The 55328-nt window shown below is 60.0% G+C and carries 58 protein-coding genes, 2 tRNA genes and 3 other RNA genes (1 of these 63 cut by a window edge); 22 read left to right on the forward strand and 41 right to left on the reverse strand.

Annotated features, from left to right (window positions below):
* The 4 genes from ACMGF9_RS14010 to ACMGF9_RS14025 all read right to left on the reverse strand — a co-directional run.
* A protein-coding gene (locus ACMGF9_RS14010) for a sugar ABC transporter substrate-binding protein (RefSeq protein WP_004940980.1) crosses the window boundary here: on the reverse strand, positions 1-612 show its 5' portion. The gene continues 309 nt to the left of window position 1, outside the view; only the first 612 of its 921 coding nucleotides appear in the window; it begins with the start codon at positions 610-612; the stop codon falls past the left edge of the window.
* A gap of 63 nt (positions 613-675) precedes the next feature.
* Entirely contained in the window at positions 676-1716 is a 1041-nt protein-coding gene (locus tag ACMGF9_RS14015; RefSeq protein ID WP_004940978.1) for an ABC transporter permease, read from the reverse strand.
* A gap of 15 nt (positions 1717-1731) precedes the next feature.
* The gene (locus tag ACMGF9_RS14020; protein WP_015377545.1) at positions 1732-3216 is read right to left on the reverse strand and encodes a sugar ABC transporter ATP-binding protein; all 1485 of its coding nucleotides are present in this window, start codon (positions 3214-3216) and stop codon (positions 1732-1734) included.
* Positions 3217-3291: 75 nt separating this feature from the next.
* Positions 3292-4221, reverse strand: a complete 930-nt coding sequence (locus ACMGF9_RS14025) for a sugar ABC transporter substrate-binding protein (RefSeq protein WP_015377544.1) — start codon at positions 4219-4221, stop codon at positions 3292-3294.
* A gap of 484 nt (positions 4222-4705) precedes the next feature.
* Between ACMGF9_RS14025 and ACMGF9_RS14030 the strand changes: the two genes are divergently transcribed.
* The 3 genes from ACMGF9_RS14030 to dcuR all read left to right on the forward strand — a co-directional run bounded on the left by ACMGF9_RS14030 (position 4706) and on the right by dcuR (position 7999).
* Entirely contained in the window at positions 4706-5548 is an 843-nt protein-coding gene (locus ACMGF9_RS14030; RefSeq protein ID WP_015377543.1) for a class I fructose-bisphosphate aldolase, read from the forward strand.
* Between the two features lie 125 nt (positions 5549-5673).
* Positions 5674-7287, forward strand: a complete 1614-nt coding sequence (locus ACMGF9_RS14035) for a sensor histidine kinase (RefSeq protein ID WP_076740328.1) — start codon at positions 5674-5676, stop codon at positions 7285-7287.
* Positions 7280-7999, forward strand: a complete 720-nt coding sequence (gene dcuR / locus ACMGF9_RS14040) for a two-component system response regulator DcuR (protein ID WP_118892130.1) — start codon at positions 7280-7282, stop codon at positions 7997-7999. Before ACMGF9_RS14035 ends, dcuR begins: the two co-directional genes overlap by 8 nt.
* A 37-nt stretch (positions 8000-8036) precedes the next feature.
* Here the strand turns inward: dcuR and ACMGF9_RS14045 are convergent, their stop codons facing one another.
* The 3 genes from ACMGF9_RS14045 to fabV all read right to left on the reverse strand — a co-directional run bounded on the left by ACMGF9_RS14045 (position 8037) and on the right by fabV (position 10542).
* Entirely contained in the window at positions 8037-8372 is a 336-nt protein-coding gene (locus ACMGF9_RS14045; RefSeq protein ID WP_004940957.1) for a hypothetical protein, read from the reverse strand.
* 48 nt (positions 8373-8420) lie between these two features.
* Complete coding sequence (locus ACMGF9_RS14050; RefSeq protein ID WP_118892131.1) at positions 8421-8726, reverse strand: hypothetical protein; 306 nt, start codon at positions 8724-8726, stop codon at positions 8421-8423.
* 616 nt (positions 8727-9342) lie between these two features.
* Complete coding sequence (gene fabV, locus ACMGF9_RS14055; RefSeq protein ID WP_118892133.1) at positions 9343-10542, reverse strand: enoyl-ACP reductase FabV; 1200 nt, start codon at positions 10540-10542, stop codon at positions 9343-9345.
* A gap of 276 nt (positions 10543-10818) precedes the next feature.
* Here fabV and ACMGF9_RS14060 point away from each other — a divergent pair, with 276 nt between their 5' ends.
* On the forward strand, positions 10819-11595 hold the full coding sequence (locus tag ACMGF9_RS14060) for a DUF4225 domain-containing protein (protein ID WP_414160291.1): 777 nt from the start codon (positions 10819-10821) through the stop codon (positions 11593-11595).
* Complete coding sequence (locus ACMGF9_RS14065; protein WP_042784229.1) at positions 11595-11897, forward strand: hypothetical protein; 303 nt, start codon at positions 11595-11597, stop codon at positions 11895-11897. The genes ACMGF9_RS14060 and ACMGF9_RS14065 overlap by 1 nt, the downstream gene beginning before the upstream one ends.
* 50 nt (positions 11898-11947) lie before the next feature.
* On the opposite strand, the gene ACMGF9_RS14070 is transcribed toward ACMGF9_RS14065, so the two are convergent.
* On the reverse strand, positions 11948-12298 hold the full coding sequence (locus ACMGF9_RS14070; RefSeq protein ID WP_118892134.1) for a DUF4377 domain-containing protein: 351 nt from the start codon (positions 12296-12298) through the stop codon (positions 11948-11950).
* 248 nt (positions 12299-12546) lie between these two features.
* On the opposite strand from ACMGF9_RS14070, the gene ACMGF9_RS14075 reads away from it, so the two are divergent.
* Both ACMGF9_RS14075 and ACMGF9_RS14080 read left to right on the forward strand, forming a co-directional pair.
* Positions 12547-12897: a hypothetical protein gene (locus ACMGF9_RS14075; RefSeq protein WP_004940946.1), complete on the forward strand. Its 351-nt coding sequence runs from the start codon at positions 12547-12549 to the stop codon at positions 12895-12897.
* A 74-nt stretch (positions 12898-12971) separates the two neighbouring features.
* Entirely contained in the window at positions 12972-13190 is a 219-nt protein-coding gene (locus tag ACMGF9_RS14080; protein ID WP_004940942.1) for a hypothetical protein, read from the forward strand.
* Here ACMGF9_RS14080 and ACMGF9_RS14085 read toward each other — a convergent pair.
* From ACMGF9_RS14085 to ftnA, 5 genes are all read right to left on the reverse strand, one after another.
* Positions 13187-13591 (reverse strand): hypothetical protein, encoded by a 405-nt coding sequence (locus ACMGF9_RS14085; protein WP_015377537.1) that lies wholly within the window; start codon positions 13589-13591, stop codon positions 13187-13189. The genes ACMGF9_RS14080 and ACMGF9_RS14085 overlap by 4 nt on opposite strands.
* Before the next feature lie 489 nt (positions 13592-14080).
* A complete protein-coding gene (locus ACMGF9_RS14090; RefSeq protein ID WP_004940890.1) occupies positions 14081-14422 on the reverse strand; it encodes a YebY family protein in 342 nt (113 codons plus the stop codon).
* Between the two features lie 69 nt (positions 14423-14491).
* Positions 14492-15373, reverse strand: coding sequence for a copper homeostasis membrane protein CopD (gene copD, locus ACMGF9_RS14095; RefSeq protein ID WP_031300111.1), 882 nt, complete (start codon positions 15371-15373; stop codon positions 14492-14494).
* Between the two features lie 2 nt (positions 15374-15375).
* Positions 15376-15759, reverse strand: a complete 384-nt coding sequence (yobA, locus tag ACMGF9_RS14100; protein ID WP_240437446.1) for a CopC domain-containing protein YobA — start codon at positions 15757-15759, stop codon at positions 15376-15378.
* Between the two features lie 324 nt (positions 15760-16083).
* Positions 16084-16602 carry a non-heme ferritin gene (gene ftnA, locus ACMGF9_RS14105; protein WP_015377481.1) on the reverse strand — a complete coding sequence of 173 codons (519 nt, stop codon included), beginning with the start codon at positions 16600-16602 and terminating at the stop codon, positions 16084-16086.
* Positions 16603-16946: 344 nt separating this feature from the next.
* Between ftnA and ACMGF9_RS14110 the strand changes: the two genes are divergently transcribed.
* Positions 16947-17177: a DNA polymerase III subunit theta gene (locus ACMGF9_RS14110; protein WP_016928156.1), complete on the forward strand. Its 231-nt coding sequence runs from the start codon at positions 16947-16949 to the stop codon at positions 17175-17177.
* 31 nt (positions 17178-17208) lie between these two features.
* On the opposite strand, the gene pip is transcribed toward ACMGF9_RS14110, so the two are convergent.
* Positions 17209-18162, reverse strand: a complete 954-nt coding sequence (pip, locus tag ACMGF9_RS14115; RefSeq protein WP_004928848.1) for a prolyl aminopeptidase — start codon at positions 18160-18162, stop codon at positions 17209-17211.
* 156 nt (positions 18163-18318) lie between these two features.
* Positions 18319-18714: a RidA family protein gene (locus tag ACMGF9_RS14120; RefSeq protein WP_085336340.1), complete on the reverse strand. Its 396-nt coding sequence runs from the start codon at positions 18712-18714 to the stop codon at positions 18319-18321.
* A 148-nt stretch (positions 18715-18862) separates the two neighbouring features.
* Between ACMGF9_RS14120 and ACMGF9_RS14125 the strand changes: the two genes are divergently transcribed.
* The gene (locus tag ACMGF9_RS14125; protein WP_118892168.1) at positions 18863-19759 is read left to right on the forward strand and encodes a LysR family transcriptional regulator; all 897 of its coding nucleotides are present in this window, start codon (positions 18863-18865) and stop codon (positions 19757-19759) included.
* Positions 19760-19763: 4 nt separating this feature from the next.
* Here ACMGF9_RS14125 and dksA read toward each other — a convergent pair whose 3' ends face one another.
* Positions 19764-20189: an RNA polymerase-binding protein DksA gene (gene dksA / locus ACMGF9_RS14130; RefSeq protein WP_004928840.1), complete on the reverse strand. Its 426-nt coding sequence runs from the start codon at positions 20187-20189 to the stop codon at positions 19764-19766.
* Positions 20190-20558: 369 nt separating this feature from the next.
* Between dksA and ACMGF9_RS14135 the strand changes: the two genes are divergently transcribed.
* The gene (locus tag ACMGF9_RS14135; RefSeq protein ID WP_118892169.1) at positions 20559-21305 is read left to right on the forward strand and encodes a carbon-nitrogen hydrolase family protein; all 747 of its coding nucleotides are present in this window, start codon (positions 20559-20561) and stop codon (positions 21303-21305) included.
* A gap of 26 nt (positions 21306-21331) precedes the next feature.
* Positions 21332-22000 carry an exodeoxyribonuclease X gene (gene exoX / locus ACMGF9_RS14140; protein ID WP_004928833.1) on the forward strand — a complete coding sequence of 223 codons (669 nt, stop codon included), beginning with the start codon at positions 21332-21334 and terminating at the stop codon, positions 21998-22000.
* Between the two features lie 35 nt (positions 22001-22035).
* Here the strand turns inward: exoX and ACMGF9_RS14145 are convergent, their stop codons facing one another.
* From ACMGF9_RS14145 to ACMGF9_RS14170, 6 genes are all read right to left on the reverse strand, one after another.
* Positions 22036-24069 (reverse strand): S9 family peptidase, encoded by a 2034-nt coding sequence (locus ACMGF9_RS14145; RefSeq protein WP_118892170.1) that lies wholly within the window; start codon positions 24067-24069, stop codon positions 22036-22038.
* A gap of 68 nt (positions 24070-24137) precedes the next feature.
* Positions 24138-24791 (reverse strand): tellurite resistance TerB family protein, encoded by a 654-nt coding sequence (locus ACMGF9_RS14150; RefSeq protein WP_025302440.1) that lies wholly within the window; start codon positions 24789-24791, stop codon positions 24138-24140.
* 157 nt (positions 24792-24948) lie between these two features.
* Entirely contained in the window at positions 24949-25527 is a 579-nt protein-coding gene (locus ACMGF9_RS14155; RefSeq protein ID WP_015377474.1) for a molecular chaperone, read from the reverse strand.
* 42 nt (positions 25528-25569) lie between these two features.
* Positions 25570-26307, reverse strand: coding sequence for a phosphatase (locus tag ACMGF9_RS14160; protein WP_414160292.1), 738 nt, complete (start codon positions 26305-26307; stop codon positions 25570-25572).
* Between the two features lie 90 nt (positions 26308-26397).
* Entirely contained in the window at positions 26398-27339 is a 942-nt protein-coding gene (ghrA, locus tag ACMGF9_RS14165; protein ID WP_015377473.1) for a glyoxylate/hydroxypyruvate reductase GhrA, read from the reverse strand.
* 127 nt (positions 27340-27466) lie between these two features.
* Positions 27467-28933, reverse strand: coding sequence for a peptide MFS transporter (locus tag ACMGF9_RS14170; RefSeq protein WP_049188171.1), 1467 nt, complete (start codon positions 28931-28933; stop codon positions 27467-27469).
* Positions 28934-29380: 447 nt separating this feature from the next.
* Between ACMGF9_RS14170 and ACMGF9_RS14175 the strand changes: the two genes are divergently transcribed.
* The 5 genes from ACMGF9_RS14175 to ACMGF9_RS14195 all read left to right on the forward strand — a co-directional run bounded on the left by ACMGF9_RS14175 (position 29381) and on the right by ACMGF9_RS14195 (position 30695).
* Positions 29381-29470: transfer RNA gene (locus ACMGF9_RS14175), tRNA-Ser, on the forward strand.
* Between the two features lie 636 nt (positions 29471-30106).
* Positions 30107-30196, forward strand: a tRNA-Ser gene (locus ACMGF9_RS14180).
* Between the two features lie 46 nt (positions 30197-30242).
* A non-coding RNA gene (locus ACMGF9_RS14185) (RtT sRNA) lies at positions 30243-30362 on the forward strand.
* A 47-nt stretch (positions 30363-30409) separates the two neighbouring features.
* A non-coding RNA gene (locus ACMGF9_RS14190) (RtT sRNA) lies at positions 30410-30529 on the forward strand.
* 46 nt (positions 30530-30575) lie between these two features.
* Positions 30576-30695, forward strand: a non-coding RNA gene (locus ACMGF9_RS14195) — RtT sRNA.
* Between the two features lie 55 nt (positions 30696-30750).
* Here ACMGF9_RS14195 and ACMGF9_RS14200 read toward each other — a convergent pair.
* Positions 30751-31107 carry a helix-turn-helix domain-containing protein gene (locus ACMGF9_RS14200; RefSeq protein WP_004928813.1) on the reverse strand — a complete coding sequence of 119 codons (357 nt, stop codon included), beginning with the start codon at positions 31105-31107 and terminating at the stop codon, positions 30751-30753.
* Positions 31108-31402: 295 nt separating this feature from the next.
* On the opposite strand from ACMGF9_RS14200, the gene sdeA reads away from it, so the two are divergent.
* Positions 31403-32590: a multidrug efflux RND transporter periplasmic adaptor subunit SdeA gene (sdeA, locus tag ACMGF9_RS14205; protein WP_044031464.1), complete on the forward strand. Its 1188-nt coding sequence runs from the start codon at positions 31403-31405 to the stop codon at positions 32588-32590.
* A 24-nt stretch (positions 32591-32614) separates the two neighbouring features.
* The gene (sdeB, locus tag ACMGF9_RS14210; RefSeq protein WP_414160293.1) at positions 32615-35758 is read left to right on the forward strand and encodes a multidrug efflux RND transporter permease subunit SdeB; all 3144 of its coding nucleotides are present in this window, start codon (positions 32615-32617) and stop codon (positions 35756-35758) included.
* A 64-nt stretch (positions 35759-35822) separates the two neighbouring features.
* On the opposite strand, the gene ACMGF9_RS14215 is transcribed toward sdeB, so the two are convergent.
* From ACMGF9_RS14215 to hinT, 9 genes are all read right to left on the reverse strand, one after another.
* Positions 35823-36302 carry an RrF2 family transcriptional regulator gene (locus tag ACMGF9_RS14215; RefSeq protein WP_015377469.1) on the reverse strand — a complete coding sequence of 160 codons (480 nt, stop codon included), beginning with the start codon at positions 36300-36302 and terminating at the stop codon, positions 35823-35825.
* A gap of 264 nt (positions 36303-36566) precedes the next feature.
* Positions 36567-37103, reverse strand: a complete 537-nt coding sequence (locus ACMGF9_RS14220) for a glycine zipper 2TM domain-containing protein (RefSeq protein WP_004928798.1) — start codon at positions 37101-37103, stop codon at positions 36567-36569.
* A 356-nt stretch (positions 37104-37459) separates the two neighbouring features.
* Entirely contained in the window at positions 37460-38764 is a 1305-nt protein-coding gene (locus ACMGF9_RS14225; protein ID WP_004928794.1) for an NAD(P)/FAD-dependent oxidoreductase, read from the reverse strand.
* A gap of 332 nt (positions 38765-39096) precedes the next feature.
* Positions 39097-39639: an alpha/beta hydrolase YcfP gene (gene ycfP, locus ACMGF9_RS14230; RefSeq protein ID WP_015377468.1), complete on the reverse strand. Its 543-nt coding sequence runs from the start codon at positions 39637-39639 to the stop codon at positions 39097-39099.
* A 79-nt stretch (positions 39640-39718) separates the two neighbouring features.
* Complete coding sequence (gene nagZ / locus ACMGF9_RS14235; RefSeq protein WP_021504926.1) at positions 39719-40738, reverse strand: beta-N-acetylhexosaminidase; 1020 nt, start codon at positions 40736-40738, stop codon at positions 39719-39721.
* A 37-nt stretch (positions 40739-40775) separates the two neighbouring features.
* On the reverse strand, positions 40776-41642 hold the full coding sequence (gene thiK / locus ACMGF9_RS14240) for a thiamine kinase (protein ID WP_076740338.1): 867 nt from the start codon (positions 41640-41642) through the stop codon (positions 40776-40778).
* Positions 41623-42213, reverse strand: a complete 591-nt coding sequence (gene lpoB / locus ACMGF9_RS14245; protein WP_021504924.1) for a penicillin-binding protein activator LpoB — start codon at positions 42211-42213, stop codon at positions 41623-41625. Before lpoB ends, thiK begins: the two co-directional genes overlap by 20 nt.
* A 26-nt stretch (positions 42214-42239) precedes the next feature.
* Positions 42240-42629 (reverse strand): YcfL family protein, encoded by a 390-nt coding sequence (locus ACMGF9_RS14250; protein WP_015377465.1) that lies wholly within the window; start codon positions 42627-42629, stop codon positions 42240-42242.
* 11 nt (positions 42630-42640) lie between these two features.
* On the reverse strand, positions 42641-42991 hold the full coding sequence (hinT, locus tag ACMGF9_RS14255) for a purine nucleoside phosphoramidase (protein WP_004928776.1): 351 nt from the start codon (positions 42989-42991) through the stop codon (positions 42641-42643).
* A 221-nt stretch (positions 42992-43212) separates the two neighbouring features.
* Between hinT and ACMGF9_RS14260 the strand changes: the two genes are divergently transcribed.
* Entirely contained in the window at positions 43213-44118 is a 906-nt protein-coding gene (locus tag ACMGF9_RS14260; RefSeq protein ID WP_082996846.1) for a transporter substrate-binding domain-containing protein, read from the forward strand.
* Here ACMGF9_RS14260 and ACMGF9_RS14265 read toward each other — a convergent pair.
* Positions 44115-44492, reverse strand: a complete 378-nt coding sequence (locus ACMGF9_RS14265) for a winged helix-turn-helix transcriptional regulator (RefSeq protein WP_074469396.1) — start codon at positions 44490-44492, stop codon at positions 44115-44117. The genes ACMGF9_RS14260 and ACMGF9_RS14265 overlap by 4 nt on opposite strands.
* Before the next feature lie 99 nt (positions 44493-44591).
* Between ACMGF9_RS14265 and ACMGF9_RS14270 the strand changes: the two genes are divergently transcribed.
* Entirely contained in the window at positions 44592-45341 is a 750-nt protein-coding gene (locus ACMGF9_RS14270) for an SDR family oxidoreductase (RefSeq protein ID WP_015377462.1), read from the forward strand.
* A gap of 37 nt (positions 45342-45378) precedes the next feature.
* Here ACMGF9_RS14270 and ACMGF9_RS14275 read toward each other — a convergent pair whose 3' ends face one another.
* On the reverse strand, positions 45379-46683 hold the full coding sequence (locus tag ACMGF9_RS14275) for an Nramp family divalent metal transporter (protein WP_015377461.1): 1305 nt from the start codon (positions 46681-46683) through the stop codon (positions 45379-45381).
* A 230-nt stretch (positions 46684-46913) separates the two neighbouring features.
* On the opposite strand from ACMGF9_RS14275, the gene mntR reads away from it, so the two are divergent.
* Both mntR and ACMGF9_RS14285 read left to right on the forward strand, forming a co-directional pair.
* Entirely contained in the window at positions 46914-47384 is a 471-nt protein-coding gene (gene mntR / locus ACMGF9_RS14280) for a manganese-binding transcriptional regulator MntR (RefSeq protein WP_015377460.1), read from the forward strand.
* A gap of 14 nt (positions 47385-47398) precedes the next feature.
* Positions 47399-47764 (forward strand): DUF4180 domain-containing protein, encoded by a 366-nt coding sequence (locus tag ACMGF9_RS14285; protein ID WP_076740340.1) that lies wholly within the window; start codon positions 47399-47401, stop codon positions 47762-47764.
* 56 nt (positions 47765-47820) lie between these two features.
* Here ACMGF9_RS14285 and ptsG read toward each other — a convergent pair whose 3' ends face one another.
* The 7 genes from ptsG to fabF all read right to left on the reverse strand — a co-directional run bounded on the left by ptsG (position 47821) and on the right by fabF (position 55251).
* Positions 47821-49254 (reverse strand): PTS glucose transporter subunit IIBC, encoded by a 1434-nt coding sequence (ptsG, locus tag ACMGF9_RS14290; protein ID WP_015377458.1) that lies wholly within the window; start codon positions 49252-49254, stop codon positions 47821-47823.
* 343 nt (positions 49255-49597) lie between these two features.
* A complete protein-coding gene (locus tag ACMGF9_RS14295; protein WP_261438381.1) occupies positions 49598-50374 on the reverse strand; it encodes a metal-dependent hydrolase in 777 nt (258 codons plus the stop codon).
* Positions 50375-50393: 19 nt separating this feature from the next.
* Entirely contained in the window at positions 50394-51401 is a 1008-nt protein-coding gene (gene holB, locus ACMGF9_RS14300; protein ID WP_261125083.1) for a DNA polymerase III subunit delta', read from the reverse strand.
* Positions 51401-52039 (reverse strand): dTMP kinase, encoded by a 639-nt coding sequence (gene tmk, locus ACMGF9_RS14305; protein ID WP_176326097.1) that lies wholly within the window; start codon positions 52037-52039, stop codon positions 51401-51403. The genes holB and tmk overlap by 1 nt, the downstream gene beginning before the upstream one ends.
* Positions 52029-53054, reverse strand: coding sequence for an endolytic transglycosylase MltG (mltG, locus tag ACMGF9_RS14310; protein WP_049241735.1), 1026 nt, complete (start codon positions 53052-53054; stop codon positions 52029-52031). The genes tmk and mltG overlap by 11 nt, the downstream gene beginning before the upstream one ends.
* Positions 53055-53067: 13 nt before the next feature.
* On the reverse strand, positions 53068-53865 hold the full coding sequence (pabC, locus tag ACMGF9_RS14315; RefSeq protein WP_049197997.1) for an aminodeoxychorismate lyase: 798 nt from the start codon (positions 53863-53865) through the stop codon (positions 53068-53070).
* Between the two features lie 144 nt (positions 53866-54009).
* The gene (fabF, locus tag ACMGF9_RS14320) at positions 54010-55251 is read right to left on the reverse strand and encodes a beta-ketoacyl-ACP synthase II (protein WP_015377452.1); all 1242 of its coding nucleotides are present in this window, start codon (positions 55249-55251) and stop codon (positions 54010-54012) included.
* Between the last annotated feature and the right edge of the window lie 77 nt (positions 55252-55328).

Consider the following 55328-nt stretch of genomic DNA (forward strand, 5'->3'; position numbering starts at 1 on the left):
GCCGTTGGTCAGCCAGTTCATCATCAGATCCATGCCTTCACTGCGTGAATAGTTGGCGCTCTGCTTCTGCACCACCTTCATGTTCGGGTATTTGGCCACCACCTGCTCCACGTCTTTGGTGCGCTGCAGCGCGCCGGCGTCGGTCAGGTTGCCGATCATCACCGCCACGTTGCCCTGATAGTTGGCCAGCCGCGCCAACTCTTCCATTTGCAACGTGCCGGACTCCCGCTCGTCGGAGCCGACGAACACCACGCCCTGAGGCAGTTTGGCGTCGCCCGGCGTGCGGTTCACGTACACCAGCGGCACGCCGGCGGCCTGCACCATTTTGGTCATTACCGGCGTGCTGGCCGAGTTGACCGGATCGACGATAATCGCGTCCACCCCGGCGCTGATAAAGCTTTGCACCTGGTCGGTCTGGCGGCCGACGTCGCCGCGCGCGTCCTCGAACTGCACGGTAATGCCGCGCGCCTTGGCCTCCTTGTCGATCGCCTGGCGGATAATGGTGAGGAAGTTCTGGTCGAAATAGGCCATCGATACGCCGATGGTTTGCGCCCATGCCGGGGTGGACGCACACAGCGCCACCGCCAGCCACAGCCCTTTCAGGTAATTCATGATGTGCCCCCCGGTAAAAAAACACCGCCGGCCAACCCTGGCGCCGGCGGCAATTCACGGCAATCAGTGTTTCTTGCGGTTGCGACGCATGTCGATCGACACGGCGGCGACGATAATCACGCCTTTGATGATGTCCTGAATGTAAGAATCGACGCCGATAAAGGTGAAGCCGCTTTTGATAAGGCCGAGGATCACCGCGCCGATCAGCGTGCCGGTGATGCGCCCGACGCCGCCCATCAGGCTGCTGCCGCCGATCACCGCCGCGGCGATGGCGTCCAGCTCGTACGACATCCCCATGCTCGACTGGCCGCTGCTGACGCGCGCCGCCAGCACCACGCCCGCCAGTCCCGCCAACCCGCCGGCGATGGTGTAAACCGTCACCAGATATTTGTTGACGTTGATGCCGGACACCCGCGCCGAGGTCATGTTGCCGCCGATGGCGTAGATGTATTTGCCGTAGCGGGTGTGTTTGAGCGCGATATGGAAGATCACCGCAATCACCAGGAAGATGATCACCGGCATCGCGCCCTGGCCGATTGACGTGAAGCCGTCCGACAGGAAGCTGACCGGGTTACCCTTGGTGTAGTACTGCGCCAGACCGCGCGCAGATACCATCATCCCCAGCGTGGCGATGAACGGCGGAATGCCGGTGCGGGTGATCAGGAAGCCGTTGATAAAGCCGCAGACAATGCCCACCCCAATCCCCGCGCCGATCGGGATCGCCGCCGGCAGATCGAGCAGCCCCGGGTACATCGGCGAAATGCTGTCCGAGGTCTGCGCCAGGCTGGCCGCCACCACCGCAGTCAGCGCAATCAGCGAACCGGAGGAGAGATCGATGCCGGTGGTGATGATCACCTGGGTGACGCCCACCGCGATGATGCCGATGATCGCCACCTGCAGCACGATCAGCAGCAGGCGGTTCGGGTTAAGCAGGAACGACTGATCGCGCATGTACCAGCCGAGGATTTCGAAGACCAGCGCGATGCCGAGCATCACGATGAAGATGCCGGTATCCTTCGGCATTTTGCCGCTCAGCCCGGAGAACAGCGTTCCCTTGCTCGTTGAATCGGCGGAGAGCGGCTTCTCAATCTTTACGTTACTCATGATGTTCACCCTTCGTTATTCTGAGGCCAGCGCCAGGATCTTTTCCTGGTCCGCGTCGTCTTTGTCCAAAATGCCGGTGATGCGGCCGCCGTGCATCACCATCACCCGGTCGCTCATGCCGAGGATCTCCGGCAGCTCGGAGGAGACCAGAATGATGGCGACGCCGCGGTTGGCCAGCTCGCTGATCAGGCGGTAGATTTCCGCTTTGGCTCCCACGTCGATGCCGCGCGTCGGTTCGTCGAGGATCAGGATTTTCGGCTGCGCCAGCAGCCAGCGCGCAATCAGCACCTTCTGTTGGTTGCCGCCGCTGAGGTTATTGATGATCTGATCCATGGTCGGCGTTTTGATGTTGAGCTTTTTGATCTGATCCATGCAGTCTTTGGCCATCTGCACGTGGCTGACGAAACCGTTCTTGCCGATGTATTCCGACAGGTTGACGATGCTCATGTTCTCGACCACCGACAGCACCAAAAACAGGCCGGATTTTTTGCGGTCTTCGGTGAGGAACGCCAACCCGCTCTCGATCGCCTTCGCCGGGGAATCGACCTTCACCGCCTGGCCCTCGATAAAGATCTCGCCGCCTTCCGCCGGGTGCATGCCGAACAGGCTTTCCATCACTTCGCTGCGCCCGGCGCCCACCAGCCCGGCGACGCCGAGGATCTCGCCGCGTTTGACGCTGAACGACACGTCGTGGAACCAGCCGCTGCGGCGCAGCCCCGCCACCCGCAGCACTTCCTCGCCGATATTGTTGTTGAATTTGGGGAACATCTGCGTCAGTTCACGCCCCACCATCATGGTGATCAGCGACTGTTTGGTCAGATTTTCGGTCTTGTCGCAGGCGATGAAAGTGCCGTCGCGGAAAATGCTCACTTCGTCGGTGATGGCGAAGATCTCGTCCATCTTGTGGCTGATATAGATGATGCCTTTGCCCTGCTCGCGCAGTTCGCGGATGATGGCGAACAGGTGCACCACTTCACCTTCGGTCAGCGCCGAGGTCGGTTCGTCCATGATCAATACGTCGGCGTTGTAGGACACCGCCTTGGCGATCTCCACCATCTGCTGGTTGGCGATGCTCAGTTCGCCCACCAGCGTGTCCGGCTGCAGTTTGATGTTCAGCCGCGCCAGCAGCTCGCGGGTGTTCTCGTTCAGCTGCTCGTGGTTGACGAACCCCAACCGCGCCGGCTCGCGCCCCAGCCAGATGTTTTCCGCTACCGTCATATAAGGCACCAGGTTCAGCTCCTGGTGGATCATGGAAATGCCCGAATGCAGCGCCTGCAGCGTGTCGCTGAAGGTCACCGGCCGGCCTTTGATTTTTATCGAGCCTTCATCCGGGTGGTAGATGCCGATCAGGCATTTCATCAGCGTCGATTTGCCTGCGCCGTTTTCCCCCATCAGCGCGTGCACGCTGCCGGGTTTGATTTTAATCGAGACCTTATCCAGCGCTTTGACGCCGGGGAACTGCTTGCTGATGCCTTCGGCCTCAAGAACATAAGGGTACATACCGCTTACCTCCGCACTGACCCACGTTTTCCGCCGCGCTCGCCCCACACCGGCGCCCGCGGCGGGCTTCAAGGCTTATTTCTTGTTTTTATCGGCGAATTGCTGGTAATTGGCCTGGGTGATCAGCTGGTAAGGGATCAGCACGTTGCTCTCCACTTTCTCGCCTTTCACCAGTTGAACGGCGGTCTGCACCGCACCCTCGCCCTGGCCTTTGGCGTCCTGGAACACGCTCAGCGCCAGATCGCCTTTTCTGATGAATTCCAGCGCATCGGGCGTGCCATCCACGCCGGCCACCCGCACGCCGGACTTTTTAGCCTGCTTGAGCGCCAGGATGGCGCCGATGGCCATTTCGTCGTTGTTGGAAGCGATAGCGTCGATCTGCTGGCCGGTCAGCACCCAGTCAGTGGTGATATCCACCGCATCTTTACGCGTCCACTTGGCGGTTTGCTTATCGACAATCTTGATACCGGGATAGTTGGCCGCCACCTCTTCCACGCCGCGGGTGCGGTCACGGGTCGATTCATTCGACAGTTCCCCCATCAGGATCATCACGTTGCCCTTGCCGTTCATCAGCTTGGCCAACGCTTCCATCTGCAGTTTGCCGGCCAGCTTGGAATCGGAGCCGACGTAGGCCATGCCGGCCGGGAGCGTCACTTCCGGCTTGCGGTTGACGAACACCAGCGGGATCTTGGCGTTCTCGGCCAGTTTGATCATCGGCTTGACGCCCTGGGTATCCACCGGGTTGAGGATGATGGCGTCGACGCCCTGGCTGACGAAGTTTTCGATTTGTTGAATTTGCTGCGCGATGTCGCCCTTGGCGTCTTCGAACTGGCCGCTGACGTTGCCGTCGGCCTTCATTTTGCTTTGCATCGACTGGCGCAGAATGGTGAGGAAGTTGTCATCGAAGTAAGCCATGGAAACGCCGATCTTGATGTCTTTCGCCAACACGCTGGCCGGCAGCATGCACATCAGTACCGAGGCGGCGATCAATTTCTTCAGCTTCATGTTCGTTACCCTTTAATCGTTAGAATGAAGAGGTCTGTTGGTTGACAGCTAATGAAAAATATTTTTTACATTCAAACAACAATACGGTCGGTGTTATCCCTTTGATACGGCGAAATTACCGCGTTATCGCCGTATTAAGGCCGTGAACAAAATGGTGATCGATATCTCAAAATAGATTAAAAACAATCAATTGAAATAAACCCCTGGTGGAGCAAGCCGCGTCCTCGCCGCTTTTTTAAATGTTTATTTCATAATTTAGACTATTGAAACTTTTTAACCCAAACAAGCGAAACATGCGTTTTGGAATGGCTTATTAACAAAAACATGACACGGATCTAACAAATGAAATGAAAGCCGCCCGCGAGCGTTCCCCTTTCGTGCGCCGGCAAAAACTGCGAGCGGGCGCGCAGTTTGCGGTTTCTGCGTTTCCCGACCATCCTTACTCGGCAATAATGGACATATCCCTATCTCAGGAGGACCTGACATGCAGCTCAGCAGTAAGGTGCGGATGAACCGCCTGTTCAACAACGGCAAGTGCCTGGATGTGGCGATCGATCACGGCATCGCCAACGAACCGGATTTTTTAATCGGGCTGGAAGATATCGAACGGGTGATGGGCAACCTGATCGCCGCGCGCCCCGACGCGATTCAGGTCAACTACGGGCAGGCGGATCTGCTGCAGCGCGCGCCGCAGCGCGAAAAACCGGCGCTGGTGATGCGCACCGACGTCGGCAACGCCTATAACGCCGCACGCCACCGCGAAATGTGGGCGGTGCTGCACAACCCGGAAGCGCCGATCCTGGCCGCGCTGCAAATGGACGCCGCCGCGGTGGTGGTCAACCTCTATATGATCCCGGATGAACCCGGCATTTTCCGCCAGTGCGTAGAAAACATCGGCCGCCTGCGCCACGCCTGCGATCGCTACGCCATGCCGCTGATGATCGAACCGCTGGTGATGGCCCCGGCCGGCCAGGGCGCCGCCTACGGATCGCTGGGTGACGTGGAGAAAATCGTGCCGCTGGTGCGGCTGGCGCGCGAGCTGGGCGCCGACATCATCAAGGCCGATCCGACCGATCGGGTGGAAGATTTTCACCGCGTGGTGGAAGCGGCGCGCTGCCCGACGCTGGTGCGCGGCGGCGGCAAGGGAGAGCTGGGCCCGGTGCTGGAGAAATCCGCCGCGCTGATGGCCCAGGGCGCCTCCGGCATGGTCTATGGCCGCAACGTCTATCAACACAGCAATCCGTCGCAGGTGGTGCGCGCCCTGATGGCGATCATCCATCAGGGCGCCAGCGGCCAACAGGCGCTGGAGATCTACCACCAGCAGTAACCCGCTTTTGTAACTAAAATAACCCCTCCGCACCCCGGCAGCGTGCTATAACCTGCTGCCGGTAACTGCAGCTTGCCGCATTCCTCGCTAGAATACGCCGTGATATCGCCATTCGGAGAACCGCCATGCCAAAACAACGGGTGCCGCTCAAGCTGAGCACCTCCATCACGCTGATGGTGTCCGCCATCATCGCTTCGGTGCTGCTGGTGGTGTTCGCGCTGTTTTTCGTGCAGATGAGCCGCGAGGGGCAAGATCAGCTGCAGCAAAAAGCCATCGCCGTCGCCAACACGCTGGCGCTCTCCAACACCGTGATCGACGGCCTGCAGCGGCGCGATCACAGCGGCGCCATTCAGCGCTTCGCCGAGCAGGTGCGCCATCAAAACGAGCTGCTGTTCGTGGTGGTGGTGGATATGCAGGGCATCCGCTATTCGCACCCTAAACCCTGGCTGATCGGCAAGCATTTTATCGGCGACGATTTGGCGCCCGCGCTGCAAGGCAACGTCAACAGCGCCATCAACCGCGGCACGCTGGCTCCGGCGCTGCGGGTGTTCGTGCCGGTGTATGACGATCAGAAAAAACAAATCGGCGTGGTGGCGCTCGGCATCGCGCTGGACACCGTGCAGCGGGTGGTGGCGGAAAGCCGATGGATCATCTATTGGACCATCGCCTTCGCCGCCCTGGTCGGCAGCCTGGGCACCTTTTTCCTGGTCTCTGCGCTCAAACGCATCATGCTGGGTTTCGAGCCTTACGAAATCTCCAACCTGTTCGAACAGCGCAACGCCATGCTGCAATCGATTAAAGAAGGCGTGATCGCGGTCGATAATGAATCCCGCATCACCATCGTCAATGACGAAGCCAAGCGCCTGCTGCGCCAGAGCGGGCCGGTGGAAAACCTGCTGCTGGAAGCCGCCAGCAAACATTGGCCGGCGCAGCTGCATCTGGCGGAGGTGCTGGCCAGCGGCGAACCGCTGCGCGATCGGCAGATCAGCTTCAACGGCAGCGAACTGCTGACCAATACCGTGCCGGTGATCGTCAACGGCCAGGTGACCGGCGCCATCGCCACCTTCCGCGACAAGACCGAGATCAGCCGCCTGCTGCAGCGGCTGAGCGGCATGGCGCACTACGCCGACGCCCTGCGGGTGCAGTCGCACGAATTTATGAACAAGCTGCATGTGATACTCGGCATGCTGCATATGAAGGCCTATCAGCAGTTGGAAAACTACATCATCAACACCGCCAGCAACTATCAGGAAGAGATCGGCGCGCTGCTGCGCAAGATCCATTCGCCGGAGGTGGCGGGCTTCTTCATCGGCAAGATCAGCCGCGCCCACGAGGCCGGCATCGAACTGACCATCGAGGAAAACAGCCTGCTGCCGGAAACCGACGATGCGGAAACCACCCACGTGCTGATCAGCGTGCTCGGCAACCTGATCGAAAACGCCATCGACGCCATCGACGGTGTTGAGGGCCACGAGATCGGCCTGAGCTTCCATCATCACGACGATCAATTACACTGTATCGTCAGCGACGACGGCCCCGGCATAAATCCGGCGATCGGCGCGCGCATCTTCGAACACGGATTTTCCACCAAGGGAACGGGACGCGGCATCGGCCTGGCGCTGATCCGCAGCCATCTGGAGAAACTGGGCGGCAGCATCGATTTCGAATCCGAACCGGGCGAGCTGACCCAATTTTTCGTGCACCTTCCCTATCAGGCCAAGAGCAGAGCCCATGATTAACGTACTGATTGTCGACGACGACCCGATGGTGGCGGAGCTGAATAAATACTACCTGAGCCAGGTCGGCGGTTTTCACTGCCAGGCGACGGTCGCGACCCTGAGCCAGGCGCGTGCCCAGCTGGCCGACGCCAGCGTCAGCATCGATCTGGTGTTGCTGGATATTTACATGCAGCAGGAGAACGGGCTGGATCTGCTGCCCGGCCTGCGCGAACTCGGCGAAAAGACCGATGTGATCATCATCTCCTCCGCCAGCGACGTGAACACGGTGCAAAAAGCGCTGCACTACGGCGTGGTGGATTATCTGATCAAGCCGTTCCAGTTCAGCCGCTTCAAGGAGGCGCTGAGCCACTACCGGCAACAGTCACAGCTCTTGGCGCAACGCGAGTTTTCGCAGGCCGACGTCGACAGCCTGTTGCGCCGCCAGCCCGGCGGCCAGGAGAGCAAAAAGCTGCCGAAGGGCCTGACCAGCATCACCCTGAGCACGGTGTGCGAGTGGATCGAACAGCAGCACGACAGCGAATTCTCTACCGACAATCTGGCCAACGCCATTGGCATTTCGCGGGTGTCCTGCCGCAAGTACCTCATCTATCTGGCGGAAAGCGGCATCCTCGGCACCCGTATTCTGTACGGCGCCACCGGCCGGCCGGTCTATCTGTATCAGCTGAAACCGGACGCGATCGCCATGCTGAAAGAGCATTGCCGCCCGGCCTAAACGACGTCGGGCGCAGAAAGCGCCCGGACGTTAAAGGTTAGAAGTTGTGCATGTAACACTTCGCCTCGGGATGAGGATCTTTCGAGTGTCTGCGCAGGCAGCGCTGCTTTTTCTGCTGCTGTTCCAGGTTCCGCTGCTGCCGCTCGGCGGTCTCAGCGGCTTCGCGCTGCTGTTCGCGTGCAATCGCCTGCTCGTTGGCCAGCGTCAGGTTATCGACATTCCACACCTTGTGGCGCAATGCGTCGCGCTTTTTCTGGTACTCCTCGGTGACCTTACTGTCCTTCGGCGCCGCCGCATGGTATTCCAGATCCACCCGCGCCTGCGCGAAGCTGGAACAACACAAGGCCACGCCGGCCAACACGATCCTTTTCATCAATGACTCCTTTTACATTACATCGCTAGACTCTGCGCGCACGCCGGCTCAGCAACCGTTCGGCGATGCCGTCGGCTTTTCCTCTGAACGGGAGACGCGCTGCCCGCCGGTGACGGGCGCTTTGCCGGGCTCGATAGCGCACTCCGCCAACCGCGCCAGCTCTTCCGCATCGCGCTCTGTCGGCGGCGCTTCCTCGCTCATTTCCTGACGCAGATCCTGCGCCAGCGCTTTCAGGCGCTTTTGAAACAGCACCGGCGACACTCCTTCGCACGGCCTGTCGTAGCGCGCTGCGCTGGCGCTTTGGCTTAGCGGCGGCAACAGCAAGAGAAAGATCGCGGCCATGTTCTTCGTCATGGGCAACTCCTTTGATTACGCCGAAATAAACCGGCGGTTCCCTATAAGGAAAACGAATTGTCTGCTAACGCAATGAATGGTCAAGCCACGGCAGAATAACGCAGGAAAGGTAAACCCTCCGACAATATCGGCAGAATGCGCGCATTAATTTGGCTGAATATATTTAGCGGTTTAACGATCGAATATTTTCGACCCATCTAACGTACCGCCAATACCGATATTACCTTCATGCAATACCGACGAGGCAGACTCACCCGCCATGATGCGTTGCCGCTGTTCCCGCGTGGCCGGCTGAGGCTGAGACCAGTCCGGGGACGTCGACGTTGGCTGGATCGCGCTGCAGCCGCTCAACAAAAACAACGATACCGTGGCACAATAACGCCATGTCATAGCTTTCTCCTTAAAGGAAATAAAATACCCGCAGCCGGCGGCAAGGGTAAATAAAAAATGACTTTCTTTAGTTTAATAACCGCCGTTATTTCACCATCCGACTGCCGATGTTAACCACCCGGTTCCTCTGTTAACCCGAAATAAACATTTTCGCTTAGCCACCCGATAATTCGCAGGCAATAAAAAAGGCCGGGCTAACCCGACCTTGTTTGACCGCTCGACGCGCTTAGACCAGCTCGATCACATCGAAATTGGCTTCGCCGCTCAGATCGGCGTCGTAGTCAACGCCCTGCAGACCGAAGCCGAACAGGCGCAGGAATTCCGCCTTGTAGCCCTGGTAATCGGTCAGTTCGTTGATGTTGTTGTCGTTCAGCTGCTGCCAGATTTTACGGCAGGTTTCCTGCACTTCGTCACGCAGTTCCCAGTCATCCAGGCGCAGACGGTGTTTCTCGTCGGTATCCGGCGCCGCACCGCTGTACAGCTTGGTGGCGAACAGACGCTGGATCTGCTCGATGCAGCCTTCGTGAATGCCCTGCTCCTTCATGATTTTGAACACGATAGAGATATACAACGGCATCACCGGAATGGCGGAGGAAGCCTGAGTCACTACCGACTTGAGCACCGCAACGTAAGCCGCGCCGCCTTTGGCCTGCAGCTTCTGGTTGATGGCGTGCGCTGCGCGATCCAGATCTTCTTTCGCCTTGCCCAGCGTACCGTGCCAGTAAATTGGCCAGGTCAGATCGGTACCGATGTAGGAGTAAGCGACCGACTGCGCGTTATCCGCCAGCACGCCCGCTTCGTCCAGCGCGTCCATCCACAGCTGCCAGTCCTGGCCGCCCATCACCTTCACGGTGTCGGCGATTTCTTGCTCGTTGGCCGGCTCGACCACGGCTTCAACCAGCACGTCTTTGTTGGTGTCCAGCGCGACGGATTTGTATGGCTCGCCGATCGGCTTCAGTGCGGAACGCACCACTTCGCCGGTTTCCGGCATCTTACGCACCGGCGAAGCCAGCGAGTAAACCACCAGGTCAACCTGACCCAGGTCTTTTTTGATCAGATCGATCACGGTCTGACGGCACTCGTTGGAAAATGCGTCGCCGTTGATGCTTTTCGCGTACAGGCCTTCTTCTTTAGCTGCCTTGTCGAAACCGGCGGAGTTGTACCAACCGGCGGAACCGGTTTTGCCTTCGCTGCCAGGCTTCTCGAAAAATACGCCGATGGTGGCCGCACCGCTGCCGAAAGCGGCATTGATGCGCGAGGCCAGACCGTAACCGGTGGATGCACCAATGACCAGCACCTTTTTAGGCCCGTTTTTCAGTTCGCCGCGTGACTTAACGTAGGCGATTTGCTCACGGACGTTGGCTTCACAGCCTGCCGGGTGAGCGGTGGTGCAGATAAAACCACGAATTTTAGGTTTGATAATCATAGTAATTTTTTCTTGGTAGCTAAAAACCGAAGGACAATATACCTGATTTTCTCGATATACTTAAGAAAGTGCGAAAACAAGCGCAGTGAACAGACCAGTTAAGTCGATGGTTCAGGGTTGCCCAACTCCGCATCGTGATGTCTTCACACGCCACGCCTCGTCCCCTCAACGAGTTCAAGCTTTCCCTCTTCAAATCAGCGAAAGTTGATCAAGCTTCTGGCGTTGCGTTATGGTGTGGCTGTTTTTCGGTCGAAATCCAGGGAGGAACAAAGAAAAATGGATAATCCACTGTTACTAAAAGAACGTTTAAATACCTACTCGCAAACGATGGCTCGCCAACAAGGACGTATGCTTTTAGAACTATCAGAACGCGTTAATAGGGACTTTTTAAAAGACCGGACAGTCGGTAATGCCTTCAGACATGAGATGCACTGCTTTGTGAATGATAAATTGCAAAAATGCCAACAAGCAGGTGAAGCGGCGAATGTTGCAATGAGAGAAATGAAGCAAGAATATCAATCGCTTTCTGAGCAAGAGCGCTTATTGCGAACTGACGCCGTGACGCCTTATGCCGTAATGAGAAAGAAAGTCAATCATGACGCCGTAGTGACCTACGTGTTAGCCGGCGTTGGCTTCCTCTCGGGAATAGCACAAATTTTACTCGGCGTGGGCTTGGATTGGACTGGCGTCGGTGCCATTCCAGGAACGTTACTTTTAATCAATGGCATCAATAATGTCTACGAAAACGGTTATACGCTGTTATTTGGCAAGAATACTATTGGTCCAGGCCGAATGATGTACCGCTCTGCGGCTTCAACGCTAGGCTATTCCCATTCCGCAGCAGACATGGCGTTAGGTGGCGTAGACTTACTGTTATCAGGCTATGGTTTACTAAAACTGTCGCTGAAACCCGAAGCCTGGCGATTATTTCGTTACATCAATACAGACTATATTCGCGGTTGGAGGAACATGGGAAGAGCCAGCTTGATGCTTGAAGGTGGTGCAGATGTCTCAACCATTAATTCCATTTATAAAAGCAGCCAGGAACAGTGATGGAACCGACTTTATATTATATTTTTTCTACTCTCGCTGCCGCGGCCTGTCTGGCCGTGAAATACGTCTTCAGACCGTCTCTGGGTTCCAAGGGTTATGTCGTTCTGGTTACGATATGCTTTTTAATCCTTTGCTGGCAATTTACCCTTTTTGCCAACGGCAACACGATGTTTATTGCTGACTCTGAAACATGGGCTAAAGAGAATTGGCCTCTACGCTACTGTGCGCTGGGGTTTGCTCTTGCACATGCCTTCGCCACTTTCGAATCCTCCAAAAGAAAGAAAAAAGACAAACTTTCCTGAAAACGTCACCACCAAATGAAACGCCATTTGGTGGTGACGAGATAGATCCATTACGCCTTGTGCTTTTCCAGCTGCTCAATCAGCGTGTAACGCAGCGATGAGGCGTCGGCCGGTACGTTCTCCACCGGGGTGACGCGCACTTTCAGCCGATACTGATAGCCCGGTTCGAAGGTGAAACCCTCGATGCCGGTATAGAACAACTCCCACGGCTGCTGCGCGGAGCGGCGCACCTGCATGCACTTCATCGGGCCGACGCCCACGCAGTCCACCAGCGCGCTGTTGACCAGCAACACTTCCGTTTGGCCGCCTTTCTCGTTTCCGGGCTGATTCATCGAGGTTCCCTCCTGGCTGCAGCCGGCCAGCGCGGCCAACGCAACAAATAACAACGCTTTAATTTTCAATGTACTGCACCAATAGTCATCCAGGGGCGCCATGCTAACAAATTAACCGACCCAAGAGAACAGATAGCGCTACGGTTCCACACGCCCCAAATATCATTCCTCTGTGCTCTATCAGTCTGGAAAATATCGCAAAATAAACCCCCTGTTCTTATCCGAACCGGTAATTACCCCCGCTATTTTTTCTGTTAAAAACAGCAGGCTTGCGCAAGCTTTACTGAATCTAACTGAATCGATAAAGAGGGAATTTTATGCAAGAGATCGATGCCAAACACTTTCACCTGATCGCCGGCGCCGGTAACTTTGGCGACAACCGCAGCAGCAATGGCCGCGTCAACAACAACGGCGGCAACAAGAACGGGGGCGGGTCATCCAATCAGGGATTCTACGGCAAGCACACCTCGCCGGATTGCGTTAACGGCGTGATCACCGGCTCTCTGGGCGGCCTTGGCGGCCTGGCGGTGGGCGCGCTCAACGGCGGCTGCTTCAAGGAAGGCAGCAAAGGCGGCGGCAACGTCGGCATGGGGAAAGGCGGCAACAAAAACAGCGGCAGCAGCTGCAATAACAATAGCAGTAAAGGCGGCAATACCTGTTCGCGCTAAGCGGTTTTAATTAATCAAAGCTCCGGCTGAGCCTCTCCGTTCGGTCGGCGCTTTCCGTATTTTTGGTGATAACCATGTTTAAACTGTTTCGTACCTTATGCCTGCTGCTCGGCTTCTGGATCGCCACCCTGCTGCTCAGCGGCGCGGGGGTCTCCTTTACCCACGGCTACGCCGCGCCTAAAAATCTGTCGCATTTCGTCGTCTCGCTGGTGGTGGTTGGCGCCATCCTGCTGTGGACCCATAAATTGCTGCGGTTCTTTTTTGCCGAGAAATTTGAGAAGAAACCGCGTTAAGCCGTGTTCTCGTTGGGGGCGCCGCCCGCAACGATAAAACCGGCATCGCGAATCGCCGCCTTAACCTGCCTGGCGTCCATCACGGCCGTTTTCACATAGCCAAAAAAGGCCACCCGTGCGCCGGGCAAACGGACTGGCGTCGCCAGTTGGGCCATAAGCTCACGATTGCGCTGCGCCATCAGCTCGGCGCGCGCCTGCCAAAAGGCGGCCGGTTCGGAGGGGGCTTCAGTGGCGGTTTCGAACTGAGACGCCAACTCGCTTAGCGCCTCCCACTCCGCCAACAGGGCGGCAACCACTTCAGGATTAGCCACCTGCCCCCAGTCAGAGGGTAAGGCCCCCTCACGCCACGCATTGAGATAGCCGGGTAGCGCCCTCTTCAACTGATTCAGCCGATCGTTCAACGCAGGTTTCCTTTTACAACGCCTAATGCCTTGATATTCTGCATAATGCCACTCTCGTTAAACCGATAATGGGAACAATGAACGGAGCTTATCAGCGCCATAAATGACGTAATGACTTTTGGTGCGGCTAAATTAGCGATAGGTGCGGTGGGTGTGTGGAGCCGGAGATCGGGCTGAGGTGTTACGACTGGAAAGAGAAACCAGAAATTTATTGGCGTCTTAAGTGGAATTTCCTTATAAATCAATCACACAAAAAAAGACCGAATACGATTCCTATATTCGGTCTAGGGAAATGGCTCTTGGGAGAGAGCCGTGCGCTAAAAGTTGGCATTTAATGCAGGGCTTGTTCAGCCGTGCACTTTAAGAGTAGCCTACCGCGCCAGTTTTGCCAGCCGCCCGGCGGCCGCGTGATAGTTTCGTGACGAAATAACTATGCGGCAAATGCGCATCAATCCGCGCACCTTGGACAAGACGTTGGCAAACAAGCGGTTAGTCAGCGCACAGCTTCTCGGCGCGCTCGATGAACGGCGCCATGCTCATTTTTTTCCCCGGTTCGGCAGGGTCGTCCAGCAGGATCACCTCCAGCGGCTGCGCGCGCTGATGGCCCTTCTTCACCTGCTGCTCCGCCGCGTCGTTGAGCGGATATTGCATCAGGGTGCTGTTATTCAGCACGAACAGCGCGCCGCCGCTGCGGCACTGCAGCGTCACCTCTTCCTTGGTGAACGCCCACTGTTTGCCGTACTCCAGTTTGGTGATGTTCACCAGTTTGTCTGCCGCCAGCGCGCCGGTCGCGGTTGCCAGCAGCGTAATGCCGAGTAATACCGATTTCATGTGATGGCCTTAAGGTTGCTATTCGCGCCGATTTTCCCGCAGCTTGGCCGGTTGCGGCAAGCTGAAATGTCATACCGGCGCATAGGTTGCAAATAAACTGACCAGCAGCAGCACCGCCATCCCCAGCCCGACTTCGAGCCAGCAGGCCAGCACCACACCGCGCTGCGCCAGCGCCGGTACGCGGCTCATCGCCGGCACGATGGCGTAGCGATTGGCCAGCGCCACCATCACCATCAGCGCCACCAGCGCGGTTTTGATCAGCAGCAGGCGCTGATAAGGCGAGCCGAGGTTGAGCGGCCAACCGCCGAGAATGATCAGGCTGTTGACGATGCCGGTGACGATCACCGCCGCCACCGCCAGGTGCCCCCAGCGCGAGAAACGGATCAGCGTGGTGATGGCGTCGCTGCGCCACTGCGGCGGCGACAGGTAACGCAGGCAAACCAGCAGCGGCGCCAGGCTGCCGAACCAGTAACCGGCGGCCAGCAGGTGCACCGCATGGTTGGCGCGGTGCAGCGCGCCCAACGCGCCTTCATGCATCGCCGCGTGGCCGATGAACGCCAGGCTCACCAGCAGCAGCGCCGAGCACAGCGCCAACGCCTGTACGCGCGGCCGTTCCGGCAGCAGCAGGCCCAGGATCGCCAGCAGCGTCAGGCCCAGATGCCAGCGCCACACTTCGCCGAAGGTGGTGCCGAGCACCGCCCACCAGACCTCCAGCCGCCAGGCGTCTTGCCAACCGTCGCCCATCTGCCCGGCCTGGATGGCCAGCAGCGCCACGGCGGAAAGCCCGGCAACCCAGGTGCCGGCAAGCAGCAGCGGACGCACATCGCGGGAGAGGATCGGGGAGAGGCGCTGCGGTGACAATAAGGCGGTGAACAGACTGATGCCGAACATCAGCATCACCGCCGCAAAGTGCACCAAGCGACACAGAACGAACAGGGTCGCCAGAGTCACGATCAGTTTACGGTGAAGCTGTACTGGCCTTTGGTTTTATGCCCGTCGACCGACACCACATGCCAGCTGACGTTGTATTTGCCCGCGCTCAGCTCGCCTTCAATCGGCACGTTGACCTGAGTGTTGTTGTTCGGATCGAGCTGCAGCTTGCCGGTTTTCACCACGGCGTTGTCCGGGCCGGTGATTTTCACGCCGCTGAAGTTTGGTTCGATGCCTTCGGAGAAGCTGAGGGTCAGCGCCTTCGGCGCCGGGCTGACGCTGGCGTCAGCCTTCGGCGTTTCCAATTTCAGGTGGGCGTGCGCCAGCGCTTGCTGCGAAGACAGGCCAACGAACAGAACGAAAACGGTGGAAAGCAGGCGACAGGAGGAACGAATTTTACCGATCACAGTGGTATCCCTTAACAATATAAAGAGGGTCATAAGGGTTAAGGCCACAGCCAAGGCGATGTATCAGCGGCCCCAACCCACCGCAATGATTGCGCCACGGGTAAACAGAAAAACGGGTTGTATCGGCTAACCCGCTGTTTTGACTCTACCATCCCTGTAGCGTATCGCGGTAAATCATAACGACCACGCCGCGGCAAGTCGAGCGCATCACTGGCATTTTGCGATCCGGCAGCACGTATCGCCGCATAACCGCGATAAACGCAGGGTAAAAAAAACCGCGCGTCAGGCTCGCCCGCGCGCGGTTTTTCGATGCTCTGGTGCAGATCAGGCCTGGTCGTTGCCGCCCTGGCCCATCGCGCCCATTTTCTTCAGATCTTTGTCGATGAAGAACAGGCCCTTGCCGCTGGTGCCCACCAGCGCCAGCTTGTCCAGCACGGATTTGAACAGTTTCTCTTCTTCATGCTGCTCCGCCACGTACCACTGCAGGAAGTTGAAGGTGGAGTAATCGTGTGCGGTCATGGCGGCGTGCGCCAGTTCGTTGATCTGACGAGTGATCAGCTGTTCGTGTTCGTAGGTCTGCTGGAACACGTCCGCCAGCGACTCAAACGCCACCGGCGGCGCGGCGATGGTGCCCAGCAGCGGCAGAGAGCCGGTGTCGCTCAGATAGTCGAACAAACGTTGCATATGCTGCATCTCTTCCTGAGAATGCTCTTTAAGAAATGCGGCGGCGCCTTCAAAGCCTTTATCGCTGCACCATGCGCTCATCTGCAGATACAGGTTGGCGGAGTAGAACTCCAGATTCAGTTGCTCATTCAGCTTTTGAGTCATTTCTTGCGTCAGCATAATGATTCCTTTTATTTTGCAGGTCATGAATTTAATTTCCGCGCATTATGCCTTGCTGCCGTAAAAATAAAAACACATTATTCACACCAAGCAAACATTAATTATAAAAATCATAAATATCAATAAATTAAAATATCAACCCCACGTTGAGAATTCACATGATAATTATTTTCATCTTTTATTTTAATCAAAAAGCGAATCATTCTTATTTAAAAGAATAAATAGATTGCATTACTCTCGGATAAATATCGCTCCCGGCAACGGCGTAATGGGCTTGCCAAGCGCCGCCGGGTGGATTACCTTCTGCGCAGATTCAATGCGGCAAAGTAAGTAAGGAGCATAGCGTGGGTTACAATCTGGCCGAGCTGTCCAAAGAGGAAATGGACAGGGTGAATGTGGATCTCGCCGCCTCAGGCGTGGCGTATAAAGAGCGCTACAACATGCCGGTGATCCCGGAAGTGGTGGAGCGCGAGCAACCGGAAGCGCTGCGCGACTATTTTCGCGAGCGCGTGGCGCACTACCGCGCGGAATCCCACAAGTTTTCGCGCCTGCCGTACGAGCCGAAGGCTAAATAGAAAAACCCGCCGTTACGGCGGGTTTTTTGCGTCACTTGCCGGCAAACCGGTCGGTGGCGATCATCAGCTGGTGCAAAATGCCCGGCTCATCATACGAATGCCCCGCCCCTTCCACGATATGCAGCTCCGCCTCCGGCCAGGCCTTGGCCAGGTCCCAGGCATTCTGCACCTGGCAGGCCATGTCATAACGGCCGTGGACGATCACCGCCGGAATATGGCGGATCAGCGGCACGTTGCGCAGCAGTTGGTCGTCACTCTCCAGGAAGCCCAAATGGGTGAAGTAGTGGTTTTCAATGCGGGCGAACGCCAGCGCGAAATCATCCTCGCCGAACGAAGCGGATTCGCGGCTCGGCAGCAGCGTGACCGTCTCCCCTTCCCACACGCTCCAAAGTTTGGCCGCTTCAAGCTGCACCTGCGGATCGGCCGAGGTCAGCCGCTGCCGGTAGGCGGCGATCACGTCTTTACGCTCGTCATCCGAGAGGATGGACAGCACGCGCTCCCATTTTTCCGGGAAGAAGCGCGAAGCGCCGTCCTGGTAATACCAATGCAGCTCCTGCTTGCGCAGGGTGAAGATGCCGCGCAGCACCATTTCACTGACGCGTTCCGGGTGGGTCTGCGCATAGGCAAGCGCCAGCGTCGATCCCCAGGAACCACCGAACACCAACCATTGTTCGACGCCGGCCATTTCCCGCAGCCGCTCAATATCGGCCACCAAATGCCAGGTGGTGTTGTTGTCCAGGCTGGCGTGCGGACGGGAACGGCCGCAGCCGCGCTGATCGAACAGCAACACCTTATAGCGTTCGGGATCGAACAGCTGGCGATGGTGCGGAGAGATGCCGCCGCCCGGCCCGCCGTGAATGAAAACCGCCGGCTTACCGTTCGGGTTACCGCTCAGCTCCCAGTAGATCCGGTGGCCATCCCCAGTGTCCAGCCAACCGCTGTCGTATGCCGCTAACGGCGGGTACAAACCTCGTAATTGTTCCATGGCGCTTTCCGTCTCTCTGTGAGTCATGCTTTCATCAAAGCGGAAGCCGCCCGGCAGGTCAACGGTAAAACCTGAAAACTCAAACGCGCGCCGGGAACTCGGCGCGCGTTTGCTCAAAATCACAACGACCTGCTTGCAAAACGCCCACAGGCCCGATCAGTTCAGGTGCGCAATCGCACTGATCTCCACCAATTGCTCGGGCGAAGCCAGCCCGGTGACGCCGATCAGCGAACCGGCGGGCCGGTGATCGCCGACATAGCGTTTGAACAACGCAACGCAGGGTTCAAAATGCGCCTGTACATCGGTCAGATAGATCTCCACATACGCCAGGTTCGAACGTTCGGCGCCGAATCCCGCCAATACCCGATCCAGGTTGTCCAACGTCTGTTGGGTTTGCCGTTCGATATCGCCCGCGCCGATAAACTCACCCTGCATATCATGGGAAAACTGCCCCGAAATGTAGAGGGTGTCTTTGACGCGAACGCCTTGGGACACGCCATTCTCCTCTTCCCAAATGACCCCGTGATGGTAGTGCGTGATGCCGTTTTTCATGCTGCTTCTCCAACCGTTTATCGTTTCCATGGCGACTATAATCGTTTGATTGGCGAATGGACGTCGTCACTGAAACGACATTGGATATGCAGTTAATTCATTGAATATGTTAAATTAATTATCTTATCATCGAATCTCGGGGGGCGGCATGTTGCGGGCGAATCTCAATGACATTCAGGTTTTCATGGCCGTCGTCGACGCCGGCAGTTTTGTCGCCGGCGGACAGACGATGGGGCTGTCGCGCTCGGCGGCGGGCAAAGCCATCGCGCGTCTGGAGCAGCGGCTGAGCGTGCGGCTGTTGCATCGCACCACGCGTTCACTTGGCCTGACCGACGAGGGGCGGGAGTTTTATCGGCGCGGTCTGCAGATCCTCGCTTCGGTCGACGACGCCGAGGCCAGCGTGGCCGGCGACAAAGGCACCGCACGCGGGGTGCTGCGGTTGACCGCTCCCGCCGCCTTCGGCAGACGGATCCTGTTGCCGCTGGTGCCGAAATTTCTCGTCGCCTGGCCTGAGGTGCAGGTGGAGATCAGTTTTTCCGATCGCCTGGCGGATATCGTGGAAGAAGGATTTGATTTAGCGGTGCGGATCGGCGTCACGGCGCCGGATACCCGGCTGGTGTCCAGAACCCTCGCCAGGTATCGCGCCCTGCTGTGCGCCTCCCCCGCCTACCTCGCCGCCCGTGGCGAACCGCAAACCGTCGAGTCGCTCGCCGGGCATGAGGCTCTGCTGTTCAGCAGCCGCAACCAAAAACAGCCCTGGCGGCTGCGCGACGAGCGCGGCGAATGGGTCAAGGCCCCGGTGCGCGGCCGCCTGCGGCTAGACAGTGGGGAAGCGTTACGCGACGCCGCTCTGTCCGGGTTGGGCATCGCGTATCTGCCGGAGTTTATGATTGCGGAGGACCTGGCCGCCGGCCGTCTGCAGCAGGTGTTGCGCGCCGTGGCGGGTGAAGAAGTCAGGATTGTGGCGCTCTATCCGAATAAGCGCCTGCTGGAACCTCGCGTCAGGCGCTTTCTCGATCTGTTGGTGGATACGCTCGGCGGCTGAGACCTTACCCGCCTTTACGCATATGCGGCTCACGCATCTCCTGCGCGGTTTTCGCCTCAATGCTCAGTTCCGCCGTCGGACGCAGCAGCAGGCGCGCCAGCCCGATGGGTTCGCCGGTTTCCCGGCAGTAGCCGTATTCGCCGTTCTGCAAACGCGCCAGCGCCGCATCGATTTTCGGCAGCAGGCGGCTTTCGCGATCCAGCTGGCGGAACAGCAGGCGCAAATCCTCTTCGCGCGCCGCCTTGTCGGCCTCATCGCCCGTCGCTTCGCCGCCATCGATCTCTTTTTTCAGCTCATCGATGTGCAGCAGCAGCTTTTGCCGCTCATCCTGCAGCAGCTGACGGAAAAACGCCCGTTGAACCGAGTTCATATAATCAGAATCCGGCATGGCCAGCAGTTGCTGCGCATCCGGTAATGCCATCACAGTCATTGCGTTCTCCGAATATTGAAAGTGTAATATTATAACATAATAATTATTTTTATCACCCGGTCATCCAAAAACAAAATTTCACGTGCAAACAGCCGGTTAAGTGCAATTCGCACTTTGTCGCTTGCATCCTGCCGGCTTTAGGCGGTTAATGGCTGAGCAAGCCACCCAATCATAGGTAACGAGAGGCCATCATGAGTAAGGGAATGGATAGCAAAAAAAATGCGAAGAAGAAGCCGTTGAAAACCCCAGCAGAGAAACGTGCGGAGAAACGCGCCAAAAAAGCGCATCCGTCTGGTGAGTAAGCGTCCTTCCATCCGTCATTAAACCCGCCAAGGCGGGTTTTTTATTGCCTCACAGGAGAGATGGCCGATGTCCTGCTTCACCCTCGCCGCCGCCCAATACCCCGCCGCTGCGGCCGATATCGCCTGCAACCTTGAACGTCACCTTGAATTTGTCGCGCAGGCAGCCCAACAGCAGGTGCAGCTGCTGGTGTTTCCCGAACTGTCGCTCAGCGGCTATGAACTGGCTGATGCTGCCGAACTGGTGCTGACACTGGGCGATCCGCGTCTGCAACCGCTCGCTGCGGCGGCGCAATCGCATCAGATGACGATCATCGTCGGCGCGCCCTTACGCAGCGGCCAGGCGCTGCATATCGCCGCCTTGATCTTTCACCCCAATGGCGCATTGACGCCCTATACCAAGCAGCATCTGCACGGCGCGGAACGGCAACGGTTCTTGCCCGGCGATGGCGGCTCGCCGCTGGAAATACATCGGCAACGCATCGCGCTGGCTATCTGTGCCGATACTTCGGAGCCCGGCCACGCAAGCGCCGCCGCACAGGCGGGCGCGCAGATTTATGCTGCCGGCGTGCTGGTATCTGAAGCCGGTTACGCGAAAGACAGCGCCGCGCTGGCAGGCTATGCCCGGCGTTACGGCATGGTCACGCTGATGGCCAACCATGCGGCGCCGACCGGCGGCTGGATCCCGGCAGGCCGCAGCGCCATCTGGGATGAAACGGGAGCGCTTTTGGTTGCCGCGCCGGATGACGCTCCTGGGCTGATCATCGCCGGCAAGACTTTCGACGGTTGGCACGGCCGCCTGTGCCGGTTAAGCTGAAGCCTGACGGCAACGCGGAGGAAAGCATGACGTTACGCGTAATAGATACCGAGACCTGCGGGCTGGACGGCGGCGTGGTGGAAGTGGCCTCCCTCGATCTGCTCGACGGCCAGTTAACCAATCCGATGAGCGACCTGGTCAGCCCGGACCGCCCCATCAGCCTCGACGCGATGGCTATTCACCACATCACCGAACAGATGGTGGAAGGCAAACCGCGCATTGCGGTGGCGATCGGCCGCTATCAGGGCAGCCCCTACTATGTGGCGCACAACGCCGCCTTTGATCGCGGGGTGTTGCCGGAGATGAACGGCGCCTGGATCTGCACCCTCAAGCTGGCGCGCACGCTGTATCCGGACATCAAGTACGGCAACCAGTATCTGCGCTACGCGCTGAACCTGGACGTGCAGCTGCCGGCAGACGCCACGCTGTACCCGCACCGCGCGCTGTACGACTGCTACGTCACCGCCGCGCTGCTGCAACGCATCATCAAGGATTCGGGCTGGACGCCGGAGCAAATGGTGCAGATCACCGAACAGCCGGTGCTGCTGAAGAAGTTCAAATTCGGCAAGTATCGCGGGCAGGAAATCGATCGCATCGCCCAGGAAGATCCCGGCTATCTGCGCTGGATGCTGAAATCCATCGACGATCTGAGCCCGGACATGAAACACACGCTGAAATACTATCTGATTGGCTAGCACAGCGGGCGGCGCAGGCCGCCCGCTGTTCGCCGTTACTCCGCCAGCGCCAGAATGAAGGCGTACTCCAGCGCAATATCCTCATAGGCCTTGAAGCGGCCGGATTTGCCGCCGTGGCCGGCATCCATGTCGGTATACAGCAGCAGCTGCCGATCGTCGGTTTTCAGCTCGCGCAGCTTGGCCACCCACTTGGCCGGCTCCCAATACTGCACCTGCGAATCGTGCAGGCCGGTGGTCACCAGCAGATGCGGGTATGCCTGCGCCTTCACCTGATCGTACGGGCTGTACTGTTTGATGTAGTCGTAATAGGCCTGTTCGTTCGGGTTGCCCCACTCGTCGTATTCGCCGGTGGTCAGCGGGATCGACTCGTCCAGCATGGTGGTCACCACATCGACGAACGGCACCTGCGCCACCACGCCGTGGAACAGCTGCGGCGCCTGGTTGATCACCGCGCCCATCAGCAGGCCGCCGGCGCTGCCGCCCATGGCGAACACCCGCTTGCCGTCGCCGTACCCCTGGGCGATCAGCGTTTCGGTCACGTCGATAAAGTCGTTGAAGGTGTTCTGCTTGTTGAACAGTTTGCCGTCTTCATACCACAGCTGCCCCAGCTCGCCGCCGCCGCGAATATGCGCCAGCGCGAACACGACACCGCGATCCAGCAGGCTCAGGCGGCTGGCGCTGAACGCCGGATCCATGCTGCTGCCGTAAGAGCCGTAGCCGTACACCATCAGCGGGTTGGCGCCGCGCTGGAAGCTGTCCTGGCGATACACCAGCGAGACCGGCACCTCGACGCCGTCGCGCGCCTTCACCCACACCCGCTCGCTGCGGTAGTTTTCCGGCGTGAAGTTCTTCACCTCCTGCTGTTTGAGCATCGTCCGCTCACCGCTGTCCATGTTCAGCTCGTACAGCGTGGTCGGGGTGGTCATCGACGAATAGCCGTAGCGCAACAGCGCGGTTTCCGGATCCGGGTTATACGCCAGCCAGGTGGTGTAGGTCGGATCGTCGAAGGCGATGCGTTTCTCTTCGCCCGTCTGCCAGTGGATCTGGCGCAGCAGCGTCAGGCCGGCATTGCGCTCTTCCACCACCAACCAATCGCGGAACAGGCTGAAGCCCTCCAGCATTACGTCGGCGCGCGGGGCGATCAGCGTCTGCCACTGCGCTTCGTCTGCCTGCTCGCTCTGGTACAGGCCGAAGTTCTTGCCGTCCTTGTTGGAGCGGATGTAGAAATGCTGGTGATAGTGATCGATGGCGTATTCGTGATCCTTGCGGCGCGGCACGAACAGCTGCGGCTTGGCGTCCGCACGATCGGCGTCCAGCAGCAGGATCTCCGAGGTGGTGGTGCTGCTCAGGTGGATCAGGATAAAACGCTCGGAGGTGGTCTTCTCCAGCCCGACGTAAAAGGTATCGTCCAGCTCTTCGTAAATCAGCTCATCCTGCTGCGGATCGCTGCCCACCACGTGGCGATAGACCTGATACGGCAACAGCGTCTTGGCGTGCTTGCGCACGTAGTACACCGTCGAGGAGTCGTTAGCCCACTCGAAGCTGCCGGAGGTGTTTTCCAACACTTCCTCCGCCCAACTGCCGTCGGCCAGGTTCTTGAAGCGAATGTCATACTGACGGCGCGACAGGAAATCCTCCGCCACCCCCAGCCGCTGATTGTCTGGGCTGACGTCCAGCCCACCCAGGGTGTAAAACTCGTGGTTCTCGGCGCGCTGGTTGCCGTCGATAAGCACATCCCACTGCTCGCTCTCGGCCTGCGGCTGGCGCACATAAATCGCGTATTCGTTGCCCGGCTCGTAGCGCGTCTGATAGCGATAGCCGTGGCGCACGTAAGGCACCGAATGTTCCTGCTGCGGAATGCGCGCCACCATCTCTTCGTACAGGGTTTCGCGCAGCGCCTGCTGCGGTTTCAGCATCGCATCGGTGTAGGCGTTCTCCGCCTGCAGGTAGTCCAGCACCTGGCGGTCTGCGCGCTCGTCGTCGCGCAGCCAGTAGTAGTCATCCACGCGCGTGTCGCCGTGGATGGTGATGGGATAAGGGCGTTTTTCCGCTTTCGGTGGGGTCATCATTACTAAATCATCCGCTTACATAGATTGCGGCAAGAGTGACACGATTCCCCCCGGCTTGCCAAGCGGCGCTATGCCAGCTCGCGCTTTTTCTCGTTGACGTCGCTCTCGATGCCCTGCTTGACGTCCGCTGGGATCTTCAGCGCCTGCGCCAGCGCATCGAGGTAGCCGCGCTCCATAAAGTGATCGACGTCGATCACCAGACAGCTCAGGTAGTAAACCTCCAGCGCCTCGTCTTCGTTTTGCACGCTGCGGGCGATCAATTCCGGGTTGAGCGGCTGATCGAGCGCTTCCTGCACCCAGCCCTGCGCCTCTTCCCCCACCTGCAGCTGCGCCAGGCTGTGATCGATGGCGCGCTGTTCGTCGGCATCGATATGGCCGTCGCTCTTGGCGGCGAACACCAGCGCCTGCACCAAACGTTTGGCGCGCAGATCCACCGGCGTGGTTTGCAAACCGAACTGCGGTTCGTCCTGATGGGTCTCTTTCACCCGCTGCTTATACTTGTTCCACAGCACCGCGCCCACCGCCGCGCTGCCGCCGATGATCAGCGCATTTTTGCCGAACTTGCCCACCAGCTTACGCGAGGATTTGTTGGCCAACAGCACGCCGACCAGACCGCCCAGCGCCGTGGGCGCCAGCAGCTTGCCGATGCCTTCCGCCCCGCCCATCGCGCCGGCCTTCTGCCCGATCAACGTTTGAATCTGCTGCATCCAGTTACTTTTCATCATCTACCCCTTGCGTGAAAAAGCGCGGCGCGCAGGCGCGGCCGAACCGACGGTAAACCGCCAGATTAGGGGATCTTTTGTCAATTTACGTCTGGGGGATGCAAACCTGTGTTTAGCGGATCGGCGGGCCGGGCGGCCCGCCTGGATGGCTGCGGCGTTACGCGTCTTCGTCGCCCGCTTCGTCGTCCTGCTCGTACTCCGCCAGCTCGTCGCGCATCGCCTGGATGGCGTCGCGGGTCATCAGCGCCAGCGTGCGGTAGAAACCGGTGGTGGCGTGCGCTTCCACTTTGCCGAGGAAGCGGCCGCACCACGGCAGCAGAAACTCGTCGAACAGCGCGATCTGCGCCTGCGCTTCATCTTCCTGCGACTGATCCTCCAGCCAGGAAGCGGCCAGCAGCAGCTGGCCGAAATGGTCGGCCGGCGCCTCCGCCAGCGGCATGCCGCGCTGCTGCAGGAAGGTGCGCACTTCCGCTTCGCTGGCTCCTTCGACGTAGTCGGAGCGGAACGGCGACACGCTGCATTCGCTGCCGACGAACATCGCGTTAAAGTCGGTCGCCAGCTGGTTGACGTCGCAGCCCTGCTGCAGGCGCTTCAGCAGGTCATCCTGCTCCAGCGGCCAGTGCTGCTGAAGCTTGCCCTCTTTGATCAACGCGAACAGCGGCACCAGCAGCGGATCCTGCGGCTGGCGGTAGAACAGCGTACCCAGCACGCGGCAGACAATGGAAAACTCATTCATGATAATGCCTTATACAATACGGAAAATTTTGCCGGGACGATGTCACAAATCGGCCAATTCCGCAATCGCCGGCTTGCCGCGCCGCTCGAGAAAATCCAGCAACCGGCGCGGGCTGACGTTGAGAATGCGCTCCTGCGGGAAGCCCACCTCTTCGATGATGCGCTCGCAGTGCTCGAAATTACCCAGTGAAAAAGCGACGTGCGAATCCGAACCCAGCGCCAGCCAGCCGCCGGCGTCGCGCACCGCGGCGGCGATCGCCCGGCAATTGGCCTCGCTGCCCTTGCGGGAGTGGGTGAACGACGAGTTATTCAGCTCCAGCGCCACCTCGTATTTGGCCGCCGCCGCCGCGACGGCGGGAATATCGATCGGGTAACGCGGGTTGCCGGGGTGGCTGATGATATGCACGTCTCCCTGCGCCATCGCGGCGATCATCGCTTCAGTATTGGACGCTTTATCCTGCGCCGCAAACACCGGCTCATGGAAACCGGCGATGATCACGTCGGTGGCCGTCAGCATCGGGCCGGTGCAGTCGATATCGCCCTGCAGGTTTTTGATGTTGGCTTCGATACCGCGCAAAATGCCCACGCCGTTCACCCGGCGCGGCCACACGTGCATGTTCATGAAGTGCCAATAGTGTGGCGCATCGGCCATGTCCGGGCCGTGATCGGTGATGGCGAACAGCTTGATGCCCTTCTGCTGGGCTTCGGCGATGTAATCGTGCAGCGTGCTGTAGGCGTGGGTGCTGGCGACGGTGTGCATATGCAAATCAACGGGGTACATTGTTTCTCCTTCCAGAGGGCCCGCCCGCAAAGGTACGGACAGGCGCGATGACGATAACAGCTTATCAGTTACCGAACGGCGGCTGAAGGCTCAGTAACCCCGTTGCCTGTCGACCACGCCGGCCGGGGCATGCCCCGCCTCCAGCGCGCGGATGTTGGCGGCGATCTGATCCATCGCCTGCTGCGGCAACGTGATGGCAGCAATATGCGGGGTAATGGTGACACGCGGATGACGCCAGAACGGGTGATCCTGCGGCAGCGGCTCGCGGGCGAACACGTCCAGCGTGGCGGCGGCCAGTTGCCCCTGCTCCAGCGCCGCCAGCAGATCGGCCTCCACCAGATGCGCGCCGCGCGCGATGTTGATGAGGTAAGCGCCCGGCCGCAGTTGCGCGAACAGCTCACGGTTGAGAATGCCGACGGTCTCCGGCGTATTGGGCAGCAGGTTGATCAGCAGTTTGACGCCGTCGAGAAAGGCGCCGCGCTGCGCCTCTCCGGCGAAGCTTTGCACGCCGTCGATCTGTTTGGCGCTGCGGCTCCAGCAGCGTACGCTAAAGCCAAACTCGGTCAGCTTGCGCGCCACGCTCTGCCCCAGCACGCCGGCGCCGAGGATGCCGATAGTGAAATCATCCAGCGAGTGCGGATCGAGCGGTTGCCATTCCTGCCGCTGCTGCAACGCCTGATACTCGTCGAAACGGCGGAAATAGCGCAGCACATAGCTCAGCGCATATTCCTGCATCTGCTGCGCCATGCCGGTATCCTCCAGCCGCAGCAGCGGCACGCCGGCGGGCAGTGTGCCGGGGTGTTTGCGCTCCTGATCGAGAATGGCGTCGACGCCGGCGCCGAGGGCGAACACCGCTTTCAGATCGCGGCGGTTGGCTAACATCTCGTGCGGCGGGCGCCATACCAGCGCGTAATCCGCCGGCCGCTCGTCGCCGCGCTGCCATTCGCGGATCTCGGCCTGCGGCAGGCGTTGCTTGATGCCGATCAGCCATTCCTGGGCGTTAAACAAGGGGTGGTAATAGATGATGTTCATACTGCGGGCTCCGGTTTGTTTTTATTGGTTTTCCTTCAGCCTTCCGCGATTCGCCGCCGGATGCAAGCGTTAAAGCCCAAAATAAAAACAGCCCCGACCAGTGGGGCTGCTGTGTATTCTCGCCAAATCAGGCGGCAGACGGACCGTCGCGCCGGATAAGACGCCGCAACAGCGGAATGAGGATCAGCATCGCCACGCCGACGCCCGTCGCCCCCCAGCCCAGTGCGCTGAAGATTTCGCTGTAGCCGGGATTGGTTTGCAGCGGCGTACTGCCGCTGTTTTCCGGCATCAGGCCGGAGACGTAGCCCGCCAGCACCGAGGCGACGCCGGTCACCATCATCCAGCAGCCCATCATCACGCCCTGATAGCGCGGCGGCGCCAGCTTGCCGATCATCGCGTAACCGATCGGCGAGATCATCAATTCACCGACGCTTTGCAGCACATAGCTGATGACGATCCATTTAAACGCCACCAGCCCGTCGCCGCCGGCCATGCTGATGCCCAGCGGCAGCACCAGCATGCCGAGCCCGATGCAGAACAGCGATCCGGAGAACTGCAGCGGAATGTCGATGTTGCAACCGCGGGCGCGCAGGCGATTGAACCACCAGGCCAGCAGCGGGCCGCCCACCACGATCACCAGCGTGTTGATATTCTGGATCCACTGCGGCGCCACCTGAATGCCGTAAACGTTCAGGTTGATGTTGTGCTCGGAGAACAGCATCAGCCCCATCGGCGCCAGCTGATACAGCGCCCAGAACACCAGCGACCCCAGCGCCAGGATCAGATAGGCCGCCATTCTGCGGCGCTCATCGCGCGGATGGTGGCGCAGCGTCACCACGCACAGCATCAGGAAGATCAGCGCGCCGAGCACGATCACGAAATGGCCGCTGAACTCGGCGTGGGTCAGCATCACGCGGATAATCGGCACCAGCGCCACCAGCACCGCCAGCCCGGCCAGCATGCGCCAACGGTATTGACTGCGGCTGGCATCGTGCAGCGGCGTATTGAGATCCGCCAGAATCCGCCAGCGGCAGACGGCGACGATGATCGCCGCCGCATTGCCCAGCGTGGCGAACAGGAACAGCGCGCGATAGTTTTCCGTCAGTTGGAAATACCCGGCGACGGTAAAGCCAACGAAGAACCCGAGGTTCATGCCAGCGTAGTTCCACAGGAATGCCGATTCGCGCCGGTCATCATCCGGTTTGAAACGCTGGGTGAGCATCATATTAATGCAGGTCACGTTAAGGCCGCTGCCGGTCAGGAACATCGCCAGCCCCCAGTACAGCCCCCACACGCCCGCGACGGCAATCAGCGCGCAGCCGATCACCTGCAACACCATGCCCAGCACGAACAGGTTGCGGTTGCTGAGGAAACGGCCGCCGAGGTAGCCGCCGAACATGTGCAGACCATAGTTGAAGGCGCCGAACACGCCCATCATGGCGTTGGCGCTGCTTTCGTTGAAGCCCAATCGCTTGGTGGCGTACAGCACCAGCGTGGAGTAAAGCACGGCGAAGCCCAGTGTGGCGAAGATCTGGATGAAGAACAGCGCCCCCGCACCGGGGGGAATGGCATGGCGCGCTTGCGGCGCCGGCATGGCATCTGAAGGAGTCAAAACGAACCTCTACTGCATTATTATGTAATGAGTCTGTCCCTGTCTGCGATATCGCCGGCCTGTCTCCCGGCAATCTGCGCGGCGCCGTGATGTTCCTTGCCAAAAACGCCGCGCCGACATAATTCCATTTAGCGACACATTTGACTAATAATCCAGTATTAATGCATATAACATCAAATAGACCGATCTCATTGGCGATATATTGAGCTACCCGTACAGAAAAAGGTCAAACAATCATCTTTCACGCGTTTTGAACACAGTCCGCCCTGCCCGCCGGTGGCCAAGAGTGGGAATATCGTTCGGTAAATCAGCAAATTGCTGCAAGTTTGGCTAAACAGTCATGAGAATGAAATAAGAGGGTTGACGCTGAGATCAGATTCTCCTACATTAGCGCCCGTCGACAGCGCAAGGCGTTATCGACGACAAAACGGTGAGGTGTCTGAGTGGCTGAAGGAGCACGCCTGGAAAGTGTGTATACGCGAAAGTGTATCGAGGGTTCGAACCCCTCTCTCACCGCCAAATTCAAAGAGAAAGCCTGGATTCGCGTCCAGGCTTTTTTTTTGCATGGCGCACCGCCGAGAGGGGCGAGAAGCCTCGACAGGGTTCGACAAAACGCCTGCGTTTTGGACCGCCAACGGCGGCCCGCAGGGTGAGCGCAGCGAATCAAGCCCTCTCTCACCGCCAAATTCAAAGAGAAAGCCTGGATTCGCGTCCAGGCTTTTTTTTGCATGATGCACCGCAGAGAGGGGCGAGAAGCCTCGACAGGGTTCGACAAAACGCCTGCGTTTTGGACCGCCAACGGCGGCCCGCAGGGTGAGCGCAGCGAATCAACCCCTCTCTCACCGCCAAATTCAAAGAGAAAGCCTGGATTCGCGTCCAGGCTTTTTTTTGCATGATGCACCGCAGAGAGGGGCGTGCGCAGCGCATCTCCCTCCCTCTGTGACCGTGATTCCCATTTCCGCCGGTTATCAACGAACCTTACCCCCGATGTTCTCGCTATTTCATGGCTTCCGCCCTGCCGTTCGCCGCAGTTTTCAGCAAAGTGAACACGGGTTGAGCGGACAAACAAAAACACAGAAATTATTCTTGACCGGATCGGCCCCACTCCCTATAGTAGCGCCCCGTTGCAGCGATGATTTCGCAACAAAAAAATATGGTGAGGTGTCCGAGTGGCTGAAGGAGCACGCCTGGAAAGTGTGTATACGCGAAAGTGTATCGAGGGTTCGAATCCCTCCCTCACCGCCATATTCTACGAAGAAGCCTGAGCTCACGTTCAGGCTTTTTTGTATGTATATCGCACCGACCGGGAGGGTGAGAACCCTCGACAGGGTTCGACAAAACGCCTGCGTTTTGGACCGCCAACGGCGGCCCGCAGGGTGAGCGCAGCGAATCTATCCCTCCCTCACCGCCATATTCTAACGAGAAAGCCTGAGCGAAAGTTCAGGCTTTTTTGTATGTATATCGCACCGACCGGGAGGGTGAGAACCCTCGACAGGGTTCGACAAAACGCCTGCGTTTTGGATCGCCAACGGCGGCCCGCAGGGTGAGCGCAGCGAATCAATCCCTCCCTCACCGCCATATTCTACGAAGAAGCCTGAGCTCACGTTCAGGCTTTTTTGTATGCATAGCGCACCGATCGGGAGGGTGAGAGCCCTCGACAGGGTTCGACAAAACGCCCGCGTTTTGGACCGCCAACGGCGGCCCGCAGGGTGAGCGCAGCGAATCTATCCCTCCCTCACCGCCATACAAAAAAGCCCGAACGCAAATTCAGGCTTTTTTTCTCCCCATACCCCAACCGCTCAGTGGTGCGTGCGCCCCATTGACGCCGGCTGCGCCAGCGCGCGGCGCCAATCGCCCGGCGTTTGGCCGAATTGGCGTTTGAAGCTGCGGTTAAACGACTGCTGTGAGTCGAAGCCGAGCGAGATCGCCACGCTGACGATAGGCTCGCCGCTGTTGGCCAGGCGCTCCGCCGACACTTTCAGTTTTTGCATGCGGATATACTCCCCCAGCGCGTAGCCGGTCTGGCGTTTGAACATGCGCTGCAGATGCCATTTGGAATAGCCCGCGCGGTCCGCCACGGTGTTGATATCCAGTTTCTCTTCCAGATTGTTGTCGATCCACGCCTTCAAATCGGTAATAAAGCCCGTAGTGTTCATGCAGATGCTCCCATCATTCGGCAGGGTCACCCTCTGCCCGATGCACATACGTTGCAACAGTTTCGCTTTAAATGCAATTTTTATTATTGCATTTATTGGAAAGCCGCCACTATACTCCACCCAATTAATGTAACCGATATTGATACATTAATGTGACACCAATGTGTTTCAAAACCTAACGTTGCGCCGCTGCACGGTGCAGCCGCCCCCTCACCGCACGCCGGCGCGGGGGCGAATCCCGGAGAACAGGGCCGGGTATGGGGCCTGACCGCGCTTACTTATCGGAATAAAAATAATGGCAAATCAACCAAACTCATCGTTCAACGCCGGCGGCCGCACGCGCGCCGTCGCTCTGGGTCAGCGGCTCTCCGGGGTGGCGCTGCTGGCCGCCCTGCTCGCCGGGTGCGACAACAGCGTCGCGCACAACGCCCCGCCACCGCCGCCGGTGGTCAGCGCCGCCAGCGTAGTGGTCAAGCCGATCAGCCAGTGGGATGCCTTCAACGGCCGGGTCGAAGCGGTGCAAAGCGTGCAACTGCGCCCACGGGTCTCCGGCTACATCGAGCGGGTCAACTACACCGAAGGCGACGAGGTGAAGAAAGGCCAGGTGCTGTTCACTATCGACGATCGCACCTACCGCGCCGCGCGCGAACAGGCGCAGGCAGAGCTGGTGCGGGCGCGCAATCAGGCCGCCCTGGCGCGCAGCGAATCCTCGCGCACCGAGAAACTGATCGGCACTCAGGCCATCTCTCAGGAAGTATGGGAGCAGCGCCGGTCGTCCGCCGCGCAGGCGCAAAGCAACGTGCTGGCGGCGCAGGCCCAGCTCGATATGGCGCAGCTGAATCTCGACTTTACCCGCGTTACCGCGCCGATTGACGGGCGCGCCAGCCGCGCGATGATCACCGCCGGCAACCTGGTCACCGCCGGCGACAGCGCCAGCGTGCTGACGACGCTGGTGTCGCTCGACAAGGTCTACGTCTATTTCGACGTGGATGAAGCCACCTTCCTGCGCTATCAGCAGCAAGGCCGGCACGATGCCCGCCTGCCGGTGAAAGTCGGCCTGGTAGGCGAAGACGGCACTCCGCATCAGGGGCTGGTGGACTTCACCGATAACCAACTGAACGCCGGGACCGGCACCATCCGCATGCGCGCCCTGCTCGACAACCGCGATCGCCGCTTCACGCCGGGGCTGTTCGCCCGGGTACAGATGCCCGGCAGCGCCGAGTTCAACGCCATGCTGATCGACGACAAAGCGGTGATGACCGACCAGAACCGCAAGTTCGTTTACATCGTCGATAAAGACGGCAAGGCGCAGCGCCGCGACATTGACGTGGGCCGCATGGCCGAAGGATTGCGCATCGTGCAGAAAGGGTTGGCAAACGGCGATCGGGTGATCGTCGACGGCATGCAGAAAGTGTTTATGCCGGGCATGCCGGTCGACGCGAAAGCCGTCGCCATGAATCCTATCGCCTCCACGCTTAACTAAGCTCCCAGCAGAGACTTCTGACCCATGGACTTTTCCCGCTTTTTCATCGACCGGCCGATCTTCGCCGCGGTGCTGTCGATACTGATTTTTGTCGCCGGGGTGATAGCCATCCCGCTGCTGCCGATCAGCGAGTACCCGGACGTGGTGCCGCCCAGCGTGCAGGTGCGTGCAGAATACCCGGGCGCCAACCCGAAAGAGATCGCTGAAACGGTGGCCACGCCGCTGGAGGAAGCGATCAACGGCGTCGAAAACATGATGTACATGAAATCGGTCGCCGGTTCCGACGGCGTGCTGGTGACCACCGTCACCTTCCGCCCGGGCACCGATCCCGATCAGGCGCAGGTGCAGGTGCAAAACCGCGTGGCGCAGGCCGAAGCGCGCCTGCCGGAAGACGTGCGCCGCCAGGGCATCACCACCCAGAAACAGTCTCCGGCGCTGACGCTGGTGGTGCATCTGGTATCGCCTTCCGGCAAGTACGACTCGCTGTACCTGCGCAACTACGCCACCCTGAAGGTCAAGGATGAGCTGGCCCGTCTGCCGGGCGTCGGCCAGGTGCAGATCTTCGGCGCCGGCGAATATGCGATGCGCATCTGGCTCGATCCGAACAAGGTCGCCGCGCGCGGGCTGACCGCCTCCGACGTGGTGAGCGCCATGCAGGAGCAGAACGTGCAGGTTTCCGCCGGCCAGCTTGGCGCGGAGCCGATGCCGACGCGCAGCGACTATCTGCTGTCGATCAACGCCCAGGGGCGTCTGCAAACCGAAGAAGAGTTCGGCAACATCATTCTCAAGAGCGGCGATAACGGCGAGATCGTGCGGCTGCGCGACGTGGCGCGCATCGAAATGGGCTCCGGCAGCTACGCGCTGCGCGCCCAGCTCAATAACAAGGATGCGGTCGGCATCGGCATCTTCCAGTCGCCGGGCGCCAACGCCATCGAGCTGTCGGACGCGGTGCGCGACAAGATGGCCGAGCTGGCGACCCGCTTCCCGGACGGCATGAGCTGGAAGTCGCCATACGATCCGACGGTGTTCGTGCGCGACTCGATCCGCGCGGTGGTAGATACCCTGCTGGAAGCGGTGATCCTGGTGGTGCTGGTGGTCATTCTGTTCCTGCAGACCTGGCGCGCCTCGATCATTCCGCTGCTGGCGGTGCCGATCTCCGTGGTCGGCACCTTCGCCGCGCTGTATCTGCTGGGCTTCTCGCTCAACACCCTCAGCCTGTTCGGGCTGGTGCTGGCGATCGGCATCGTGGTGGATGACGCCATCGTGGTGGTGGAGAACGTCGAGCGCAACATCGAAGAGGGGCTGTCGCCGCTGGCGGCGGCGCACCAGGCGATGCGCGAGGTCTCCGGCCCGATCATCGCCATCGCCGTGGTGCTGTGTGCGGTGTTCGTGCCGATGGCGTTCCTTTCCGGCGTCACCGGCCAGTTCTACAAGCAGTTCGCCGTCACCATCGCCATCTCGACGGTGATCTCCGCCATCAACTCGCTGACCCTGTCGCCGGCGCTGGCGGCGCGCTTGCTGAAACCGCACGGCGCGCCGAAAGACCTGCCGTCGCGCCTGATCGACCGGCTGTTCGGCTGGCTGTTCCGGCCGTTCAACCGCTTCTTCGCCAGCGGCTCGCAGCGTTATCAGCACGGGGTATCCCGCGTGCTGGGCCGACGCGGCGCGGTGTTCGTCGTCTACCTGCTGCTGCTGGCCGCCGCCGGCGTGATGTTCAAGACCGTGCCCGGCGGCTTTATCCCGACGCAGGACAAGCTATACCTGATCGGCGGCGTGAAGATGCCGGAAGGCGCCTCGCTGGAGCGCACCGATGCGGTGATCCGCAAGATGAGCGCCATCGGCCTGAGCGTGGACGGCGTCACCGATGCGGTGGCCTTCCCCGGCCTGAACGCGCTGCAGTTCACCAATACGCCGAATACCGGCACGGTGTTCTTCGCGCTGGAGTCATTGAGCACCCGTACCCGCACCGCGGCGCAGATCAACGCCGAGATCAACGCGCGCATTTCACAGATCCAGGAAGGCTTCGCCTTCTCGATCATGCCGCCGCCGATCCTCGGCATCGGCCAGGGCTCCGGCTATTCACTGTACGTGCAGGATCGCGCCGGGCTGGGTTACGGCGCGCTGCAGACCGCGATCAACACGATGTCCGGCGCCATTATGCAAACGCCGGGCATGGGTTTCCCGATCTCCTCTTATCAGGCCAACGTGCCGCAGCTGGACGCCAAAATCGATCGCGACAAGGCCAAGGCCCAGGGGGTGCCGCTCAATGCGCTGTTCAGCACGCTGCAGACCTACCTCGGTTCGTCTTACATCAACGACTTTAACCGTTACGGCCGCACCTGGAAGGTGATGGCGCAGGCCGACGGCCAGTTCCGCGACAGCGTGGAAGACATCGCCAACCTGCGTACCCGCAACGACAAAGGCGAAATGGTGCCGATCGGCAGTATGGTCAGCATCGGCACCACCTACGGCCCGGATCCGGTGATCCGTTACAACGGTTTCCCGGCAGCGGATCTGATCGGCGACGCCGATCCGCGCGTGCTCTCCTCTACCCAGGCGATGGGCGCGCTGACGCAAATGGCCGGCAAGCTGTTGCCGAACGGCATGAACATCCAGTGGACCGATCTGAGTTACCAGCAATCGACCCAGGGTAACGCCGCGCTGGTGGTGTTCCCGGTGGCGGTACTGCTGGCGTTCCTCGCGCTGGCGGCGCTGTACGAAAGCTGGACGCTGCCGCTGGCGGTGATCCTGATCGTGCCGATGACCATGCTGTCGGCGCTGTTCGGCGTGTGGCTGACCGGCGGCGACAACAACGTGTTCGTTCAGGTCGGGCTGGTCGTTCTGATGGGGCTGGCCTGCAAGAACGCCATTCTGATCGTCGAGTTCGCCCGCGAACTGGAAATGCAGGGCAAAGGCATCGTCGAAGCGGCGCTGGAGGCCTGCCGCCTGCGGCTGCGGCCGATCGTGATGACCTCCATCGCCTTCATCGCCGGCACCATCCCGCTGATCCTTGGCCATGGCGCCGGCGCCGAAGTGCGCGGCGTCACCGGCATCACGGTGTTCTCCGGCATGCTGGGTGTCACCCTGTTCGGGCTGTTCCTGACGCCGGTGTTCTACGTCACCTTGCGGCGCCTGGTGGCGCGCAAAGCGCAGCCGCAGACGGCGTAATCATCATCCTGAAATGCAAAAAGGTCGGGCAATGCCCGACCTTTTTTATGCGCTCCATCCGGCATTATTTACCGGCGGCTTCAGCCTCTTGCTCGGCGGCGTATTCCGCGCAGGCGCGCTTGTCGCCCCGCTCCAGCTCGGCCAGCGAGTCGGCCACGGTGTGGCGCGCCAGCACCGCGAGCGAAGCCTGCTCGGCCTCGTTCACCACCGATTTGAAATACCAGCAGGCGTTGGCGCTCACCAGGCAACGAGCCGGCACTTCAGGGCGGGAAGCCCAGATGCGCTTGTCGTCGATCACCGCCAGATAGATGTCCCGCAGGGTGATCTCTTCCGCCGGGCGGCCGAGGTGGATAGAGCCGTTTCGGCCCAAGGTGGAAACGATGATGCCGTCTTTGGTCAGCGGCACCATCAGTTTGCGGATAAAGCTGGGGTTGGCTTCCAGAGCGGCGGCGAGGGTGGCGCTCGTCGAACGCATGCCCTGCTTCTCAGCTACGGCGACGCTAAGGACCATTTGCAACGCTGTCGGAAAGCGAAAATCTAACATGTCGTTATCTCTGCGAGACGAAATACTCGGGTTTGGCCGGTGTGGCGATTGGCGCCGATAACACCGCTTAATTGCACAATAATATAACAAACGCAGGGGCTTTTTTGAAGTTTCGCCCAGCGATATCGCACGCAGACATTAGAACGATCGCAAACTTTTGGGCAGGCAGAAAACAGAAACCCGCGTCAATGTTAACGCCGCTCGCTTAACCGGGTTAAACGATCAGAACTAACACTGCCCGCGGGTTTAATTCGAATGTGGCGATCAGGCTCTGTTCAGCACCAGCTGGCCGTTTTTATCCAACGGGATTTGCGTGCCCGGATCGTGATCCATGCGGATCTTGCCCTGCTGATTGCCGATCTTGTAGGTCACGTCATAGCCCAACATTTTCTGGGACTTGTCGTAGACCGTTTTGCAACGCTGCTGAACGCTGGTGGTGACGTCGTTGTTCTGCATCGCCCCTTGCACCTGGTTGCCGGCGTAGCCGCCGCCCAGCGCGCCGACCACGGTCGCCACGTCGCGCCCGCGACCGCCGCCGAACTGGTGGCCAATCACGCCGCCCGCCACTGCGCCCAGCACAGAGCCGGCGATGCGGTTTTCATCCTGCACCGGTGCACGGTGCGTGACGGTGACGTTGCGGCATTCCTGACGCGGCGTTTTGATGGTTTCTTTAATCGGTGTGGCGGCGAGCACCTGCGCATATTGCGGACCGGCAGAAAAGACGTCCAGGCTGGCTACCGCGGCAATCCCCAGAGCGGCAGCGATGCCAATTCCAACACCGGCTAACATTGACTTGTTCACAGGAAACCTCCTGAAAGTGTTACCACGCATTTTTTCCGGGGTCTGTTACCGGCTGGCACCGCGCTTATTATTTTGCGCATGGGCGGCTGGCGGTATCCCGGTTTACGGCGTGCGCGACGCGCCGTCTGTAAACGAGGTAAAGTCTGCACAATGATCTGAAGGCCCGCAATAAGACAAGGGGACCAAAAATGCGGGAAAACGGCCGTTTTCCCGTTGTTTAGGAGGAATCTTAAGAATTTTACCCATGCCAACGACGGCTTATGCAGAAGAATCAAGCAACCGCCGCCGATCGGCTCGCGCCGCCATAAAAAAACCCGCGCGGGCGAACCGGCGCGGGTTGGTCGACAAAGGCGGGATCAGTGCATCTTCAGGCGCGGACGGATCACCCGGTTAATGCCGCCCACCAGCATCATCAGGCCGGTTTTGATGTAGCCATGCAACGCTACCTGATGCATGCGGTACAGCGAGATGTAGACGAAGCGCGCGATGCGCCCTTCCACCATCATCGAACCGCGCATCAGGTTGCCCATCAGGCTGCCGACGGTGCTGAAGCGCGACAGCGACACCAGCGAGCCGTGATCTTTATACACGTAAGGCTTCAGCGTCTGGCCGTTCATCAGCGCCAGAATATTGGTGGCGCAACGCGAAGCCATCTGGTGCGCCGACTGTGCGCGCGGCGGCACGAAACCGCCGCCCTCTTTCGGACAGGAAGCGCAGTCGCCGATGGCGAAGATGTTCGGATCGCGCGTGGTCTGCAGCGTCGGCTCCACCACCAGCTGGTTGATGCGGTTGGTTTCCAGGCCGCCGATGTCCTTCATAAAGTCCGGCGCCTTGATGCCGGCCGCCCACACCATCAGATCGGCGTCGATGAATTCGCCGCCCTTGGTGTTCAGCCCCTTGGCGTCCGCGCTGGTCACCATGGTGTTGGTCAGCACGCGCACGCCCAGTTTGATCAGCTCCTGATGCGCAGCGGCGGAAATACGCGGCGGCAGCGCCGGCAGGATGCGCTCGCCGGCTTCCACCAGCGTCACGTTGAGCGCGCTGTTGTCCAGGCCTTCGAAACCGTAGCTGTGCAACTGCTTCACCGCGTTGTGCAGTTCGGCGGACAGTTCAACGCCGGTGGCGCCGCCGCCGACGATAGCGATGTTGACCCGCTCTTTTTGCCCCGGCTGCGCCGAGAACTTCAGGAACAGGTTGAGCATTTCGTTGTGGAAACGACGTGCCTGATGGGGGTTATCCAGGAAGATGCAGTGCTCTTTCACGCCTGGCGTACCGAAATCGTTCGAGGTGCTGCCCAACGCCATCACCAGAATGTCGTACGGCAATTCGCGCGCCGGCACCAGCTCGCCGCCCTGCTCGTCGCAGATCTGCGCCAGCTGCAGCGTTTGCGTCTCACGGTTGATGTTGGTCAACGACCCCAGCTGGAAGCTGAAATGGTGATTGCGCGCGTGCGCCAGGTAGCTGAGCGCATCTACGCCGTCATCGAGGGAACCGGTCGCCACTTCGTGCAACAGCGGTTTCCACAAATGGCTGTGGTTGCGATCCACCAACGTGATCTCGGCTTTGTTCTTGCGGCCAAGTTTATGGCCCAGGCTGGTCGCCAGCTCCAAACCACCGGCGCCGCCGCCAACAATAACGATTTTCTTCTTTGGCGTTGTCAAAATAACCCCCTAAATGTGAACCATTTGTTATCCCAGGGTAAATAAATAATATCCTTAGAATACATAGGGTTCGCTTAAAATAAATCGGCTCTCTGCAGCCAGAATAGCATGTGAGGTTATTTGGTCATACCAAAATTGACGTACATCAAATTTTTTTGGTTAAAGGCTGGACGCGGGGATTTTTTGGGGATTGTGATTCAAATAGTTAGCGCTGAGTCACAGTTTTAAATTTTGCCGATTGCCACACAGAATCTTGCTTTGACGTACAAAAAAGCCGCACTTTCCGCCGGTGAAAAACGGGGCGCGCGGCTCGCGGCAGCGTTATGAAACTGTTAACCCAGCGCCTTGAACGCCTTGAGCCGCTGCAGATGCGGAGAGATGTTTTTGAACTTGTGCGTCTGCTGTTCATCCCACACGATCTCGTAGTAGTGATGCAGCAATTCGGCGCTGCGCCGGTTATCCAGCACCTCGTCGTGGCGCGACAGCACCACCAGACAGCGATCGCGGTTTTTCTCGCGGAAATCCTCCACGCACTTGGTGGCGATATCGCGATACTCTTCCGGCCGGTCTATCTTGCCGTGCATGTGCTCTTCCGGGTACAGGTTGGGATTGAACATCGCCTGGCGAATGCCGCACAGGAAGCCGATGCGCTCCGCCCAGAAGCCGCCGAGGCCAACCCCGCAGATCAACGGGTGCGCATCGCCGCCCTGCTGCACCGCCTTGTCCACCTCCTTCAACAGATGCTGCATGTCGTGACGCGGATGCAGCGTGCTGTAGCTGATAAAGCGCACGTCCGGATCGATAAACTGCAGCTGTAATACCTTTTCATGATTGCCGGGACTGGTGGAATCGAAGCCGTGCAAATAGATAATCATGTGGATCCTCGCAACAAGCCAAGGGCCGCGGGCGCGGCCCTCATCATTTCCGCTCTGCGCCGCGATGCGGCACCTGGATTCACCCTTGCGAACGCTGCTTGTGCTCCTCCCAACGCTCGCTCAACGCGCTGAGCGCCTTGTGCGCCTGCTGCCAGCGCTCGGAGTCACGCAGTTCCTGACGGGTGAACTGACCGCGATGATATAACCGCTTCACCTTCTCTGCTTTGACCGGGGACAGGTTATCCAACACGCTGACCGCACCGGCGCGGTTGTTGCACACCAGGATCATGTCGCATCCGGCATCCAGCGCCGCCTGGCCGCGCTCGGCGTAGCTCCCCATGATGGCGGCGCCTTCCATCGACAGATCGTCGGAGAAGATCACGCCGTCGAAGCCCAGCTCCTGACGCAGGATCTGCTGCAGCCAGTAAGGCGAGCCGCTGGCCGGACGCGGATCCGCTTCAGTATAGATGACGTGGGCCGGCATGACGGCGTCCAGCAGCTGGCGGTTGATCAGCTCGCGGAAGATCGCCATGTCGTGCTCGCGGATCTGCGCTAGCGGCCGCGGATCGCGCGGGGTTTCCTTGTGCGAATCGGCGCTGACGGCGCCGTGCCCCGGGAAGTGTTTGCCGGTGGTTTTCATGCCGGCGCTGTGCATGCCGAGGATAAAGCGCTCCGCCATCGCCAGCGCCTGCGGCGGATCGCTGTGGAACGAACGCTCGCCGATCGCCGCGCTGCCGTGGCCGATGTCCAGCACCGGCGCGAAGCTGATGTCGATATCCTGCGCGATCATCTCCGCCGCCATCAGCCAGCCGGCCTCCTGCGCCAGACGGCCGCCTTCCTGCGCATCGTGCAACGCGGCGAACGACTGCGCCGCCGGCAAACGGGTGAAACCCTCGCGGAAGCGCTGCACGCGCCCGCCCTCTTGGTCTACCGCCACCACCAGCCGATCGTGCGAGGCGGCGCGGATCTGGCGCACCAGCTCACGCAGTTGCTCCGCATCGTGGAAGTTACGGGTAAACAGGATCAATCCGCCAACCAGCGGGTGTTTCAAAATCTCGCGTTCTTCTGCATCCAGCTCGTAGCCGGCGACATCTAGCATTACTGGGCCCACGGGCACCTCACTTCATTTTGTTCGTTCAGAATTCAGATGATGATAAACAGAATCGCCGGCGCACCGCAGCGCCCCAGCGCAAAAATTCAACGTCGCCGCTCTGCTGCCAGCGCACTTCAAACCACAGCAGCATCAGATAATCCACCCACGGCAGCCAACGGCGCACCTGCGCCTGCAACCGGGCGACGTCGCGATAGCCCTGATGCGCGTAGTGCTGCAAAAAGCGCTGCTGCTGTTCGGCCGACCAGCCGTTGCTGCGAAACAGCGCGGCGATATCCAGCGCTATGTCGCCGTCGGCGGCATACTCCCAGTCGATCAGCCGCAGCTCTTCGCCGGTGGTGAGCAGATTGCCCGGATGGATATCCATGTGCAGCGGCGCCAGGCGCAGCGGCCGTGGCAAGGCGCTGCGTAAAAAATGACGCTGCAGGCGCAGCCAGGCGGGGGTTAAACGCCGCGTATCCAGCTGCTGCCAGTAGCGGAGGAATTGCCGCCGCAGATCCAGCCGGTAACCGCTGAGCGGCCGCCGATGCAGCGTCGCCACCATCGCCGCCAGCTCGCCGCGCTGATTCAGCGCGTCAAATTCGGCATTTGTGACGACGTCACCTTCAAGCCATTCGAGGATAAGCCACTGATTATTCTGTGCGAAAACCCGTGGCCCCAGCCCCGGCGCACAGCGACGCAGGACCTGCGCCTCCCGCCGCCTGCTCACGCCCAGCGCGCGTTTCTCCGCGCTATGTTGCCGCGCCAGCAGCGTGACGCCCGAGCCGTCGATGCGCCAGCTCTCGCCGGTCAGCCCCTGCACCGGGCTGAAATGACAACCGGCGGTATTCACCGCCGGCAGTCTGGTTTCCATCAATCGTCGCAGCGCGGCCTCAGCGTTTAACGGCGCCATTGCCCGACCAGACGATCTCGCCGGTTTGCACCAGCATCAGCTGCATATCCAGCGCCGGTGACTTCACGTCGCCGCTGACATCGCTGTACAGCACGTACTGCGCGCCGACGATGCGCGCCAGGCCAATCGCCTTACTGCGCGAGCCGAAGCTGTCATCCGCCGACAGGCCCAGCGTTTGTCTGGCGCTGGTCAGCTTCGCTTCCGGCACCACGCTGAAAGTGGAGTTCGACGCCAACGCCTTATACAGTGCCGCGGTGGCTTTGCCCATCTGCAGCGAACCGTTGGTGTTGTTCTTGACGCTGTCCAGCAGCAGCACGCTGCCGGCCGTGACGCCATCGGCCTTCAACATCTGCCCCACCAGCGGCTGAACGCTGCCCAGCCAGTCGAGCTGCTGGATTTTCGGCGGCTGCGGCACCGGCTCGGTAGTCGGCGGCTGCGGCTGCTCCACCGGCGGCGTCGGCTGATCCGGCTCGACGGTGACCGGCGGCAACGGTTGTTCCGGCTCAGGCGGGCGCGACAGACAGCCGCTCAGGGTTAATGCGGCCAGCGCCACTAAGACGTACTTTTTCATGCTTTTTCTCCAAACCTGGCAAGCGCTTACAGGTACAGATACAGACGCGCGCTTTTAGCGTCCAGATTGCCGTTAATCGAGTAGATTTTGGCGTCCGAGTCGGGCGCCACCACGATCTCACGCGGTTTCTCGAAGGGGCGAATATCCAGCCCCTGCGCGTCGTACCAATAGAAACGGTAATGTACGGTGACCGGCGTCGGCTGACTGTTATTGAGCACCGAGGTTGCCATCACCCGCCCGGAAGCGTTCGAAATCGAGGGCGTATCGGCCAGAATACCGGCGGTCAGCACCGAGGGATCCATCACCACCGTCTGCCCTTGGTTGACAGCGATGCCGGGCGGTGAGCTGCATCCCATCAACAACGCGGCGGGCAGCGCCAACGCCATCAGACCACGCAGAGTTTTTTTACCGCGCATGATTTCCTCGCTTAACGTGACAGCAGCGGCCCCAGCGAGCGGCCACCGACCAGGTGCATATGAATATGATAGACCTCCTGACCGGCGTGGCGGTTGCAGTTGACGATCAGGCGGTAGCCGTCCTCGGCGATGCCTTCCTGTTCGGCGATTTTCGCCGCGGCGGTGATCATGCGGCCCAATGCGGCCTCATGCTCCACGGTCACGTCGTTGACGGTTGGGATCAGCACGTTGGGAACGATCAGCACATGGGTGGGCGCCTGGGGGGAGATGTCACGGAAAGCGGTCACCAGTTCATCCTGGTAAACCACATCAGCAGGGATTTCGCGGCGGATAATTTTACTGAAAATCGTTTCTTCGGCCATCTGGCGTTCCTTGTTTTACACAATTAGCTGTACGCAGTATGAGTGACAAATTCTACTGCTTTCAACCTGATTGCGCACTTTCCACGTCGAGTGCTGCAGATTCGCGCAGCCCGGCCCCCCGCTTGTGCATCTTTTCACTTTGGTTATTCACTATTGTTGCTTTACTTGCCCCGCGCCGCCGCCAATAGTAACCCCATGATTAACAAAGGATAGAGGGCGTTATGTTACCGAGAATTTCGGCGCTGTGCGCGCTGTTGCTGAGCGCCGCCGTGCAGGCGGCCACGACGGGCGGTATCGACCTGCAGGCTAACCGACAGCCGATACACGCAGAGAAGAATCCCGCCGCTATCGCGCTGATCCCGGCGAACTTTCACTTCGCGGTGCCAGGCAAGCTGACGGTGGCGGTGGCATTCGAGAACTCCCCGCCGCTGGCGCTGTTCGCCGAAGACAATAAAACGCTGATCGGCAGCGATCCGGACATCGCCCGCCTGGTGGCGGATAGCCTCGGTCTGGAGCTGAATCTGGTGCCCACCTCCTGGGAAGATTGGCCGCTTGGCATCAGCACGGGCAAATACGATGCGGCAATCTTCAACATCGCCGTCACCAAACAGCGTAAAACCAAATTCGACTTCGCCACCTACCGGGTGGATACGCTGGGCTTTTACGTCAAATCCACCAGCCACATCACCGCGATCAACCGGCCGCAGGACGTCGCCGGTCTGCGGATCATCGTCGGATCCGGCACCAATCAGGAAAACATTCTGCTGGGATGGGATAAGCAGAATCGCGCCGCCGGGCTGCCGCCGGTACAGCCGATCTACGTGACCGACGACGCCGCCACCAACCTGAGCATTCAGTCCGGGCGCGCCGATGCGTTCTTCGGCCCCCACTCCACCGGCGCCTACAAGGCGGCGCTGACCGGCAAAACCAAAATGGTCGGCATCGGCCCCAACGTGGCCTATGTCGCGGTCACCACCAAAAAAGGCAACGGGCTGGTGAACGCCGTCAACGCCGCGATCAATGGCGCGATCGTCAGCGGCGAATATGCGCAGGTGCTGGAACGCTGGGGCGAAGGCGACGAAAAGGTTGAGCGTTCAACCATCAACCCGCCGGGCATCGGCGACTAGCCGCCGATCAGCTGCGGCGCATGCCGACGCATCCACTCGGCCAGCGAGTCCAGCGTTGGCCGCAGCGATTTGCCCAGCGCGGTGACCTGATACTCCACCCGCGGCGGCACTTCGGGAAACACTTGCCGCGTCACCAGGCCGCGCTGTTCGAACAGCCGCAGCTGGCGCGTCAGCTCCTTCTGCGCAATGGGCGCCACCGCCCGCTGCAGCTCGCTGAATCGCACCGGGCCGTCGATCATGATCAGCCGGTACAAGATCGGTATCGCCCATTTACCCGACACCAGATTGACGAAGTCCACCATCGGGCAGGGTTCGCCCGCCGTCGGCAACGCCGCCAAATTATTTTCCGCCGCTAAGGGCGCTTGCGCCGTCATTTCATCCCACCTCATCCATTAGTATCCAAAAGGTGCCTACTATGCAAAAGGAACTATAACGCAAATAATGCCGCAACTGACGCTAAAGAGGAATCGGTTATGTCACGACTGCAAGGCAAATACGCATTGATTACCGGCGGCACCAGCGGCATCGGGCTGGAAACCGCTCGCCAGTTCATCGCCGAGGGCGCTTTGGTTGCGATCACCGGCCGCAGCCAACGCGCCCTGGACGCGGCGGGCCAGGCATTGGCGGACAAGGCGCTGTTGCTGCTGAGCGACGCCGGCGATATCCCACAGCAGCGCGCGCTGGCCCAGCAGTTGGAGCAGCGGTGGCCGCGGCTGGACGTGCTGTACATCAACGCCGGCGACGTCACGCATCGCCCGCTGCAGGAGTGGGATGAGCAAAGCTATCAGCGGCTGATGGACATCAACCTGAAGGGGCCGTTTTTTCTGATCCAGGCGCTGCTGCCGCTGCTGGCCAACCCTTCTTCGGTGATCCTGTGCGGTTCGGTCAGCGCCCATATCGGCCTGCCGCAGAGCAGCGCCTACGCCGCCAGCAAAGCCGGTTTGTTATCGCTGGCCAGAACGCTCTCCGGCGAGCTGCACGCGCGCGGCATTCGCGTTAATGGCCTCAGCCCCGGCCCGACCGAAACCCCGGCATTGGGTAAACTGGGGTTGGCGGAAGCGGACGAGCGGGCCTTACGCGACGATATCCGCGCGCTGGTGCCGATCGGCCGCATGGGCAGCGCGCTGGAGCTGGCCAAAGCGGCGGTGTTTCTGGCGGCGGACGAGTCGGCATTTATGGTCGGCGCGGAGCTGCAAATGGACGGCGGCGTGGGGAATTTATAATTTAGCGACGCGGCCGCGCCCCGCGCGGCCCGCAAGATCACCCCAATCCAGGGATGTCGACGCCAAAGGTCTGCAGCAGCAACACCACGTTGAGCAGCACGATCACCACCGTGCCGACCACCGCCGCCAGACTGGTCCAGCGGCCGTTGGCGAACTCGCCCATGATGTCGCGGCGGCGGGTGAACATCACCAGCGCGATCATCGGCGCCGGCAGCGCCAGGCTCAGCACCACCTGGCTGTAGACCAGCGCGTCGGTGGCGTTGACGCCCATCGCCACCACGATAAACGCCGGCACCATGGTCACCAGGCGGCGCACCCACACCGGGATGCGGAAGCCGACGAAGCCCTGCATGATCATTTGCCCAGCCATGGTGCCCACCACCGAGCTGGAAATGCCGGAGGCGATCAGCGAAGCCAGGAAGATGCCGGCCGCCGCCGCGCCGAACAGTGGCGTCAGCGTATGGTAGGCAGTGCCGATTTCGGCCACGTCGCTGTTACCGGCGTGGAAGGCGCTCGAGGCCATGATCACCATCGCAATATTCACCAGCCCGGCAAGCGCCAGCGCGATCACTACTTCAATATTGGAAAAACGCAGCAGCTTGCGCCGCTCGCCGTTGTCGCTGGCCGGGCTGCGGTGCTGGGTCAGCCCCGAGTGCAGGAAAATGGCGTGCGGCATCACGGTGGCGCCGATAATGCCGACGGCGATGGTCAGCGCCTGCGCATCCGGCAACTGCGGCGTCACCATGCCGAGGCCGGCCGCCTGCCAGTCCACCGGCACGATGAACATCTCCACCAGGTAGCACAGCGCGATGATGCCCACCAGACCGCCAATCATCAGCTCGACCGGGCGGAAACCTTTTTTCTCCACCATCAGCAGCGCATAAGTGATCACCGCCGTCACCCCCATCCCCGCCAGCAGCGGCATATGGAACAGCAGCGCCAGCGCGATCGCCCCGCCGAGAAACTCCGCCAGATCGGTGGCCATCGCCGCCACTTCGCTGAGCAGCCACATGCCGATCACCACCGGCCGTGAAAACTGGTCACGGCACATTTCCGCCAGATTGCGGTTGGTGACGATGCCCAGTTTGGCCGACAGCGCCTGAAACAGCATGGCGATCAGGTTGGCCATCACCACCACCCACAGCAGGCTGTAGCCGTATTTCGCCCCGGCCTGAATGTTGGTGGCGAAATTACCGGGATCCATATAGGCGATAGAGGCAATCACCGCCGGGCCGGCGAACAGCAACGGCGTGAAGGCACCGCGCTTGCGTCCGGCAAGGGCGGCGCCAATCGCGATGTTGGTCCGTTCGGTTAACGATGAGGGGGTTGCCGCGTCACGCATGAATTGCCCTTAATCTTTTGCTGGTTATTTTTCCACCGGTCATGCTGACAATGTAGCATCGGCTACACTTTATGCAACAGGCGAAATTCATTGGCTTTGTGTAGAGATATTTCTAACTACCACAATGCGTGGCATCGAATTGATAATGTGTGCTATTTGGACTAACTTAGGGCAACCCTCCCCGCATTGCCGGGAGACGCCATTTTTATGCTTACAGGACGCCCCACGCTATGGTTACCCGCGCGCCAGATAACGCCGACCGCTCCGCCCTGACCGACATGCCGGACGAGGCCGAGCACGCCCTGCGTTTTAGCCGCGCCCGCGAAGCGCAGTCCAATGCGCTGATCGAAGATTACGTTGAGCTGATCGCCGATTTGCTGCAAAGCACCCGCGAAGCCAGAACCACCGATATCGCGCGCCGCTTTGGCGTGTCTCACCCGACGGCGATCAAAAATATCGCGCGGCTCAAAAGCGCCGGGCTGGTGGAGTCGCGCCCTTATCGCGGGGTGTTTTTAACCGAGGAAGGCGAGCAGCTGGCGCAGAAGGTGCGCCGCCGTCACCGCATCGTGGTCGATCTGCTGATGTGCCTCGGGGTGCCGAGCGAAACCGCCGAGCTGGACAGCGAAGGGATTGAACACCATATCTCGGACGAAACGCTGGCGGTGTTCGAGCATTACCTGCAGCAACACGCCAAACCATGAGCCCCGGAGCGCCGATGAGCTACGCCGTGCAGCAAATTCATGATCTGCGCCTGGTGGTTTTCGCCGAGGCCGGGCCGATGTTGAAAGACGAAAACGACGTCAGCCTGTTTATCGCGCCCGCCTTTGAACACGAGGCCGGGATGATTGCCCTCCCCGTCAACCGCCTCGACGCCGCCTTCTTCCAGCTGAGGAGCGGCGTGGCCGGCGCCGTATTGCAGAAATTCATCAACTACCGCCTGCGCGTGGCGCTGCTGGGCGATATTTCCCCCTGGCTGGCGCAAAGCAACGCGCTGCAAGACTTTGTGCGCGAAGCCAATCGCGGCGAACAGGTCTGGTTCCTCCCTTCTCTCGCCGAGCTCGAACAGCGCCTTGGCGCCTGACGGCAGGCAATAAAAAAGGGAGGCTTTCGCCTCCCTTGGTAACTCCCCTGCCTGAATCAGTGATTACGGATGTATTCGTCCATATCGGTTTTCAGGTTGTCGGACTTGGTGCCGAAGATGGCCTGCACGCCGGAGCCAGCGACGACTACGCCGGCTGCGCCCAGTTTCTTCAGGCCCGCCTGGTCAACTTTGGACACGTCGGCCACGCTGACGCGCAGACGAGTGATGCAAGCATCCAGGTTAGTGATGTTTTCTTTGCCGCCGAAGGCCTGAACCAGCGCCGCGGACATTTCGGAACCGCCCTGCGCAGACTGCTCGGCAGCGGTGTCTTCACGGCCTGGCGTTTTCAGATCCAGCTTGGCGATCAGCACGCGGAAGATGGTGTAGTACACCAGACCGTAGACGATGCCGACGATTGGGAACAGCCAGATTTTGCTGCTGTTGCCGCTCAGTACGATAAAGTCGATCAGGCCGTGCGAGAAGCTGGTGCCGTCACGCATGCCCAACAGAATGCAGATTGGGAACGCCAGACCGGCCAGGATAGCGTGGATCACGTACAGGATCGGCGCGACGAACATGAAGGAGAACTCGATCGGCTCGGTGATACCGGTCAGGAACGAGGTCAGCGCGGCGGAGATCATGATGCCGCCGACTTTCGCGCGGTTTTCCGGCTTGGCCGAGTGCCAGATGGCGATGGCCGCAGCAGGCAGACCGTACATTTTGAACAGGAAGCCGCCGGACAGTTTGCCCGCGGTTGGGTCGCCCGCCATGTAGCGAGGGATGTCGCCGTGGAACACCTGGCCCGCCGCGTTGGTGAACTCACCAATTTGCATCTGGAACGGTACGTTCCAGATGTGGTGCAGACCGAACGGCACCAGAGCACGCTCAACCACGCCGTAAATGCCGAAGGCTACAACCGGGTTCTGATAAGCCGCCCACTGCGAGAAGGTCTGGATAGCCGTACCGATCGGCGGCCAGATGAAGGACAGCACTACGCCCAGAACGATCGCCGCCAGACCGGAAATGATCGGCACGAAACGCTTACCGGCAAAGAAGCCCAGGTATTCCGGCAGTTGAATGCGGAAGAAGCGGTTGAACATATAGGCCGCGATGGCGCCGGAGATAATCCCCCCGAGCACGCCGGTATCCGCCAGGTGTTTGGCCGCAATCTCTTCAGCCGGCAGGTGCAGCACCAGCGGCGCAACCACCGCCATGGTTTTCACCATGATGCCGTAAGCCACCACCGCCGCCAGCGCGGAAACGCCGTCGTTGTTGGTGAAGCCCAAAGCGACGCCAATAGCGAAAATCAACGGCATGTTGGCGAAGACCGAACCGCCCGCTTCCGCCATCACGTGGGAGACTACCGCAGGTAGCCAGCTAAAGTTGGCGGAACCGACGCCCAGCAGGATACCTGCGATAGGCAACACGGACACCGGCAGCATGAGCGATTTACCTACTTTTTGCAGGTTTGCAAATGCGTTCTTGAACATAGTTGAGTGTGCTCCTGAGTAATAATGCTTTGCTACTTCTTGTCGCGATACGTCGCGCTGCAAGGGGGGGAGAAAAACCCCTGCAATTCAGGGTGTCTGAGCACCCCTTGAATTTATTACGCAGAGTAAAATAAATAGCCTGCGCAATGTTTGATGACAATCACGTTTCGATGATCGAGCCGCGGTAACTTTGCATAAACCGGCTGTTTTTTGGCAAAACAGACCAAAAAACACGCACCGAACAACCTGAAACGGGAGGGAACCTTACCCGTTTCAGTGATTAATTACGAGCTCAAAAAAAATTATGCAGACAATGACCTACAGCTATAGCCTAGGTCAAAGATCACAGGTCGAGGTGAAATAAGCGTGAAAAGTTGGCGGTGGTCGCTTCGGCCAGCTGTTCCAGGCTAACGCCCTTCAATACCGCCATGTATTCAGCCACATCGCGCACATAGGCGGGTTGGTTTTCTTTGCCGCGATGCGGCACCGGCGCCAGGTAAGGCGAGTCGGTTTCCACCAGAATGCGATCCAGCGGCACATAGCGCGCTACTTCACGCAGCTGTTCGGCATTGCGGAAGGTCACGATACCGGAGAAAGAGATGTAGAAACCCAGATCCAGCAAAGCTTCGGCCGTGGCCAGATCTTCGGTGAAGCAGTGCAGCACGCCGCCGCAGTCCTGTGCGTCCTCTTCATGCAGGATCGCCAGCGTATCCGCGCGCGCATCGCGGGTGTGGACGATCACCGGCTTGTTCAGATCCCGGCCAATGCGGATATGCTCGCGGAAAGAGTCCTGCTGCAGCTCAAGGTTGTCTTTCTGGTAGAAGTAATCGAGCCCGGTCTCCCCCAGTGCCACCACCTGCTCCGCCGCCGCCAGGCGACGCAGCTCGGCGTAATCATAGCCTTCTTCCAGGTTGAGCGGATGCACCCCGCACGAGAAGGCCACGTCGTTGCGCTGGCCGATCAGTTCGGTCATGGAGCGGTAGCCCGGCAACGTGGTGGCGACCGCCAGCACATAGCCGACGTCGCGCGCTTTGGCCTTGGCCAGCGCATCGTCCACATTCTGGTGCAGCGTCTGATAATCCAGACTGTCAAGGTGGCAATGAGAATCGACTAACAACATAATTTTTAACTCTTTAACTTTACAGCGAGTGAGGGTGGGAATAGCCGGCGGCGCCAAGCATCTGTTCCCAGCGAAGTAACTGTTCGGTCAGCAGCAGCTCGCGATTGACGCCCACCACGCTGAGCATCTGGTGACGGCAGTTCAGCCACTGCTGCACGATCTGTTGCAACGAGGCGCTGCTCAGCAGGCTGGCCAACTGATGCACCAGCGGCTGCTGATCCTGATTCAATACATAGTGATGTGCACCCTGTTGCCACTTCATGGCGTCCACCAGCAGCGCGCACAGCCAGTGCAGGCGCTCGGCGACGTCTTCATGGTTCAGCACCGGCAACATCGACAGCATATCGCGCTGCGGCAGCGCGGCGCTCAACGCGGCGCACAGCGCACTGCGCTGCTGCCACTGCTGCGGCTGCAACAGCTGTTCGGCGGCCAGCGGCGCGCCGTCGTGCAGGCGCAGCGCCGTGAGGCGGTCCGTCTGAGAGCCGGCCGCCTGCCGGCTCAGCCACTGCAGGCTGAGCTGCTCCTCCGGGCTGGCCAAATGCCAGTACAGGCAGCGGCTGCGCAGCGTCGCCATCAGCCGCGACGGCTCACGGCAACCCAGCAGAAAATAGGTTTTCTCCGGCGGCTCTTCCAGCGTTTTAAGCAGCGCGTTGGCCGCCGCCTCGGTCAGCTGTTCCGCCTGCGGCAGCCAAATCACCTTGGCGCCGCCCTGCTGCGCGTGGGCATACAGCGTTTCAATCACCTGGCGGATCGGTTCGATGCCCAGGCTGCTCTTGCCCTTTTCCGGCGCCAGCACGTGATAATCCGGGTGGTTGCCCGCCAGCATCAGCCGACAGCTGTGACACTCGCCGCAGCTTTTTTCACCGTTGCGCTGCTGACAGATCAACCAACGGCTCAGGCCGTAGGCCAGCGCGTCGTCACCGTTGCCCGCCGCCGCGTGCAGCAGCAGCGCATGATGGCCGCGGCCCTCGGCGTACTGCCCAATCAGCTGGCGATAAGGGCCATTCAGCCACGGGTACCAGTTCATTATGCGCCTTCCTGCTGCCGCAGCCAGTGGCCGACGCAGTCGCGGATCGCCGCAGTCACCTGCTCCAGCGGCTGGGCCGCGTCAACGGTGACGATGGTTTCATCCTGCGCCGCCAGCTCCAGATAACGAGCGCGGGTGCGTTCGAAGAACGGCAGCGCTTCTTGTTCGATACGATCCAATTGGCCGCGCGCCTGCGCGCGTTGCAGGCCGACCAGCGGCGGCAGATCGAGATAGACCGTCAGGTCCGGGCGGAAATCTCCCAGCACGGTGTCGCGCAGCGAGGCCATCAGTTGCGGATCCACGCCACGGCCGCCGCCCTGATAGGCTTGTGAAGAGAGATCGTGGCGATCGCCCACCACCCAGGCGCCACGCGCCAGAGCGGGTTTGATCACGGTTTCCACCAGCTGCACGCGCGCAGCGTACAGCATCAAGACTTCGGCCTTGATGGTCGGCAATTCGCCGTCGATGCCGCGCTTGAACAGGTCGCGCAGCTTCTCCGCCAGCGGCGTGCCGCCGGGTTCACGGGTGAAGACGATGTCGTTGATGCCATGTTCACGCAGCACATTGACTACCGTGTCGCGCGCGGTGGTTTTACCCGCGCCTTCCAGCCCTTCGATAACAACGAATTTACTTTTCATTCTTTTCCTTTAACGCCTGACGGTACACGCGCACCGCCTGGTTATGACTCGCCAGATTGGTGGTGAAGGTATGCCCACCCTTGCCGTCAGCGACAAAATAGAGATAAGGCGTTTTGGCCGGATTGGCGGCCGCCTGCAACGAGGCCTCACCCGGCATGGCGATCGGCGTTGGCGGCAGGCCGGCGATCACATAGGTGTTATAAGGCGTCGGCGTCTCCAGATCCTTGCGCGTGATGTTGCCATTATAGCTTTCGCCCATGCCGTAGATCACCGTCGGATCGGTCTGCAGACGCATGCCGATACGCAAGCGGTTGACGAACACCGACGCCACCTTGCTGCGCTCTTCCGGGACCGCGGTCTCTTTCTCGACGATCGAAGCCATGGTCAGCAGCTCCTCCGGCGTTTTGTACGGCAGGCTGGTGTCGCGGCCGGCCCAGGCGGCCTGCAGCGCTTTGTTCATGCGCACGTGCGCGCGTTTGAGCAACGCGATGTCGCTCATGCCGGCGGTATACTGATAGGTATCCGGGTACAAATGCCCTTCCGGGGTTTCTCCCGCAGGAATGCCGAGCGCAGCGGCGATCTCCGCTTCGCTCTTGCCCGCCAGGGTGTGTTTCAGGTATTTGGACTGCTGCAGCACCTGCTGCCAGTCACGCAGGCGTGAGCCTTCGATAAAGCGTGCGGTGAACTGCGCCTCTTTGCCGCTGGCCAACAGTTTCAGCATCTGGCGCACCGTCATGCCCGGCGTGAACCGGTAGGTACCGGCTTTAAACTCCGCCAGCTCCGGCTCCAGCTTCAGCAGCCACTGGAACCAGCGCCCGTTGTGCACCAGTTTATCGCGTACCAGTAGCCCTTCCAGCGCTACCCGGCCGGTGCCGGCCGGCAGTTTGAAGATGGTTTCTTGCTGGATAGCCAGCGGCGTATCGGCAAAGCGTTCGATCTTCTGGTAGCCCCAAAACAGCAGCGCTAATACCAGAACAACAATAACAGACAGGACCTTCAGCTTTCTTTTCTTCATCAATCAGCCATGGTTAACAGTGTGGACGCAAAAAATCATACAGCTGGCGCGAAGCATAACGCCATGATTGCGCAGCGTTTACCGGCAGCAGCGGCATCAGCGCATTGCTCACCAGCACTTCGTCGGCATCGGCCAGCGTCTCCAGCGGTTCACTGACGCACTGTAAACGGTATTCCGAGCCCGCCAGCAGCGCGATCACCCGCCGCCGCATCAGGCCCGCGACGCCGGCCTGGCTCAGATCCGGGGTAAATACCGCTTTTCCCTTACGCCAGAACAAATTAGCCGCACAGCATTCCACCAGCATACCGGCAGTGTCAAGCACCAGCGCCTCGTCGGCGGCCGTCTGGTCAAGATGCGCGCGGATCAGCACCTGCTCTAGGCGGTTCAAATGCTTCAACCCCGCCAGCAGCGGATTGCGCGCCAGCGCCACCGGGCTGAGCGCAAGCGTGATGCCCTGCTCGCGCCACTGCAAATAGTGCGCAGGGTAGCTGCTGCGGGCGACGATGCGCGTCGGGTTTTCGCACCCCGTCGGGCTGTAACCCCGCCCGCCGCTGCCGCGCGTCAGTATCGCTTTGACCACGCCGAGCGGAATTGATTCGGCCGCCAGCGCCATCTCCCGCTCGAAAGCCAGCCAATCTGTGGCAGGCAGCATCAACCGCTGCGCCGCTTGCTGCAACCGCTCCAGATGCCAGGGCAGCAGCTCAATTTTACCGTCGATAACCCGGGCGGTAGTAAAGCAGCCATCGCCGAACTGCAGGCCGCGATCGCTCGGCGCCAGCGCATCGTGGCGTTGTCCGTTAATCCAGTACATGCTTCCTCCTGTTGCCGGGTTATTTCATTACGCTCGCAGGATAGCAGGCGGCGAGACGATACGCAGCCCCGCCGGCGGCCAAACGGCAGGCGTAAAAAAGCCCGGTTAAAAAACCGGGCTTTCATCAGCGTTCGACAGCGCGAGTTACACTCGGCGGAAGATCAGCGAGCCGTTGGTGCCGCCGAAGCCGAAGGAGTTACACAAGGTGTACTCCATATCACTGACCTGGCGCGCTTCGTGAGGCACGAAGTCCAGATCGCAACCTTCATCCGGGTTATCCAGGTTGATGGTTGGCGGTACTGCCTGATCGCGCAGCGCCAGCACGGTGAAGATAGACTCGATCGCGCCTGCCGCACCCAACAGGTGGCCAGTCATCGATTTGGTCGAGCTCACCAGCACGCGGTGGGCGTCGGCACCGAAGACGGATTTCACCGCCTGCGCTTCCGCCTGGTCACCCGCCGGCGTAGAGGTGCCGTGCGCATTGATGTAGCCGATTTGTGACGGGGTCACACCGGCGTCAAGCAGGGCATTTTCCATCGCCAGCGCAGCGCCCGCGCCGTTTTCCGGCGGTGACGTCATGTGATAAGCATCGCTGCTCATCCCAAAGCCCACCACTTCGGCGTAGATTTTCGCGCCGCGTTTTTTCGCGTGTTCGTACTCTTCGAGCACCATCATGCCGGCGCCGTCGCCCAGCACGAAGCCGTCGCGGTCTTTATCCCACGGACGGCTCGCCGCCTGCGGATTGTCATTACGGGTGGACAGGGCGCGCGCTGCGCCAAAGCCGCCGACGCCCAATGGGGTGCTGGCTTTCTCTGCCCCACCGGCCAGCATCACGTCCGCATCATTGTAGGCAATGATACGCGCCGCATGGCCGATATTGTGCACACCTGAAGTACAGGCGGTGGCGATAGAGATGCTTGGACCACGCATGCCGTACATGATTGTCAGGTGGCCTGCAATCATATTCACGATGGTGGATGGCACGAAGAACGGACTGATTTTCCGTGGGCCACCGTTAACCAGTGAACTGTGGTTTTCTTCAATCAAACCCAGGCCGCCGATGCCGGAACCGATCGCAGCTCCAATGCGGGTGGCGTTAGCCTCGGTGATGTCCAGACCTGCATCCTGCATGGCTTGCATGCCGGCAGCGATACCGTACTGGATAAAGGCGTCCATCTTGCGCGCATCTTTGCGAGAGATGAAATCCTCAGAATTAAAATTCTTTACCAGGCCAGCAAACTTGGTCGCATAGGCAGTGGTATCGAAATGGTCGATCAGGCTGATGCCACTCTGACCGGCAAGAAGAGCGTTCCACGTGGACTCTACCGTATTGCCGACAGGAGACAACATGCCCAGTCCGGTCACAACTACTCGACGCTTAGACACGTTTGTCCTCCAGGGAGGGAAAAATATGACACTAGGGATAGAAAAAACTTAGGCGGTCGAACGACCGCCTAGATATG

Origin of the sequence: Serratia sp. BNK-23 (assembly GCF_047456145.1) — a bacterium.
Classification (GTDB): domain Bacteria; phylum Pseudomonadota; class Gammaproteobacteria; order Enterobacterales; family Enterobacteriaceae; genus Serratia; species Serratia nematodiphila.

Coding starts and splice junctions, on each gene's coding strand:
- ACMGF9_RS14015 (WP_004940978.1), bottom strand. CDS start 1,716: ATGAGTAACGTAAAGATTGAGAAGCCGCTCTCCGCCGATTCAACGAGC.
- ACMGF9_RS14020 (WP_015377545.1), bottom strand. CDS start 3,216: ATGTACCCTTATGTTCTTGAGGCCGAAGGCATCAGCAAGCAGTTCCCC.
- ACMGF9_RS14025 (WP_015377544.1), bottom strand. CDS start 4,221: ATGAAGCTGAAGAAATTGATCGCCGCCTCGGTACTGATGTGCATGCTG.
- ACMGF9_RS14030 (WP_015377543.1), top strand. CDS start 4,706: ATGCAGCTCAGCAGTAAGGTGCGGATGAACCGCCTGTTCAACAACGGC.
- ACMGF9_RS14035 (WP_076740328.1), top strand. CDS start 5,674: ATGCCAAAACAACGGGTGCCGCTCAAGCTGAGCACCTCCATCACGCTG.
- dcuR (WP_118892130.1), top strand. CDS start 7,280: ATGATTAACGTACTGATTGTCGACGACGACCCGATGGTGGCGGAGCTG.
- ACMGF9_RS14045 (WP_004940957.1), bottom strand. CDS start 8,372: ATGAAAAGGATCGTGTTGGCCGGCGTGGCCTTGTGTTGTTCCAGCTTC.
- ACMGF9_RS14050 (WP_118892131.1), bottom strand. CDS start 8,726: ATGACGAAGAACATGGCCGCGATCTTTCTCTTGCTGTTGCCGCCGCTA.
- fabV (WP_118892133.1), bottom strand. CDS start 10,542: ATGATTATCAAACCTAAAATTCGTGGTTTTATCTGCACCACCGCTCAC.
- ACMGF9_RS14060 (WP_414160291.1), top strand. CDS start 10,819: ATGGATAATCCACTGTTACTAAAAGAACGTTTAAATACCTACTCGCAA.
- ACMGF9_RS14065 (WP_042784229.1), top strand. CDS start 11,595: ATGGAACCGACTTTATATTATATTTTTTCTACTCTCGCTGCCGCGGCC.
- ACMGF9_RS14075 (WP_004940946.1), top strand. CDS start 12,547: ATGCAAGAGATCGATGCCAAACACTTTCACCTGATCGCCGGCGCCGGT.
- ACMGF9_RS14080 (WP_004940942.1), top strand. CDS start 12,972: ATGTTTAAACTGTTTCGTACCTTATGCCTGCTGCTCGGCTTCTGGATC.
- ACMGF9_RS14090 (WP_004940890.1), bottom strand. CDS start 14,422: ATGAAATCGGTATTACTCGGCATTACGCTGCTGGCAACCGCGACCGGC.
- ftnA (WP_015377481.1), bottom strand. CDS start 16,602: ATGCTGACGCAAGAAATGACTCAAAAGCTGAATGAGCAACTGAATCTG.
- pip (WP_004928848.1), bottom strand. CDS start 18,162: ATGGAACAATTACGAGGTTTGTACCCGCCGTTAGCGGCATACGACAGC.
- ACMGF9_RS14120 (WP_085336340.1), bottom strand. CDS start 18,714: ATGAAAAACGGCATCACGCACTACCATCACGGGGTCATTTGGGAAGAG.
- ACMGF9_RS14125 (WP_118892168.1), top strand. CDS start 18,863: ATGTTGCGGGCGAATCTCAATGACATTCAGGTTTTCATGGCCGTCGTC.
- dksA (WP_004928840.1), bottom strand. CDS start 20,189: ATGACTGTGATGGCATTACCGGATGCGCAGCAACTGCTGGCCATGCCG.
- ACMGF9_RS14135 (WP_118892169.1), top strand. CDS start 20,559: ATGTCCTGCTTCACCCTCGCCGCCGCCCAATACCCCGCCGCTGCGGCC.
- exoX (WP_004928833.1), top strand. CDS start 21,332: ATGACGTTACGCGTAATAGATACCGAGACCTGCGGGCTGGACGGCGGC.
- ACMGF9_RS14145 (WP_118892170.1), bottom strand. CDS start 24,069: ATGATGACCCCACCGAAAGCGGAAAAACGCCCTTATCCCATCACCATC.
- ACMGF9_RS14150 (WP_025302440.1), bottom strand. CDS start 24,791: ATGAAAAGTAACTGGATGCAGCAGATTCAAACGTTGATCGGGCAGAAG.
- ACMGF9_RS14155 (WP_015377474.1), bottom strand. CDS start 25,527: ATGAATGAGTTTTCCATTGTCTGCCGCGTGCTGGGTACGCTGTTCTAC.
- ACMGF9_RS14160 (WP_414160292.1), bottom strand. CDS start 26,307: ATGTACCCCGTTGATTTGCATATGCACACCGTCGCCAGCACCCACGCC.
- ghrA (WP_015377473.1), bottom strand. CDS start 27,339: ATGAACATCATCTATTACCACCCCTTGTTTAACGCCCAGGAATGGCTG.
- ACMGF9_RS14170 (WP_049188171.1), bottom strand. CDS start 28,933: ATGCCGGCGCCGCAAGCGCGCCATGCCATTCCCCCCGGTGCGGGGGCG.
- ACMGF9_RS14200 (WP_004928813.1), bottom strand. CDS start 31,107: ATGAACACTACGGGCTTTATTACCGATTTGAAGGCGTGGATCGACAAC.
- sdeA (WP_044031464.1), top strand. CDS start 31,403: ATGGCAAATCAACCAAACTCATCGTTCAACGCCGGCGGCCGCACGCGC.
- sdeB (WP_414160293.1), top strand. CDS start 32,615: ATGGACTTTTCCCGCTTTTTCATCGACCGGCCGATCTTCGCCGCGGTG.
- ACMGF9_RS14215 (WP_015377469.1), bottom strand. CDS start 36,302: ATGTTAGATTTTCGCTTTCCGACAGCGTTGCAAATGGTCCTTAGCGTC.
- ycfP (WP_015377468.1), bottom strand. CDS start 39,639: ATGATTATCTATTTGCACGGCTTCGATTCCACCAGTCCCGGCAATCAT.
- nagZ (WP_021504926.1), bottom strand. CDS start 40,738: ATGCTAGATGTCGCCGGCTACGAGCTGGATGCAGAAGAACGCGAGATT.
- thiK (WP_076740338.1), bottom strand. CDS start 41,642: ATGGCGCCGTTAAACGCTGAGGCCGCGCTGCGACGATTGATGGAAACC.
- lpoB (WP_021504924.1), bottom strand. CDS start 42,213: ATGAAAAAGTACGTCTTAGTGGCGCTGGCCGCATTAACCCTGAGCGGC.
- ACMGF9_RS14250 (WP_015377465.1), bottom strand. CDS start 42,629: ATGCGCGGTAAAAAAACTCTGCGTGGTCTGATGGCGTTGGCGCTGCCC.
- hinT (WP_004928776.1), bottom strand. CDS start 42,991: ATGGCCGAAGAAACGATTTTCAGTAAAATTATCCGCCGCGAAATCCCT.
- ACMGF9_RS14260 (WP_082996846.1), top strand. CDS start 43,213: ATGTTACCGAGAATTTCGGCGCTGTGCGCGCTGTTGCTGAGCGCCGCC.
- ACMGF9_RS14265 (WP_074469396.1), bottom strand. CDS start 44,492: ATGACGGCGCAAGCGCCCTTAGCGGCGGAAAATAATTTGGCGGCGTTG.
- ACMGF9_RS14270 (WP_015377462.1), top strand. CDS start 44,592: ATGTCACGACTGCAAGGCAAATACGCATTGATTACCGGCGGCACCAGC.
- ACMGF9_RS14275 (WP_015377461.1), bottom strand. CDS start 46,683: ATGCGTGACGCGGCAACCCCCTCATCGTTAACCGAACGGACCAACATC.
- mntR (WP_015377460.1), top strand. CDS start 46,914: ATGGTTACCCGCGCGCCAGATAACGCCGACCGCTCCGCCCTGACCGAC.
- ACMGF9_RS14285 (WP_076740340.1), top strand. CDS start 47,399: ATGAGCTACGCCGTGCAGCAAATTCATGATCTGCGCCTGGTGGTTTTC.
- ptsG (WP_015377458.1), bottom strand. CDS start 49,254: ATGTTCAAGAACGCATTTGCAAACCTGCAAAAAGTAGGTAAATCGCTC.
- ACMGF9_RS14295 (WP_261438381.1), bottom strand. CDS start 50,374: ATGTTGTTAGTCGATTCTCATTGCCACCTTGACAGTCTGGATTATCAG.
- holB (WP_261125083.1), bottom strand. CDS start 51,401: ATGAACTGGTACCCGTGGCTGAATGGCCCTTATCGCCAGCTGATTGGG.
- tmk (WP_176326097.1), bottom strand. CDS start 52,039: ATGAAAAGTAAATTCGTTGTTATCGAAGGGCTGGAAGGCGCGGGTAAA.
- mltG (WP_049241735.1), bottom strand. CDS start 53,054: ATGAAGAAAAGAAAGCTGAAGGTCCTGTCTGTTATTGTTGTTCTGGTA.
- pabC (WP_049197997.1), bottom strand. CDS start 53,865: ATGTACTGGATTAACGGACAACGCCACGATGCGCTGGCGCCGAGCGAT.